Source organism: Corynebacterium sp. HMSC27B11 (genome assembly GCF_001815985.1).
Lineage (GTDB): Bacteria > Actinomycetota > Actinomycetes > Mycobacteriales > Mycobacteriaceae > Corynebacterium.
In genome coordinates this window covers 1-42,606 of the sequence record NZ_KV823531.1, presented here as the reverse complement: position 1 = coordinate 42,606, position 42,606 = coordinate 1, and the positions used below count along the sequence as shown (strand labels likewise).

Genomic DNA, 42,606 nt, shown 5'->3' with positions numbered 1-42,606 from the left:
TTCCAGCAGCACGGTCTTATCCGACTGCACGATCAAGGGGCCGTCGCCGATGGGCAAAGCCGTTGTCCTTTCCTTGGAAGACGTGTGACCCGGCGGTGCGGAAAACGGTCGCGCCGGGGCAGAAACACTTGTATTCCGGGTCTGCTGCTTGAGCCGACCCGAAAAGCGTCAAAACTTCAGGCTAGCGCGAAGGGACGGAGACTGCGACCACTCGGTGCGGGTGCACCGTGAAGGTCTCGCCATCCGGCTCGGTCACTGCGGTGATCTGCGAGGCAGTGACCATCACCACCGAGATCCACGCGCTCACCGTAGAACCATCCGCCTCTGCGTAGCTCAGGCGCACCTGGTGGCCCGCGGCATAGGCCTGACGCAGCGCGGACAGCGCGGCGCGGGGCTCGGTCAGCGTGACTTCGTCGCCCTCGTGGGCCTCGCTCTCGACGCTCGCGGCCCGTCGGTAGCTTTCGATCTCGGCTGCGATGGCCTCCCGCAGCTGCGAGTCGGAATGCCGGCCTGACCTTCCTTGCAGGCGGTGCGGCACGGAGCTGCGGCCGCTGGCCGAGGCATCCTCCGGGGTGCTGCCCGAGAGCTCAAGGCCTCGCTCGGCATCCTCGATGAGGTACCGGATGGACTGCGGCACCGCCGGCAGCCCGCCCGGGGTCATGGTTGAGAGGAACTCTGAGACCTCCTCGCTGCGATGCCCGGTACGGAACGCGGACTGCAGGCTCGCCTTCGTGATCCGCCAGACCGAGGCGATGCCGGAGGATTCCTGCACTGCCATGGCTCGCAGCATCGCCGCGTCTGCCGGAGCCAGCAGGCCCGGGGCCATGACGGTGTGATCGCCCTGGATGATGAGGTACTTGACAGGGGAAGGCAGCAGCTCGTCCAGGCTTGCTGCCAGCGCAGGGACGGGGTCGTCGTCATCGTTGTCATCCTCCGCCGCGCTGACGTCATCTGGGGCGTGGGCAGCCGCGGCTGCGGATCGGGCGGCACGAGCCTCAGCGGCCTCGCGGGCTAGCTTCAAAGCCGACAGCGCTGCCGTGGGTTCTCCCAACGCGGTGAGCCCCAGGTCCACCGACTCCGCGACGATCGCCTCCAGCCCCTCCGCGGTCGTGCCCCAGGCCTGGAAAGGCTGCACACGCCACAGCTGATCAGCGAGTTGCGCGGTGGTTGTCGTCGCGCCCGTTGGCGTCCTAAAAAGGAAGGGAAACAACTGGCGGAGGTGAGCCGCATTCGGGTCCAGCAACTCCTCCTGGAAGGCGCGGACATCCAGCGCCTCAGCATGCCAGGGGGCGTAGGGGCTAGCGTGCCAACCGAGCAGCAGCATCGCCCACTGGGTAGCCAGGGAGGCTTCAAGGAAGTCCATGGCTGGCTCGGTCGGAGCCCAGACTGGGCCGTCTCCGGCGGGTGGGTGTGCAAAACCAAGGTCCACCAGGCCTGCCTCGTAAGCCAGCGTGAGGCGGCGGGCCACCTCATCGGAGTCGGTGCCCCAGCGGCGAGCGATGCGGTTCATTTCACGGACCCCAATGCCGCCGGACATCAGCGGCTGAATGGGCTCGGACCCCAGTTCCTCCAGTAGTTCGGTTAAGTCCTGAATCGTCTGGATGACATTCGCGACCGCCGTGGCCGAGGCCTGACTATTCGGGTCGGTGGTCGAAGGCTCGGACGCCGAATCCTCGACAGCTGCCGGGACATGGGGGCCGGCCTCGCCGGTCGAACGGTTGATAGGGCGCGCCGGGCGGAAGTCTCCGCCGGGTTCGGCGATCAGGGTGCCCCGTAGGTACTGGGCGACTCGGCCGCTTAACCGGGCGGTGTTCTCATCGATTTGGTCCAAGATCCCGGTGCGCACCAAGGTGGGCAGTGGCTGGTCGGGGTCTGCGCCCGGCCGCAGGGATTCGGAATGGCCCACCCCGCCCGCGTTGTTGAGGGTGCTGAGCAATCGGCGCTGGCGGTCGGGGAGGGCCTCCACCGTGTCGGGTAGCTCCGCCGTGGGGATGGGGCAGCGGTTGCAGTCAGCAAGCCGCCACAGTTCCCGGACCGAGGGGTGAAACATGGTTGTGAGGGGGCCGGGCAGTTTGAGTAGAAGCTCGTCCAGGGCATCGGAGCTGGACGGTTGGCCTGAGTCGGGGGATAGCGACCACTGGGGGCCGTAGACCAGGCCCCATGACGCGCAGGAGCGCATGGCTGCCAGCAGATCCGCCTGGCTGGGGCGGCGCTCGGCCGGCGTTCCAGCGATGTCCAGTAGTTCTGTGGCGGTCGCAATGATGTCGCTGGCGCTGACCCAGTCGTGAGTTGCGTCTAGTTCGAAGCCGGCGTGCAGTACCAGCAGCTCGATGGCGGAGAGGAAGCGAATGCTGGCGCTGTCGAGCAGCGTCTCGTCCAACGCGCCCGCCGCACCAGCCAGCGTGTCGGAACCTGCGTAATAGGACGCCCCGCGGGCGGTGGATCCAAGCTCGGAGAGGGGAGTGGGGGCGAGCAGGTCAATCGCCCCGCGGCTGTGGAGCCTGCCCAGGAGCCCGGCTAGCGACGCGTAATCCTGCCCCAGCAGCCATGCGGGATAGCTGAGGGGAGGGTTCGATGCATCGTCACGGGGAGAGTCGGGGGCAGTCATAGGCAAACCATTCTAATGGACTGGCCCCGCCTGCGTCCGTCGGCAGCGAAGCGCGGGCTTTCCCAAACGGGTGGACCGGTCAGCTGTTTTTCGCCTCCTATGGTGCGATTTTCGGTGTGATGTGAGAAACTCAAACTATGGCGAACGTTGAAAAGAAAAAAGGCTATGTAGACCCGGCGTGGCCGACTGATATTCCAGAGGGTCAGCACGCTGTCACCGAGCTGGTGGCGTTCTCGGCAGGCGCTCTTTCCCCTTACGGCGAGATCGAGTGGCCGGTGGACTCCTCCACTCTCCCGTACGTCCACCCAGACACGGTGATCAACCGCTAATAGCGTTTTCACGCCGTGGGGTTCAAGCTCCCCACGGCGGATTTCGCGTTTCTAACCGCCAGCGTTAAGCGATAGCTGCCACGGGCAGGAGCGGCTAGCAATTACAACAGCCCCGGTCGGCGAGTTTTCCTCGCTAGCCGGGGCTGTGTGCTGTTCGGACTGAAGCGTTGAGCTTAGAGGCCGAACTGGTTCAGGATCTGCTGTGCCTGAGCAACGCGGGCGTTGTGCGCGTTGAGGTGGTTGTTGAGGTTCACGCGGTGAGCCTTGTAGAACTCCTCGACCGGTGCCGGGACTGCCAGGCCGGCAGCCTCGAAGCGCTCGACGATCTGCTGGTAGACCTTATCGATCGCCAGGACGTCCTTCTGCTGGGCGAGCTGGGAAACAGCCTTCTTGGTCGTAGCCTGTGGTGCAGCCTTCTTCGCAGGCACGTCGCGCTGGGTCGGGGCAGAGTTCAGGCCCAGCTGTGCGGAGCAGGACGGCCATGCGCCCCAGCCCTGGCCTGCCAGGACCTTCTCGGCGACGGCGATCTGCTGCTCACGGCTTGCCTGGTATGCGTACGGTGCGTACTTCTGGCCACCGTATGCGTTCCAGGTGGACGGGGAGAACTGCAGGCCACCGTGGTAGCCGTTGCCGGTGTTGATCTGCCAGTTGCCGCCAGACTCACACTGAGCCAGACGATCCCAGTCAGAGTCCGGCGCAGCGGAGGCTGCCGGTGCGAAAGCAGCGGCGCCTGCGGAGAGTGCGGCACCTGCGACGGCGATGCGGCCGACGGTGGAGATGGAGTTGCGCTTCGAGTGGCGTCCCATTTTTTCTTGAGTTTCCCTTCCGGTGGCCGGTCCCGTGACCAGGCCGAAAACCGTTCGTTTCGTGTTCTCTTGCTTCAATGGTGCGCCGTGCGATTCTGCGCGACGCTGTGAGCTTTTGCTCTGTGCTGAGAACACACGCTAGCCGTTTATAACGAAATAGTCACGTTCTTCGGAAAGAAAACCCGCCGTGCGCCCTGCGGGGCGTCCTCATAAAATGCCTCTGACCTGCTGGTTAATGGAAAATAACGAATCGTAACTTTTTCCTGGATTGTGACGTGTTTCACCGGGCAGGGTGGGTTCTCGGAGCATTGATGCCACACGCAGTGGCCTGCATTACGGATTGTGCACTCGCTGAGCCAGCCTGCTAATTTCAGCTTCTTCAGTAACCCAGGGGTGCGCGCAGAAGCGGGTATCCTGGAGGCTTAACACTGGGCGGGATCGCACATTCACCGTGCGGACGTTGCTTGCGGCATCCGCCCCACGGCGCGTGAAGCCTCGCGGGAAAGACCGCACAGCGCGCCAAGGTAAGGAAGAGAAGAAAGGTGAGGCAACATGCCAGTCGGTAAAGTTCGTTGGTTCGACGCCGACAAGGGCTTCGGCTTTGTATCCAATCCTGGTGAGGAGGACGTCTACGTCGGCCGCCAGGTTCTGCCCGAGGGGGTCACGGAACTCGTCCCAGGTCAGCGCGTGGAATATGAGTTTGTGGCTGCCCGTCGCGGACCACAGGCGCTCAGCTTGACCATTCTGGACGCCGGTCCCCGCCGCGCCCAGCACCGCTTTAAGCCAGAGCAGCTGGCTGGCATGGTGCAGGACACCATCAACCTGTTGGACTCCGAGGTTGTTCCGGTCCTGCAGGCGGGGCGCCGACCGGATCGCCGTGACTCTCGCCAGATCGTAGAGATTCTTCGCACTATCGCGCGCGAGCTCGATTCCTAACCCCCGTTAGCCCCTAATAACACCCTTGCGCCCCGGCAATGCCGGGGCGTTCCTTTTGCTCTGGCTGTTATTTTCCGGCCGGGGAGATGGCCCATACCGTGGCCACGGGGGTCTCCTCGCCTTCAGCGTCGCGACCGACGAGCAGGGAGTGGATTTCCACCACGGTGAGCTCGGGGTTGGATCCGTCGGACTTCTTCTTCTCCGACTTCAGGCGCACCGTGGTCTCGGTGGTCTCGTTGGCCTTGTGGTACTGCTCGTCGTTCGCGCCCGGATCATCGAAGATGCTGAGCATTGCCCAGTCGTGGTCGTAGACGTCCTCCGGGATGCGCAGGGTGACCTCTTCGTGGCCCTTGAAGTCCAGCTCGAAAGGCTTTCCTGGCTCGCAGTCGGGGTCGTCGATCTCGCAGGCCGAATACGGTGGGATTTCTACCTCTTCATCCCCGACGACGGCGACGACGCGCTGGTCTTCCGGAAGTGTGCCCTCGCGGTTGTTCTGCCACCAGTTCACCCCCAGCACGGCGCCGACGATCACCACGACGAGGGCGAGAATGCTCAGCATGGTGATCAGTTGCTTGCGCTGTTCGGCCTTACGGCGTTGTTTCGCGCTGGGGCGGGAGCGCTGCGGTGCGCCTTCCGCCGGGGTCGGCGTGCTCGCGTTGGCACGCTTGAGGAACTGCTCGGTGTCCTCGGGGCGCGGTTGAGAGTTAGAAGCGTTCACGGCTATTCATGCTAGGCGAACTTAGCCTGACGCAAAGTCGCAGCGCCCGCCATCGCCCAACGCACCCCCCGCAGGGCGCAATAGGGGGGGGGGAGGGGTGCGGGGTCGGCGACCCCGTAGCCCCTACGCAGGGTCGAAGGTGACCTCATACATCGTGTCCCACAGCTTCCCGGTCAGGTAGAACCGGTCGGTTCCAGGTACGTGGGCGATGCCGTTGAGGACGTCGACCCCGGCCTGCCGAGGGGTGGGAACCAGCCCCGTCATATCCACGACCCCGGTGACCTCCCCAGTCGTCGGATCGATGCGGTAGATCTCATTGCTCTGCCAGACGTTGGCCCAGACCTCGTTGTTCCGGCAGTCGAGCTCGTTGAGCATGGTGGTGGGTTCCCCACCGTGCGTGACGTTCACGCTGCCCGTGGCGGCGAAGCTCTCCGGATCGCGGAAGGTCAGCGTGCCGGATCCGTCACTCATCACCAGCTGCTCTCCGGTGGAGCAGATTCCCCAGCCCTCACCGTCGTAGTGGGCCTGGTCCACTTCCTCGAGGGTGTCGGCGTCCCGCCGGAATGCGGTGTTTTCCTTCCATGTCAGTTGCCAGACGGTGGCGTGGCCGTCCTTATCGACGTGGCGGGTGACTCCTTCGCCGAAGTAGCGGCGGTCGAGGTCGTGGCTATTGGACTGCTCGCCGTCGATGGTGCTGTGGTAGATCCGGGATTCGCCGTTGCGGCCCGTACCCACCAGGAGTGTCCCCTCGTCCACGACTTCCACGCCCTGGGTGAAGCTGGTGGCGTCCCACGGGTGCTCGGCGATCACGGTGGCCTTGAGCTGCTCCGGCTGCCGGGCATCTTCCGCAGCCGTGGCGGGCCCGGCGACCTGCGCGTCCTCGTCGCCCGCGGAACCGCAGCCGGTCAGCAGGCCAGCGGCGAGTACCGCACCGATCGTCAGCCGGGCAGGCCGGCGCGCAGAACGGGCAAAAGCTGCAATGGTCATGGCCTCCATTGTGCCCCAGGCGCTCGGCTGTGCCCCGCTTGGTGACGTGCAGGGCATAATGGGGGAGATGACTAAGCACAAGAAACAGCGCGACCAGCTGCTCTTCAGCGCCGAGGCCCGTGAGATCGCCCGGGAGGTAATCACCGAGGCGGCCGAGGGGGAGGTGGGCGAGCACCTCGGAGTGAAGGTTCCGCCGCGCCAGGGGCAGGACTCCGGGCACGTGGCCATCCACCGCTTCGCGAGCCTCACTCCCGGATATAAGGACTGGGAATGGATCGCGGTGCTCGCCGCGGTGCCGGGCAGCCAGGAGATCACCGTCAACGAGGTCGCCCTCCAGGCAGGGGCGAAGGCCGAACTCGCACCCGAGTGGGTTCCCTACGAGGACCGCGTGCGCCCGGGGGACCTGGGCCCCGGCGATACGCTTCCGCCCCGGGAAGACGACGAGCGCTTAGCGTCCTGGGACGAGCTGGCGAAGGACCGGCGCGCTGAGCTGGAGAACTTTCCGCGCAACCAGAAGGCACCGCAGGCGCTGAGTGCGAAGGGCCTGGCCGAGACCCTGCAGCGGTGGCGTAAGGGCAACTTCGGGCCGAACTCCGAGTTCGCGGAGAAGGCAGCGATGAGCTGCAAGACCTGCGCTTTCTACCTACCGATTAATAACCCCGATACTCAGTTCGGCATGTGCACCAACGAGTATTCCGCCGATGGGCGCGTGGTGCACGCGACCTACGGTTGCGGCGCGCATTCGGAGACGAAGGAGGAGTTCGACTCCACCGGTGGCCGCGAGTACGGCGCCTTCGACGACGGAATCTAAAGGCACTACGGTCGGCGCAACGTCTGGCGCGGTTGTTGCAGTATCCCCGGCCACCCGTAGGTAGGGTTCCGCGCAAGCTCTGACCGCAGCCCCGGTCACCTGTGTGTCAATGAGGGTGTTAGTTGCAGAATCTTGGGCCGAAGTGAGAATCTCTTAGGCGAAATAACACTGCGTCCGAAGGGATTTTGCGCGTCCATGTCCACCTCCGCCGCCTCATCAGATTCGGCTCCATCGCAACAGCCCGCCCGTAGCGGGTTGGATCGCTTCTTCCACATCACGGAGCGTGGCTCCACCATCCCCGACGAGATCCGCGGTGGTGTGGTCACGTTCTTCGCGATGGCCTACATCATCATCCTGAACCCGCTGATCCTGGGTACGGGAGCGGACGTCAACGGCGACGTCCTGGGCACCTCCCGCGTCGCTGCGGTGACGGCCTTCGCTGCCGGCGTGATGACCATTGCTTTTGGTGTGATCGCAAAGTACCCCTTCGGTATCGCCGCGGGCCTGGGCATTAATACCCTGGTCGCGGTGACCTTCGTCGCTACCGAGGGGCTGACCTGGCCAGAGGCCATGGGCCTGGTGGTTATCGACGGCATCATCATCGTGCTCCTGGCCGTCACGGGCTTCCGCGAAGCAGTATTCAACTCGATCCCGGCCAGCCTGAAGGCCGCGATCGGCGTGGGTATTGGCCTGTTCATCGCCATGATCGGCCTGGTGGACTCCGGCTTCGTCCGACGTGTCCCGGATGCTGCTGGCACCACCGTCCCGGTCGCCCTGGGTATCAACGGCTCGATCGCTACCTGGCCCACCCTCGTCTTCGTCCTCGGTCTGCTGATCTGTGGCGGGCTCGTGGTCCGCAAGGTCCGCGGTGGCCTGTTCATCGGCATCGTCATCAACACGATCATTGCGGTCGTCATCGAGGCCCTAGCGCCGTCGGGTGCGTCTTTCGAGAACGGCGAGCCAAACCCGAAGGGCTGGTCCCTGTCCGTGCCAACTCTGCCGGACTCCGTGGGCGGCCTGCCGGACCTCTCCCTGCTGGGTGCGGTTGACCTCCTCGGCGCTTTCTCTCGAGTGGGCGTGCTCGCGGCCTCTCTGCTGGTGTTCACTCTGGTGCTCGCGAACTTCTTTGACGCCATGGGAACCATGACCGCGCTCGGCAAGCAGGCCAATCTCATGGATGACGAGGACCGCCTGCCGAACCTGAAGACCGCCCTGGTCGTCGAGGGCGCAGGTGCGGTCGTCGGTGGCGCGGCATCTGCCTCCTCCAACACCGTCTTCGTGGACTCCGCCTCCGGTATCGCCGACGGCGCCCGCACCGGCCTGGCGAACGTCGTCACCGGCCTGCTGTTCCTCGCCGCGATGTTCCTCACCCCGCTGTACGAGATCGTCCCGATCGAGGCCGCGGCACCCGTGCTGGTGATCGTTGGTGCGATGATGATGTCGCAGATCAAGGACATCGACTTCGGTGATTTCTCTATCGCGCTCCCGGCGTTCCTGACGATCGTCGTCATGCCGTTTACCTACTCCATCGCTAACGGCATCGGCGTGGGCTTCGTGACCTACGTGGTGATGTCCGTGATCGCGGGCCGCGCGAAGAAGGTCCACCCGCTGCTGTACGTCGTGGCCGCCCTGTTCGTCGTGTACTTCGCGGTGGATCCGATCCTGGGGGCGATTAACTAGTGCACCTGGCCCCGATCGCCATCACCGACCCGGCAGACCCGCGGCTAGACGATTTCCGGGACCTCAATTCCTCGGATTCCCGGCCCGACCTGCCGGGCGGCAAGGGGCTGGTCATCGTGGAGGGCTCGCTGGTCGTGCCACGACTGTTGTCCTCGGGGTACCCGGTGCGGTCGGTGGTCGGTTTCGAGGGCAAGCTCTCCGTTCTTCAGGACGTCACCTGCTCGGCCGCCCAGCCGGCCGGCGGACCAGTGGTCTACCAGGTCTCCCGCGAGGTGCTGCGGGAGGTTGCGGGCTTCGACATGCACCGCGGACTCGTAGCCGCGGCGGACCGCATCCCGGAACGCACGGTTCCGGAGGTCCTGGCGGATATTCCCGCTGGGCCGAGCGTGATCGCCATCCTGGAGGGCGTGGGGGACCACGAGAATATTGGTGCGCTCTTCCGCAACGCCGCGGGCCTGGGGGTCGATGCGGTGCTTTTTGGTGCGGCAACGGCTGACCCGCTGTATCGTCGCGCGGTACGCGTGAGCATGGGGCACGTGTTGCGCGTGCCGTGGGCGCGTTTTTCGGGCAAGACGACGAACTGGCAGCACGGCCTGGACGCGGTCCGGGAGGCAGGCTTTCAGATCATCGCGATGACCCCGGACACGGAGCTGAGTTTGGCGGACGCGGTGCTCGCGGTGCGTCGCGAGCAGGGGGAGGGGGCGCGCATCGCGATCATGGTTGGTGCCGAAGGTCCGGGTTTGACGGAGCACGCGATGCGCGCGGCCGATATGCGGGCGAAAATTCCGATGATGCCGGGGACGGACTCGCTGAACGTGGCGACGGCCGCCGCCATCGGCTTCTACGCCAGCCGCTACTAGGGGGACGGCGGCGGTGACTGGGGCAGGCCGACGCGTGCGTTAGTTCCGCCCGCTATTGCGCGCCAGGCGCTGGGCCTCGTCGCGGAGCTTGCGGCCCATGTTCTTGATCCCGTAGCGGCCGCCCCAGGCCTGCTTGGCGCCGCGCACGGCGAGCCTACCGGTGGCGGCGGCGACGTCCTTCGCGAGCTCGGCTGCTGGCTTGACCTCAGTGTTCGATGTGCCACCCGGGGTGTAGTCGTCGTAGCTGGCGCCGTCGTCTGTGCCGGACAGTCCGGAGTCCTCGGCGGACTGCGAACGCGCTCCGCTAAGGCGGGCAGGATCGGTGGCCCGCGACTTCGTCTCTGGCCGACCGTCGGTAGCGAAGGCGCTGATGTGGATGCTGGGGCCCGAGCCGTCGGTGCGGAACCCCAGCCACTCCTCGGCGGCGGCCGCGGCGATCTCGTGGGGGATAAACGGCAGCTGGATGCCTGTGGCCTCGGCGTTGCCCTCCCAGAAGGGCATCTCGAAGGGCATCGGAAGGCCCACGTCCTCCAGGATGTTCTCCCGGGTGGCGCTGAACGCCCGTTTGAGGGTGCCGCCGGACCAGTGGGCGAATCCGCCCAGACCAGCGTAGGTCTGGGAGTCCTCGGATTCGCCGGCGTCCTCGGGCACGTAGGCCGTGGCATACACGTCCGCGGCAGCGACGAGGTTGCGGTAGCTCTCCGGGATCTCGGAGAGGCGCAGTAGGCCCGGCATGATCGTCTGCACGACCGAGACCTCGGGGAACGCGCCGATGTAGAACTCATGGACATCGGGTGAGGTGCTGCGCGTCATGTCGAAGTCCCCGATGTGCGTCAGCGGCCAGGCCGGGTTGACCTGGGCGAGGTACTTGCGCGCGAAGCCACGGTCGGGGGCGGGTTCGGCGTCCAACACGCTGCGGGGATCCGCCGCGTTAACGAACCACAAGGTGACCAGCGTGTGCGGCTGGGTGATGACGACACCCTGGTTGGGGTTCGCGGTCTCTTCGGCCATGGCTTAACCCTATCGACGGTGTGCTTTAGCGCTTCTTCTTCGGATTGGTGCGTACGCCCAGCAGGACGTCCTCCCAGTGCGGGGTAACGGCCTTGCGGCGGCGCTTCTTGCCCTGCTCCTCGGTCGGATGCAGGAGGAAATCCTCGCCCTGCTCGGCGCCCGATTCAGCGGCCTCGCCGCTGGCCGGTGCATTGCCTTGCTCCGGTGCACGCTGATCCTCGCGGCGCTCGGGGGTCGTGCCTCCCTGGGTGTTGGCGAACAGGTCGTGGGCGCCAGCGGCCGGGTGACCACCACCGCTCTCCGCATTGTCCACCGGGTGCAGCGGGGTCACGCTGCGCACCGGCTGGGAGAAACGAGGATCCACGAGGTCGCGTGCCACGGAATCCAGCGGGTGGACCAGGTTGTGACCACCGGTGGCGGAGGGCTCGAAGAGGAACTCAGCGGAGTGCGTGTTGGTCTGCCCCGCCGCGGCCTTCGCCCAGCTGACGGTCACGACCCACTGCCGGGACTGATCCTGGTGGGCATCCCACTGGGTGTCGGCGACGTTCTCCTCGCGCGCAGCGAAGGCAGTGGCCAGCGCCTCCCACAGCGTGTGCTCGGACGTTCCCTCGCTCGTGGCCGGGCGAGCCGAGCGGGCCAGCTCCGCAATGCGGGAGCGCTCCTGCAGGATGGGCCACGCATAAGGCTCGATGCGGGACTCGTCCGTGTCTGCTTCCTCGGCGAGCTCCGCGATGCTGGCGCCGTGGCGGACCCGATCCTGGATGATGCGGGGGCTCAGCGCGATGCGGGTGCGGTGCGGTCGCCCGCTGCCCGACTTGGTCCCGAAGCCCTTGCGGACGCGCTCCTCGTCTGCGGACTCCTGCTCGGTTTGGCGGGCGCGCTCGCGCTCGGCACGGGCCCGGGACTCGTTTTCCCGCAGCTCGGAGAATGCGGCGGCCAGACCGTCACCAGAGGTACCGGAACCGGCGTCGTCCTCCGAAGCATCCTTCGCTTCGGCGCCCGGGTCCTCGGTGTCTGCCGCCGGAACCCCGGCCGCGTCCGCAGCCTGCTCGGAGCCGTGCTCGGAGCCCGACTTGCTGCCCTCGGCCGCGCCCAGCAGCTCGCGGAGTTCGTCGGTGACCGCGAGGAAGAACTCTTCGGCAGTTTCAGCCCCCGCCGGTGCCTCGGCGGGTACGAAAACCAGCGACTGAGCATCGCTGTCAGTCGTTACCAGTTTCAGTTCCCTCATTGGGGCCTCCTCACGCCTAAAAATCACTCTTAACAACTTTAACGAAGATTGCCTGCCGGTGTGTCGCAGTCACAGTGCTTGTTGGGTAACGAATCCCAGGCAGGTACGTCGGCGCCGGCCGGGCCCGGGTGATTCTCGGGCGCGCGGCCGGCGCAGGGGAGGGGCTAGAAACCAGCCCCGCTGGATCAGTTACTTCGCGGCGTGGCCGTTATCGAGGATCCAGTCGATCGCGGCGGTCAGCTTCTTGACATCCTCCGGGTCGATGGCCGGGAACATGCCGATGCGCAGCTGGTTGCGGCCCAGCTTGCGGTACGGCTCGGTGTCCAGGATGCCGTTGGCGCGCAGGATCTTGGCGATCTGCGCGGCGTCGATGGACTCGTCGAAGTCGATGGTGCCCACGACCAGGGAGCGGGCGGATGCCGGGGTGACGAACGGGTTGGCGCCGTCGCGGCCCTCAGCCCAGGAGTACAGGTGGCTGGAGGACTCGGTGGTGCGCTTGACCATGCCGTCCAGGCCGCCGTTCTCATTCATCCACTGCACCTGGTTGTCGAGCATCACCAGGGTGCCGACGGCCGGGGTGTTGTAGGTCTGGTTCTTACGGGAGTTATCGACGGCGGTCTTCAGGTTCAGGAAGGCCGGGATGTAGCGGTCGGTTGCGGCGATCTCCTCGACGCGCTCGATCGCGGCAGGGGAGAAGGCGGCGAGCCACAGGCCACCGTCGGAGGCGAAGCACTTCTGCGGGGAGAAGTAGTAGGCATCCGTCTGGGCGATGTCCACCGGAAGACCACCAGCGCCGGAGGTGGCGTCGATCAGGACGAGCGCGTCGCCAGCCGGGCGGGTGACGTCCACCATCGCGCCGGTGGAGGTCTCGTTGTGGGCCCATGCGACGACGTCGGCGTCCGCGTTATCCAGCTGGGACGGGGACGGTGCGGTGCCTGGCTCCGCCTCGACGATCTCCGGGGCGTCGAGCCATGGCGCCTTCTTGGAGACGGTGGCGAACTTGCCGGAGAACTCGCCGTAAGTGAGGTGGGCGGACTTGTTGCGGATCAGGCCGAAGCTGGCGGCGTCCCAGAATGCGGTTGCGCCACCGAGGGAGAGGACGATCTCGTGGCCCTCAGGGAGGCTGAACAGTTCGCTCAGGCCCTCGCGGACGCTGCCGACGACGTCCTTGACCCCAGCCTGGCGGTGGGAGGTGCCCATGATGGCTGCGCTATCGGAGATGGCCTGCAGCTGAGCTGGGCGAACCTTGGACGGGCCGCAGCCGAAGCGGCCGTCGCCGGGGATGAGTTCCTGGGGCAGAGTTGGCAGTTCGTTGTTTGGGGTTGCCATAGATTCGGACCTTCCTTGCTGTCCTAACTGTCCTCACTGCGTGGCCGCGTGAGGCGGTGGGCTTTGTGGTTCAGTTCTCATTTTAGCGGGCGGCGTTCTGGGCGCTGCCACCCGCTGGGGGTAGTGGCGACGCACCCCAAGAATGTCGCGTAGCTCACATATGACGTAGAATGTTGGGGTATCCCCACGGCGCTGTGGAACGGCAGCGGCAGGGAACTTCACTAGAGCCGCCTGGCGGCTCGGTGCCCGCTAATGCGGGCGCAGCACGCAAAGTTTCAAGGTGTACGCCGCGAGACGAGCCACAAGCGCTATACACTGTTAGCTACGGACGTACTCCGCGTGTGGAGATATCGCACGTGAACTTTTAGAAAGGGATGGCAATTGGCTACCGATAATCAGGACAAGGCCGTTCTCCACTACCCAGGTGGAGAGTACGAAATGGACATCGTCAGGGCGACCGAGGGTAACGACGGTGTCGCGCTTGGCAAGATGCTGGCCGAAACCGGTCTGACCACCCTGGACCCTGGCTACGTGAACACGGGCTCCACCAAGTCCGAGATCACCTACATCGACGGCGCAAACGGCATTCTGCGTTACCGCGGTTACGACATCGCTGACCTGGCTAACAACGCCACCTTCAACGAGGTCTCCTATCTGCTGATCAACGGTGAGCTGCCGAACGAGGATGAGCTCAAGGAGTTCTCCGAGCGTATCCGCCGCCACACCCTCCTGGACGAGGACTTCAAGGCCGCATTCCGCGTCTTCCCGCGCGATGCTCACCCGATGAGCGTGCTGGCTTCCTCCGTGAACATTCTGTCCACCTACTACCAGGACGACCTGGATCCGCGTGACCCGGAGAAGCAGCAGCTGAACACCTACCGTCTGATGGCGAAGGTCCCGATGCTGGCTGCCTACGCTTACCGCGCTTCCCAGGGTAAGCCGTACATGTACCCGGACAACTCCCTGAACGCTCGCGAGAACTTCCTGCGCAGCATGTTCGGCTACCCGACCGAGCCTTACGAGGTTGACCCGGTCGTCGTCGACGCGCTCGACAAGCTGCTGATCCTGCACGCTGACCACGAGCAGAACTGCTCCACCTCCACGGTCCGCATGGTCGGTTCCTCCGACGCCAACATGTTCGCCTCCGTCGCCGGTGGCATCAACGCGCTGTCCGGCCCGCTGCACGGTGGCGCCAACCAGGCCGTTCTGGAGATGCTTGAGGACATTCACGCTAATGGCGACAACGCCGACGAGTTCATGACCAAGGTCAAGAACAAGGAAGACGGCGTGAAGCTGATGGGCTTCGGCCACCGCGTCTACAAGAACTACGACCCGCGCGCGGCAATCGTGAAGGAGTCCGCTCACCAGATCCTGGATCACCTGGGCGGTGACCACCTCCTGGACCTGGCTATGAAGCTCGAGGACATCGCGCTGAACGATGACTACTTCATCGAGCGCAAGCTGTACCCGAACGTGGACTTCTACACCGGCCTGATCTACCGCGCCATGGGCTTCCCGACCGACTTCTTCACGGTCCTGTTCGCCATCGGCCGTCTGCCGGGCTGGATCGCTCACTACCTGGAGCAGGTCAACGACCCGACCGCGCGCATCAACCGCCCGCGTCAGATCTACACCGGCCAGAGCGAGCGCAAGCTCAACCGTTAATTGCTGCTAGCCGAGCCGCGTGAGAACGTGGTTCGCGTGAGCTTTGCCGACTACGTACAGTCGGCGCCGTGACACCCCGCCTCCTGCATAAGGCAGGGCGGGGTGCTTTTTTGAGAAGGAAACTTGCCGGCCTGTGAAGGCTGGCGTGAGGAGAGTGGCAAAGAATGTCGAAGCCGCAGATTGACGCTGGGTCTGGTCCGGCGCCTGAGGAGCTCGTGATCGAGGACCTGGTGGTTGGCGACGGTGCTGAGGCTGTGCCTGGCGGCATGGTTGAGGTGCACTACGTGGGCGTGGACTTCGAGACCGGCCAGGAGTTCGATTCCTCCTGGGATCGCGGTGAGTCGATCCAGTTCCCGCTCTCGGGTCTGATCGCTGGTTGGCAGGAAGGTATCCCGGGCATGAAGACGGGTGGTCGCCGGAAGCTGACGATCCCGCCGGCGCTGGCTTATGGTCCGGCTGGCACCCCGCACCCCCTCGCGGGCCGCACGTTGGTCTTCGTTATCGACCTCATCGATGCGAAGTAACTGGCACAGCGTGATCGACTTGATCGACGCGAAGTAGCTGGCAGGCGTCGTCCTTCCGGGCGGCGCAGGCTAGATCGAACGCACACAACCCCCGCCGGGTTTCTGAGGAACCGCGCGGGGGTTGTGCTGTGTGTGGAACACGGTGGGGCTTGTTGGTGGTGCTTGGGGGGCCTAGTTTTTGGGTATCGCTACCAGCGAGTAAGCCGAGGCTTTGTATGTTTAGGCTACCCTTGGTATTGTTTTGAGAGCGTTGCGCGTCATGCTGTGCCCGTGACCTGCCGGTGTAATCTTTCTGGATATTTTGGGTCGCTTGTACCGCGATGTCTTACTGCAGCCGAAGCACCCAAAACTCTCACACTTTAAGGCCCGACATGTTCCTGAAGAAGACTCTGAGCCGCCGCGCGGCTATCAAGACCACAGCAGCTCTGGCTGTATCCGCCCTCGTTCTCACCGGTTGCGCGCGAGGGGAGGAGCAGGCCTCAGGAGGGGAAGGGGCAGGCAATGAGCGGATCGCGGCAGTTGGGCTCGGGGACGCCGATACACTGCTCGCTCTCGGAATCCAGCCTGTCCTGGTAGCGCCGTGGGGTGCGGAGGGCGATGTGGATGCCTCGGGCGTTGGCCCATGGGCAACCGACAAGCTTGGGGACGAGAAGCCAGAAACTGTCTACGGCACCGGTAGAGGCTTCACTGCTGAAGTACTGGAAAAGATTTCGGCTGCCGATCCCGACAAGATCATCGCTGTGAACAACGCCGTGGATGAGCAGGCGAAGAAGGCTCTCAACGACATTGCCCCAACCACTGTCAAGCCAGAGGGGACAACGGACTGGCAGATCCCGTGGCGAGACCAGGTAACCCAGATCGCGGGGGCAGTGGATAAGAAGGAGGAGGGTGACAAGCTCGTCGAGGAGACGCAGAAGGCTTTCGAGGACTTCCAAAAGCAGCACCCCGAGCTCAAGGGCAAGCGCGCAGCTATCGTCAAGCCCTACGAGGGCAAGATTGGCCTATACACTTCCGGCGATGGTCGAGGACAGTTCATCGAGAACTTGGGCTTCGACATTCCAAGGGAGCTGGAAGGCAACGGCGGTGAGTTCTACCGCGAGATCGCTCCCGAGAATTACAACGAGCTCAACAACGTGGATTACCTCTTTGTGCTCGATTACCAGGGGACTCTGAAGAAGGATCCAACCTTCAGCAAGCTCGAGGTGGTTCGCGAGGGCAAGGTGTACTGGATGGAGGAAAACGTCGGTAACGCGATGAGCATGCCCAACCCCCTGACCATCCCGTGGGCCGTCGAGAAGTTCTCCGACGCGGTCTAGCTGCAGAAGCTCTGTGATCAAAGCGCTCTCACCGCTCGCCTCTCCCGCACAACGCCTACGTGGCGGTGCGGGAGCTAGGCGTACCCTGTGCGTTGTCGCGGTTACGCTTGGCGCACTGGTTTTTCTGGTGCTTTTGATGATCGCCTCCCTGTACCTAGGGGCCCGCAGTCTGTCGATGGGGGAGGTGACCAGCATCCTCCTGCACGGGCCGCACCACGCGCCACATTCCACCGCCGGGGCAGAGCAGGCAGGGATTATTTGGGACCTGCGCGTGCCCCGCACTCTCTTGGCTGTGTTCGCGGGCGCAGCCCTCGCCATGGCGGGAGCGATCGCGCAGAGCTGGACACGCAACCCCTTGGCGGACCCCGGCATCATTGGTGTCAACGCCGGCGCGGGATTCGCGGTCGCCGTCTCACTCACCGTGGGGTGGGCGACGACGGTCGGGCACCGGGCAGTGGCAGGGCTTATCGGTGCGGCCATTGCCGCGCTGGTCGTCCTGCTTATCTCCCGGGTCTCCCGCGACCCATTGACGCTGGTGCTAGTAGGCGTCGGCGTCACCTTCACCCTGCAAGCAGCCACGAATATGCTGAGCCTCTATTCCTCCGACACCCTGGAGGGGCTGCGCCGCTGGACCGTCGGCTCTACCGCAGGGCGCGGTATGGATGACGTGCTGATGGCTGCTGTCGGCCTAGCCCTCGGGGCGCTGTGCGCGGCGTTAGCGGCACGGCCACTGGACCTTCTGGCCATGGGTGAGGATGCGGCTCGTTCCCTGGGTGGCTCGCCCGCCCGAGCACGTCTGCTCGCCGCCGCTGCGGTGGTTATTCTTGCCGGTTCGGCGACCGCCACCGTGGGGCTTGTTACTTTTGTGGGCTTTGCCGTACCGCATTTGCTGCGGCCTGTCACCGGCCCTGGGCTTACGCGCTTGCTGGTGCCCACCGCGGTGGTTGGCGGCGCTGCCACGTTGTTGGCAGACATTGTTGGTCGTTTCGTGCTGCAGCCGAATGAACTCGAGATGTCGATTGTTCTGGCTATCGGCTGTGCGCCCATTATGGTCGCGGCGGTTCGTCGTCGGCGAGGCATTTCGGGCTCGAAAGACGCGGAGGTGGCAGTGTGAGCGGGATGACGGCATTGCACGCAGTCAAGCGCGCTCGCACCAGGCGTATCTTCCTGGCGACATTAGGCTTCGCCGCCGCCACGGTGCTCGGTTATTTCCTCATTCTTGGGCAGGGGGCTGTGAAGCTCAGCCCGGCTGAGGTGCTTGATGTTCTCACCGGTGGCGGTACGCGCCAGGCGATCAACGTTGTGTGGGATCTGCGCCTTCCCGTGGCCATCGCCACCGTCGTGGTTGGCGCGGCCCTGGGGCTCGCCGGATCATGGACTCAAGCCATGGCCCGCAATCCGCTAGCCAGCCCCGATATCCTCGGCGTTTCCGGGGGCGCAGCAGTGCTTGTCGTTGCGGGCACAGTGCTTGCCCGACCGGCATGGAGCGAGGGTATCCCGACGTTTTGGTGGCGTGCGGGTCTCGCGCTCATCGGCTCCCTGGTGATTGTCGCGTTGCTTATGCTGCTCGGTGGCTTTGGTACCTCTCAGCGCGTGGTGCTCATTGGCCTGGCGCTTTCTTTTCTTACGCAGGCCTTGGTGCAGTATCTTTTGCTCAAAGCAGAGCTGACCCGTGCTGCCGATGCTCAAACGTGGCTTGCTGGTTCCACCGGCTTCGTACGCACCGAAGCGTTGTTGCCCATGGTGTTGGGCATGCTGCCTTTTGTGGTCTTGGGTCTCGTCGTCGCGGTCGATCTTCCACTTTTTGCTCATGACGACGCCACCGCTTCCACCCTTGGCGTGAATGTCACCGGGGTGCGCTCGATCTTGCTTATCGCAGCGACCGGCATCGTTGCGGTCGTGGTTTCCTTTGTTGGGCCCATCGGTTTTATCGCGTTGCTGGCTCCTCAGTTGGCCAAGTTGGTGGCCGGTACCCCTACGCCTCATCCGTTGTGTTCGGCTGTTGCGGGATCCGCGCTCATGGCCGTGTGCGCGGTGGTGGCAGGTGCGTTGCCCTTTACTGCTCCTGTGGGGTTGGTGACCGCGATTATCGGCGGACCTGCGCTGATTTGGCTGGTGTGGTCGGCCGCGCGTGGCGGAACTGTGAAAGGAATGACCCAATGAGTATGCGAGTCGAGCACGTGACGGTCGGCTACAGCGAGGACCGGAGCATCGTTAAGGATGTCTCTTTTGAAGCGCAGCCGGGGCAGGTTACGACGCTGCTTGGCCCCAATGGCTGTGGCAAGTCCACCCTGCTCAAGGCCCTGTCCAGGCTTCTCGTTCCTAGCCAGGGGCGGGTGCTCGTCGCGGATAAGGACGTCCACAGCTTGGGCGCCCGCGAGGCAGCTCGTCTCATCGCGCTCTTGCCGCAACATCCGATCTGCCCGCCGGGGCTGACGGTAGGGGAGCTGGTGGAGCGTGGGAGGCACCCCTACCGGCGCGCGCTGTGGGGTGGGAGCGAATCGCCCTCCGAGGACCGGAAGAAGGTGCGGGAGGCGTTGGAGAAAACAGCGACTGACCACCTTGCCGCTCGTGATGTGGCGGCGCTCTCTGGTGGCCAGAGGCAGCGCGTCTGGATGGCGATGGTGCTGGCGCAGGATACGCCAGTCGTGTTGCTGGATGAGCCGACAACTTACCTAGACCCAGCGCATGCGATGGAGATCCTGGGGATCGTGCGCGAGCTCGCTCGGGAGGGCAAGACAGTCGTGACGGTGCTGCATGACCTCAGCCTGGCTGGTGCCTTCAGCGACACCATGATCGTGATGAAGGGCGGGAAAAAGATCGCGAAGGGCGCACCGCGGGAAGCGCTAACGGAGGATGTGCTCCACGAGGCTTATGGCCTGCGCGCTGAGGTGTGGGAGGATCCCCGTGGCACAGCGCCGATCATCGTGCCACGAGGAGTCGTCGACAACCCCACCCAGGCCTCCTAGCGCCACACCGCAGAGGGCGGTGGCTAGGTGCTCGGGGTTGGCGTCATCTGACCCGAGCTAAGGGCGAGCCCTGCCGATGAACCAGTACGGGCACCATTGCACGGAGTCGCTCTTAAGACCCCACGAGTCAATGACGTGGCGCCGTACCTCTTTGCAGAGATCTCCTTCGCCCGCGACCCAGACATATGACGCGCGGGTGGCGGGGTGCTTGGCTTCGTCGAGTTGGCGAAGGTGCGACAGGGTGGCGCCGCTGAACTCTGTCGTAGGGCGGAGAATAACTTTTAAGCTGCCTACCTTGTCCTGCCAGTGTTCACGTAGCAGCGGTTCCAGGTCGTGCTGGCTTTCGGCAAGCACAATCACGTGCATCTCGGGTAGCTGTTCGGGCGCGAAGGTCTGCGTGTACTCCAGGATGGCGCGGAGGGAAGGCGCTGCAGAGGGGTCGGCAATCAAGGTCTGGGAAGTCTGCTGACGATGCCACAGACCCTGGCATGTCCACAGAGCGACGTCATCGCCGACGTGGGCGTTCAACGCCCAAGAAAGCCCGGGGCCGATGTGCTCCTCATCAGGGCTGTTTATGCCGTGCGTAACCACATCGAAAGTGAGGATTCCGCGTTCGGAATCAAGTATTCGGACCGTATACCAACGCAGACTCGGGCGCCGCCCCTCCGGCATAGCCGCCACGCTGGCGCGGATGTTAATGCCACCATCGTGATCTGGAAGGTGCAGCTGCGCGCCGGGGGTCGGGGGCATGAGGAGGCCAAAGAACTCATCAGGACCAGAGAGTTGGCAACCCATTAGTTCGGGTGACTGGACGGCGATCCGACGCAAATTCTTTGCCGGAGCACTGATGCTGCAGACCACAGCGCGGATGATGCGATGACCGCGCTCGCTTGGGGTATCGAGCAGCTGGTGATCAACGTATGAAGCGGGTCGGGTGGCGCTGATCGCGAGGGGATCCATGGTGTTCTGGCTCTTCGACATAATGCTGGTAAGCCTACCCTTAGTGTGAGCTGGGGTTGGGTTTGATGGTCAGGGGGAGGATCGTGCCCGGGGCTAGAGCACACACAACCCCCGCCTGGCTCTCAATGAAAACTGCTCCCCATTAGTTGGACTGAGAAATCAGTTACCGACTAGGGGGAGCAGTTCACGAACCGCGCGGGGGTTGTGCTGTGAGTGGCTGAAACCAGAGGTCACTGAATCGCTATTTCAGTGCGCCGATCCAGCTCATCTTCTTGCCGTTATGCAGGATCGCATTGCGGTAGATTCGCGCCACCAGCGCCAGCACAGCGATGACCGCGACGACGCAGAGCCCATAGGCTGCGAGTACCGCTGGCAAGCTCATGTGCCCGGCCACGTACTGCAGCGGGGCGACGGCCAGGCTGAACGGCGGAAGCCAGCCGAGTACCTGCATGATGGTGCTGTCGAGCGCATTGAAGCCGAACGCGGGGGCGTAGATCATGCCGAAGACGAACAGCAGGATCGGCATCTGCGTGGACTGTAAGTCTTCGGTGCGGCTAACCATCGATCCCGCGGCAGCGTAAAGACTGCCGAAGAAGAGCATGCCCAGGATGAAGGAGACCAGGATCATCGGCAGCACCGACATGTCGAACTCGAAGCCATCGGCCAGCCCGGAGATCGACAGGGCTGCCACGCTGGCGAGGACGATCGCGGCGGTGGCTACCAGTCCCACGATGGTGTTTCCGATGAGCTTGCCCGCGAGGAAGTCCAGCGGCCGCACGCTCGCCAGGATGATCTCCACGACGCGAGAGGACTTCTCCTCGGTGATGCGCCCGCCGATATTTCCGGCGAAGAGCATGATGAAGAAGGTCATCAACATCATCCCCAGCATGACGGTGACGATCGCGCCCATTTGCTCTTCGACAGGATCCTCGCTGATGTCCGTGGTTTTCACGTTTGCAGCACCCATCGCCTCGCCGAATTCCTGCGGGTTGATGCCGAGCTTATCTAGGGCTTCGTTCTGGGTCAGCGTGCTCGTCACGGCCGCGACGGTGGCCTGGACGCTGCTCTTGGGTTGCCCGTCGCTGAGCAGCTCGTAGCCTTCGTCGGTCTTGATCAGGGCTGCGTCGATGTCTTCCTTCACCGCGGCTTCCGCGGCATCGCGGCCGGTGGCGTCGGCGACGGCGAGTTTTTCCACGTTCTCACCCAGGGCGTCCTGGACCTGGTTGAACTGCTTGGCCGATATGCCCACCACCGCGAGTGTCGGGGCGTCGTCCTCCCGGTTGTTGAAGTAGCTGGCTACTCCGATACCGCCGATCGCGAGGATGAGCGTGATGATCAGGGAGAAGATGATTCCCTTGTTCCGCACCGCGACGGCGATCTCACGGGCGGCGACGGTACGGATCGTGTTTGAACTGGTGTAACTCATGCGGTACCTCCCGCGCGGTTCGTGCTTTCTTCCGTGGCCTGCTGCTTCGCCCCCTGGATGACCTCCTGGAACAGGTCGGTCAGGTCGGGGATGCGGCGCTGGAAGTTGTGCACCGGCCCGGCCGCGAGCGCATCGCGCAGCAGCTCCTGGTCGCGGTCCTGGCGATCGACCTCCAGCAGGACGGTGCCGTCGTCCTCGCCCACGACGGTGGCGAACTCCGGGTACCAGTCGCGCGCCGGGGTGCCGACCTCGAAGACGACCGGGCCGCGCTCACGCAGTTCCTGGACGCCACCCTCGGCCTGCATCTGGCCGGCGGTGATGATGCCCACGCGGTCGCAGAGCCGCTGGACAAGATCCAGCTGGTGGGAGCTGAAGAGTACGGGCACGCCACGCTGGGCTCGCTCGACGAGCATGTCGGACATGACCTGCACCGCGACCGGATCCAGCCCCGAGAAGGGCTCGTCCAGGATGAGGACGTCCGGGTCGTGGATGAGGGAGGCCGCCAGCTGGACGCGCTGCTGATTGCCCAGGGAGAGCTCCTCCAGCTTGTCCTGGGTGCGTTTCCCAAGGTCCAGGCGCTCCAGCAGGTCCTGAGCGGCGTTGGAAGCAGCGGACTTATCCATGCCGTGGAGGCGGCCGAAGAAGCTCAGCTGGTCGGCGATCTTTTCCTTGTTGTAGAGCCCGCGCTCCTCCGGCATGTAGCCGATCCGGCGGCGCAAGTCGTCGTTCATTGGGGTGCTACCCAGGCGGACCTCCCCCGAGTCAGCTGCTAGGACTCCCAGAGCGACGCGCATCGTCGTGGATTTTCCCGCGCCGTTGGAGCCAACGAAGCCGTAGATCTCGCCTGGTTGGACCGAGAAGCTCATGTCCTTCAACACGTGGTGGTCGCCGTAGAATTTATTTAATTTCTCGATGTAGAGGGCGGTTCCTGTCATGCAGTCCTTTGCTTGAAGTCGGTCGCGGCCGGTGCCTTCTGAGGGCAGAAACGCGTGAATGTCTGCGACGTTTCTGTGTGCGAAGGATTGTACCGATCAGTTCTGGGTGCAGCGGGGTGTGATGGAAAAAGGTAGACAGGGAGGCATGCCAACTATTACTCAGAATCTGGACAATAATTCCGACATCCCGCTGCTGACCATGAACGATGGGCGGCAGATCCCGCAGCTCGGTTTTGGTACCTTCCAGCTGTCCGGCGAGACCTGCTACAACGCTGTGCGGGCCGCGATCACCGCGGGCTACCGCCATATCGACACCGCCGCTGTCTACGGCAACGAGGAAGAGGTCGGCCGCGCTATCCAGGACGCCATCGATGCCGGCGAGGTGACCCGCGAGCAGCTCTTCGTTACTACGAAGCTGTGGAACGATAGCCACGACCGTGTCGCGGGTGCCTTGGACGCATCCCTGGAGCGCCTCGGCCTGGATTATGTGGATCTTTACCTGGTCCACTGGCCAGTGGAGAAGATCGGCATGTTCGCCACCGCCTACCGGGACATGGTGACCCTGCGGGATCAGGGCAAGACCGCCAGCGTCGGCGTGTGCAATAGCTACCCAGAGGTCCTGGACAAGATGACCCAGGCCAGTGGTGATACCCCAGCTGTGAACCAGATCGAGGTTCACCCCGGTTTCAACCAGGATGAGCTGCGTGCTGAGAACGCCAAGCGCGGCATCTTGACCGAGTCCTGGTCCCCGCTGAAGCAGGGGCAGAACCTGGATAACCCGGCCTTCCAAGCCATCGCGGACGCCCACGGGGTGACCGTCGCGCAGGTCATCATCCGCTGGCACATCCAGCGCGGCGATGTGGTGATCCCGCGCAGCTCCAAGCCGGAGCGCATCCGCAGCAACGCGGACGTGTTCGGCTTCCAGCTCACTGAGGAGCAGATGCAGCGCATCACCGCGATCGAGGAGGGTGAGGCAGGCCGCCGCGGCCCGAATCCGCACACCTTCTACGAGGGCACTTCGCTGCAGAAGCAGTAGTTCTCCCGCGATCGGCCGAAACCGCCCGGCCGGTGTGCGTGAGCTTATGGGTGGGGCGTGGGCGCGCAATATTTTTCTCGGCGGGGCACACCTCAGCGCCGGGCGCCGAGATTTCAGGGGCGCTAACCCGGTGCGAACCCTAGTGCACCTTTGCGATGACCTCGGTATTCGGGATGAAGAACGCCGCGCCACCGGTGCCTGCCCATTGGGACCAGCCCTCGGTGATCTGGGTCAGCGCCTCGCGGGTGACCGTGCCGAGCTGGCCGGGCACGAGCTCGCCGTCATCCGTCACCGCGGTATCGGGGAAGTCCTCACCCAGTGCGGCGGCAGTGGTGCGGGCGTAGCGGGGTGACATGCTGCGCCGTGTCCACTTCTCGGCCAGCGCTTCGCGCTCGGCCTCGCTGGCGTAGGCGGTCAGGCTGCCGGACACGCTGAGGTCGGTGAGCCCAGCGGAGTAGAAGGTATGCGGCAGCTGGCGACCCATCGCGGGGTTGCCGTCGTGGGTTGCCAGCCCGACGGAGAAGGTCGCGCGCCAGCGGGATAGCCCCGGGTTGGGTGGGAACCACGTCATCGCGCCGAAGTCGGCGTCCCGGACGGCGATGATGCCGCCGGGCTTCGTGACGCGACGGAACTCCTGGAGTACGACCTGCGGGTCTGCGACGTGGTGGAGGACCTGGTGGCAGAAGACGACGTCGAAGGTGGCGTCCGCGAAGGGGAGCTGGTGGATATCCGCCTGCTGGAACGGGACGTCCAGCGACTTTTCCGCAGCGAGCTCAGTGGCCTCCGCGATCGCGTCAGCGGACTGGTCGACCCCGGTGACCTGGGCGGGTGCGCCGCCGAGTTGGGTGATGTGTTCGGCAAGGTTCATTGTGAGGGAGCCCTGCCCGCAGCCCGCGTCGAGCAGGCGGGTGTTCGCGCTCAGGTGGGGTAGCAGGAATTCGGGGACGTCGAGCGGCGCGGGGAAGGCGTGTGGGTGCGGCACGGTTTGTGCTGGAGGGGTTGGATTCTGGGCTTCGGGATTCATGGCTTCATGCTAGGTGAGCGGACTTCCCACCGCACTTAGGTGATATGTCACGTACGTTTGGGTTAAGGTTAAGGGTATGCAATTCGGAATCTTCACCATCGGCGATGTCACCCCCAACCCTGTCACGGGGGACGTGCCCAGCGAGCACGAGCGCATCAAGAACACCGTCGAGATCGCGAAGAAGGCAGAGGCCGAGGGGCTCGACGTCTTCGCCACGGGGCAGCACCACAATCCACCGTTCGTCGCGCCCGCGAACCCACCCGTGCTGATGGCCAACCTCGCCGCGCAGACCGAGACCCTCCAGCTCTCCACCGCGACCACGCTGATCACCACCACCGACCCGGTGCGGATCGCGGAGGATTACGCCTACGTCCAGCACCTCGCGGAGGGACGTGTGGACCTCATGCTCGGCCGCGGCAACACCGGCCCCGTCTATCCGTGGTTCGGCAAGGACATCCGCAAGTCGATTCCCCTTTCCGTAGAGAATTACCACCTGCTGCGTCGCCTGTGGCGCGAAGAGGACCTGACGTGGAAGGGCGAATTCCGCACCCCACTGCAACAGTTCACGTCCACCCCACGTCCTTTGGACGACGTCCCGCCCTTCGTGTGGCACGGTTCCATTCGCTCCCCGGAGGTCGCCGAGCAGGCCGCGTACTACGGGGACGGGTTCTTCCATAACCACATCTTCTGGAACATCGAGCACACCCAGCAGCTGGTGCGCCTGTACCGCCAGCGCTTCGAGCACTACGGGCACGGTGCGGCCGACCAGGCGATCGTCGGGCTGGGTGGGCAGATCTTCGCTGCCGATACCGAAAAGGAAGCAAAGGCCACCTTCCGGCCGTTCTTCGACAACGCCCCGGTCTATGGGCACGGCCCGTCGCTGGAGGAATTCGAGCGCATCACCCCGCTGACGGTCGGCACCCCGGAGCAGATCATCGAGCGTTACCTGGGTTACGCTGACGCCGTAGGCGACTACCAGCGCCAGCTCTTCCTGATCGACCACGCCGGCCTGCCGCAGGAGATGGTGCTCGAGCAGATTGAGATCCTCGGTAGGGAGATCGTGCCGGTCCTGCGGGAGGAGTTCGAGCGCCGCCGCCCGGCGCACGTACCCTCCGACCCGCCGACCCACGCCACGCTGGTGGCGGAGGGGCCGGACTCCCCGCACCGGCAGGTGCAGCCGGCCCAGGTTCAGTAGCTGGGTAGGTGCAGTAGCTGCTTAGGGGCGTGCAGGCCTAGTATCGCTCCTGGTAGTTCACCGCTGGAAGTGCAAGGAAAGGATGGAGCAGAAGAGTTCATGAACTCCCTCATCGTTCTCAACGGAGGTTTGGGCAGCCCATCGACGACCCGCAAGCTCGCCGAACGCATCGCCGGTGCGGTGGAATCCCAGGTTGGCCGCCGCGGAGAGTCCGTGGCCGTGGAGTACATCGACATCCGCGAATACGCCGCCGATCTGGCCACGATGATGACCACCGGGATCGCCTCGGAGAAGCTCAAGGCGGCTCAGGATAAGATCACCGCGGCCGACGCGATGGTCGCCGCGAGCCCGGTCTTTGCCGCCAGCTACTCGGGTCTGTTCAAGATGTTCATGGACGCCCTGGATCCGAACGCGATCACCGGCATGCCCGTGATCATCGCCGCCACCGCCGGGACACCCCGGCACTCCCTGATGCTGGAATACGCGATGCGCCCGCTGCTGAGCTACCTACGCGCGGATGTGATGAGCACCGCGGTCTTCGCGGCCACGGATGATTTCGGCGGCGAGGAAGGGCTGGACCGGCGCATCGAGCGCGCCGCCAGCCAGCTCGCCGACGAGATCGCGCGGGTCTCCGGCGCCGTCGAGGGGCTGGGGCCTTCTTCGCAGGTCAAGCGCAGCTCCGGCAACGACGTTGCTGCGGACGTGCCGGATTTTCTGAATCTGCTCTCTGGGCACGACGGCAACTAGCCTCTCGGGGGAAGATTGCCGTCCATGATGACCTTCTTCTGTGCCGGGTCCCAGGTGAAGGTCGCGTGGGCTTCGCCGGAGCGCATAGCGTTGGCCTCGCCGGGTTTGGTGTAGAAGTAGGTCACCGCGATCGTCTGGTCGTCGACCTGCTTGACGGCGGGGGAGAAGCCCTGCGGCTCGGCGGTGGCGGTGCCCAGGTACTCGCCCTTGTGGAAGAGCATGATGTGGTACGGACTGGAAGCTGTTGCCATATCAATCGTGAGGACGATAGGCGAGAGAGCAGCGCAAGGGTCGTAGAGATCCGTGCCGGCATGAGAGGTGTTCCACGTCCAGTCAGTGCCCTTTGGGGAGGCGAGCTTGCCTACATTTTGTCGCAGCGCCTCCTCTGCGGGGAAATCTCCGCACTGCTTCTCCGGATTCTTGCCTGGCTTGCTCTCCTGCGCCTCGGACTTCCTCGTCGGCTCAGGATTCGGCTGGTCCTTCGCCTCCGAGGACTTCGATTCCTTCACCGTCTGGGTGACGGTGGCCGGCGGGCTACTCCCGGCAGATTCGGTGGTGCCATCATCGCTGCACGCGCTCAGCGTTCCCACCAAGGTGCAGGAGAGGGCGATGGATAGTGCAACTTTTTGGTACCTCATAGTTTCGACGCTACGCCCCTAAAAATGCTTTGTCAGCAAACGTTTATGCGTTTAGAAGGGTGTATTTTTTGTCGAATAGCAACGAGAATAGAGGTACTGTCAGTCCTCGCTAGAGGACTCAATGCGTCAGAAAGTCGCCTCATGACTCGTTCAGTGAAACCTGTGCCCGCTCCGGCTACTGCCCCAGTGGAATCGGGTTCTCGCCGCGCCTACCTGCTGGCGACAATTGTTTTGCAGGCTCTCGTCGGCCTGTGCTCTGCGGTCGCATTTACTCTTGCCGAGTCGGTGTCCTGGCCCCTGGTTTGGGCTGCGACTGTTCTCGCCGCCTTTCTCCTGTTTCTGGCTCTGTGGAGGTCGGGGGTTCTGGTCCTCAACGCGCTAAACGGGGTCGGGGCCGCGTGTTTTCTCGTCGCAGGGGGCTCAGCGCTCTACTACGAGTACAGGCCCTCGCAAGGAGACGGAGTGGTGATCAATCCCCTGCCGGTGATCCTGCTCCCGGTGGGAGCGCTCATCGGCGTCGTCGCGATCGGCGTTGCCGTGACATACCTGAGAAGGGGCGCCCGGACTCTCTCCGCAAAAGCCTGATCGGTGGCGGGTGTGGTGTCGTGTTTTCTGCAACCTGAGCGGGGTCAATAGGCACGGCGGACCAGGCGGCAACCGTTCTGGAAACCGCACGTGCTGAGGGGCTGACCAGCCAGGTGCGCCTGTTCGTTCCGGAGGATACTGACCATGCGTGGCAGGCCAGCGAGCGCTAGGTTTGCGAGCAAGCGTTAGGCTCTGGCTTGTGCTTCCTCTTGCTCAATCTCAGCATTGAATTCGCGCTTCGAGGACTGCCACTGGTCCTCGGTCATGCCGATCCGCCAGTAACCAGAAATCGAAACGTCGGCGCGGGGGATCTCCGAGTCGACGAAGAGGAAGCGGCGCATTTCCTTAATCATCTCGGCGACACCGTGGATAAACCAGCTGGTCTTCTTACCCGTTGGCACACCGGCCGAGCGCACCACGCGAGAAAGCTCCGTGCCGTGGGTTGCTCCATCGCGGATAACCCAGTTGACGTCCACGCCCTCGCGGGTGGGGAGTTCAAACTTCCGGTCCTCTGCCTCGATCTCGATGAAGGCGGTCGCCGTGGCGCCCTCGGGGAGATGCTTCAGGCCCGCGCCGATGGCTGGTGCAGCGGACTCATCGCCGGCGAAGATAAAGTGCTCATATTCTTCGCCAGGTCCCCACGCCCCACCCGGGCCGAAGAAGCCGATCTTCGCCCCAATTTCGGCCGCGCGCGCCCAGGGCGCAGCCAGTCCGGAATCGCCGTGAGTGACGAAGTCCACGTCGAAGTCCCCGGTTTCTGGGTCCAGGTTAATCAGGGTGTAGGTGCGGGTAATGGGTTGTTTATCCCTGGGCTGCTCCTCGCGAATCTTTTCGACATCGAATGGCCACGAGTAATCAGCGCCGTCTGGCGCGAAGAGCAACTTGAGGTAGTGATCAGTAAACTCCAGCTCCTTGCCCACAAATGCAGGAGAGTTCAAGCTCAAACGAACGAGATCCGGAGAGAGCTGGCGACGGCCAATCACGGTTGCTTCGTTGGCCTTACGGACTCTCCGCTTCGGCGCTGCGTTTTGCTGCTGGGCAGCCATGATCATCACTGTCCTTCAAACACTGGGGTGCTGTGGGCAGGGGAGCCCGCACCCACGCCTTATTCTTAGGTAAGGCTAACACAATTAAAGATGATGGGCTGGCGGGACTAGTGATGACCAAGCCGGGGGGGCAAAAACAAAAAGCGCCCCAGGTAGGAATCGAACCTACGACACCGGCTTTAGGAGAGCCGTGCTCTATCCACTGAGCTACTGGGGCTGTGCGACCGCACCCTGCGGGCACGACCACTCATGATACAAGGTACCCCCGCAGCTTCTGGAACTAGCCAGATGCGGCGGGGGTGTTGCCCAGCCACCGTTGACCAGGCGGCTGGGCTCATCCAAGAAGAGGAGCCTCGGGGAGTGGCTTAGTGGTCGACCGGAGCCTCCACGCCAACACCGGTGAGGGAGCGAACCTCCATCTCGGACTGCAGCTTCGGATCCTCGTCACCCTTGCCAAGGTAGGTGCCCACGATACCGGCGATGAAGCCAGCTGGGATGGAAACCAGACCCGGGTTGGTCAGCGGGAACCAAGCGAAGTCCACGTTCGGGAACATCGCGGTCTCCGCGCCGGAGACGGCCGGGGAGAAGAAGATCAGGACCAGGGCCACGCCCAGGCCGACCCACAGGGAGGCCACGGCGCCGGTGGTGTTGAACTTCTTCCAGTACAGGGAGTACAGGATCGTCGGCAGGTTAGCGGACGCAGCGATGCAGAACGCCAGGGAGACCAGGAAGGCCACGTTCTGGTCCATCGCCAGGATGCCCAGCGCGATGGAGACCAGCGAGATCACGACCACGGTGATTCGGGAGACGCGGACCTGCTCCTCCTCGGTTGCCTGGCCGTTGCGCAGCACGCCGTTGTAGAAGTCGTGAGCCACAGAAGCGGAAGCGGTAATCGCCAGACCAGCGACCACGGCCAGCACCGTCGCGAAGGCAACCGCGGAAATCAGGGCCATGAAGATCGGGCCTGCCAGCTCCATCGCTAGCAACGGTGCCGCGGCGTTCGCGCCACCCGGTGCGTTCTTGATGTCCTCCGGGGAGATCAGAGCGGCAGCTGCGAAGCCCAGGAACAGGGTCAGCAGGTAGAAGGAGCCGATCAGGACGATCGCCCAGGTCACGGACTTACGTGCTTCCTTCGCGGTCGGAACCGTGTAGAAGCGCATCAGGACGTGCGGCAGGCCAGCGGCACCAAGCGCCAGGGCTACGCCCAGGGAGATGAAGTCGAACTTCGTTGCGGTCGTGGCTCCGTACTTCTGGCCAGGCTGCAGGATCGCCGGGTCACCGTGGGAGTTCACAGCGTCAGCGAAGAGCTGGGAGAGGTTGCCCTTCCACATCACGGCGATGATCAGGAACATGAAAGCAACACCGGCGATCAGCAGGACCGCCTTGATCATCTGCACGTAGGTGGTGCCCTTCATGCCACCGATGAGGACGTAGGCCATCATCACCAGGCCGACGATCACGACGACGACAGCCTGGGCGGTCTTGGAGTGCAGGTCCAGCAGGACGGAGACCAGGGAACCGGCACCGGCCATCTGGGCGATCAGGTAGAACAGCGAGGTGAACAGGGTCGCGAAAGCTGCGGCCACGCGCACCGGGCGCTGCTTCAGGCGGAAGGAGAGCACGTCCGCCATGGTGAACTTACCGGTGTTACGCAGCGGCTCGGCGACCAGCAGCAGGGCGATGAGCCACGCGACGAAGAAGCCGATGGAGTACAGGAAGCCGTCGTAGCCCGTGAGCGCAATTGCGCCGACGATGCCCAGGAAGGACGCCGCCGAGAGGTAGTCGCCGGCGATGGCCAGGCCATTCTGGGTACCGGTGAAGGATGCGCCACCGGTGTAGAAATCCGTCGCGGACTTCTGCGGCTTGGCGGCAGCCTTCGTCACGATGTACATCGTCACCACGATGAAGGCGATGAATACGCTGATGTTCAGGATCGGGTTTGTCTCCTGCGAGGCAGCAAGAATGAGATCCATAGTGAGACCTTTCCTTTTCTAATCCGTGGGGGTGAGCGGGACGCGGTGCCGCTAGCCTCGGGAAGCCTGGCTGGCTGGGGTTGCGGGGGAGCCTTCGAGGGACTCGCGAACATGCTGGGCGCGGGGCTCAATTTCGCGGTCTGCGTACTTCACGTAGAGGTACGTGATCAGGAAGGTCGTGATGAACTGGCCGAAGCCAAGGAGCACGCCGACATTGATGTTTCCCCAGATCTTGATCCCCATGAAGTTCGGTGCAAACATCGCCAGGCTGACGTAGAGGACGAACCAGACGATGAAAAACACGGTCATGGGGAAGGTGAACCCACGCATTTTTGAGCGAAGCTCCTGGAACTCGGGTGATTGCTGCGCGGCAACGAACTCATCGGGCGTGGGGACGTGCCGTTGCGCGGGGGCGGCCGACTGGGTCAACTCTTTCTCCCTTCCTTGGGACTGTGCAGATCTTCACATTCGCCTGGCCGTTCGGCCTCAGCTCCTGTGATTGGCATCACAATTCTTTTGCGATTGCGAAAGAATCTACCGGCACCTAGAGCTTTTTCCAAAGTTTCCGATAAGAAAGTTTTGACTTTTTAGACAGCCCTCATGAAAACTTCCGCCCGACCTGCAAAAACGCGGATCATAGAGAAAAACCCGGCCATGTGGCCGGGTTGATTCCTACCCCCGTTGCGTCCCCCGTGTAAGACCTACGCCTTCCGGCGCCACGTCTCGAAGCGGTAGCGCAGCCCGTTCGGCTCCTCGTCGACCGGGTGGCCCTTCTCCGAGGCGAACCATTCGGAGCGCTCAACGGTGAACTCCGCCTCGTCCATCGCCGGGGCATAGACCTGGAAGCGCTTCGGAGCCACCATATCGATCTCCGTGATCACCACCCGGTCCGCGATCGGCATGCACTGCGCGTACACCTGGCCACCACCCAGGATCCACACGGTCACCCGGCCATCGTCCTGCAGCGCCTGCGACGCCGTCTCCGGCACCACGCCACCCGAACCTTCTCCGCGGGCGAACTTTGCGGCCGCCGCGATGCCGTCCTTAATGGAGGCGACCACGTGACCACCGGGGGCTGAATAATCAGCCGAACGGGTGATGACGAAGTTCTCGCGGCCCGGCAGCGGGCGGTACTTGCCCAGCGCCTCCCAGCTCGTGCGCCCCATCACGACCGGATAACCCATCGTCGAGTTCTTGAAGTGCTTCAGATCCTCCGGCAGATACCAGGGCATCTCCGCCCCATCGCCGATGATGCCGGCGGTCGTCTCCGCCCAGATCATCGCGATCTCCACCCCCGCCGGGACGTCTGCGCGGGTCAGGGCGGGGTAGTCGCCCTCACGGTAGCCGCTGGGGCGCTGTTCCTTCTGGACGTCAAACTCCGAAGCTCCCATTACACAGCCACCTTTGCCTTAATTACCGGGTGCGGGTCGTAGCCCACGAAGTTCACGTCCTCGAAGCCATAGCTGAACATGTCCTTGGCCTTGCTCAGCTCCAGCTGCGGATAGGGGCGCGGTTCGCGGGAAAGCTGCAGCTCCACCTGCTCGCGGTGGTTGTCATAGATGTGGCAGTCCCCGCCGGTCCAGATGAACTCGCCGACCTCCAGGCCCGCCTGCTGGGCGAACATGTGGGTCAGCAGCGAGTAACTGGCGATGTTGAAAGGCACGCCCAGGAACATATCCGCGCTGCGCTGGTAGAGCTGGCACGAGAGCTTCCCATCAGCCACGTACAGCTGGAACAGCAGGTGGCAGGGTGGCAGGGCCATGTTCTCCAGCTCCGAGACATTCCACGCGCTGACGATGTTCCGGCGCGAATCCGGGTTCTGCTTCAGCATCTCCAGCGCCTGGGAGATCTGGTCGACGTGGCGGCCATCCGGGGTGGGCCAGCTGCGCCACTGCACGCCGTAGACCGGGCCCAGGTCGCCGTCCTCATCGGCCCACTCGTTCCAGATGCGGATGCCGTTATCCTGCAGCCACCGAACGTTGGAGTCGCCCGAGAGGAACCACAACAGCTCGCCGACGACGGACTTCACGTGCACCGACTTCGTCGTAATCAGCGGGAAGGACTCCGCCAGGTTGAAGCGGATCTGTTGACCGAACAGGGACGTCGTACCCGTGCCGGTGCGGTCGTCCTTCTTGGCACCCCCCGCGAGGATCTTGGCGAGCAGATCCTCGTAGGGCGTGGCGATAGTAGGGGAAGATTGAGCCTCTGACATGCCTCATAGTCTAAGCAAAAGCCTCGCGACGCAGTCGACCACCCGTGCGAGGGGTCGAACTAGAGGAACTTCTGGATGCTTGCCAACAGGTCCTCGGCGATCTCCTTGCGGCAGATCACCAGGTCCGGGAGGTACGGATCCGGCTCGTTATAGGTCGCAGGTGTGCCGTCCAGGCGGCTGCAGTGCAGTCCTGCTGCCAGGGCGACGCCGATCGGGGCGGCGTTATCCCACTCGTACTGGCCGCCGGCGTGGATGTACGCATCGTTGTCCCCACGCACCACGCTCATGGCCTTCGCGCCGCAGGAGCCCAGGCGGGTGATCTCCATGCCCAGATCCTCGGCCACGTCCACCGCGATCTGTGGGGTGGAATTTTGGCTGATGACGAGGCGGTTGTTTAGCTCACCGAAGTCCGCCTTGGCCCGCCCCTCCCGGTAGTCTGCCGCGGTGTAGACGGTGTGCATCTCCGGCATGCCAACCGCGGACTCGACAATCTCGCCGTCGACCGCCAGGGCAATGTGCACGGCCCAGTCATTCCGGGCACTGGCGTATTCGCGGGTGCCGTCCAGCGGGTCGATCACCCACACCCGGGACTTGTCCAGGCGGGAGGGATCGTCCTCCGCCTCCTCGGAGAGGATGGCGTCATCGGGGCGGTGCAGGCTCAGCACACGCGCGATCCAGGCCTGGGCGACCTTATCGCCGGACTTACCAAGCCCGTCGGAGTCCACCAGGAGGGGGTCCGGTGCACCAGCAGTGCGAATGCTGGTGAGGATGTCCCCGGTGCTGCGAGCCAAACGGGCACAGAGCGTGGCATCGTCGAGCGCGTCGCCTGAGCCTAGTCCTTGTGTCATGGTCTACACCTTAGCGCTTCTGGTTGTATGGACTCATGCCCTCCGCCGACTTGGATCAATTTCATGCCCCTGTAGCCGCATGGTTCCGGGACGTGTTCCACGAGCCGACGGTCGTCCAATCCCAGGCGTGGCGGGCTATTAGTGCAGGGGAGAACACGTTAGTCGTCGCCCCCACCGGTTCCGGTAAGACGCTGGCAGCATTCCTGTGGTCGCTCTCCGAGCTGACGCGCACGGGTGTGCTTTCCCATCCGTCCGCGGATCAGGCCGACCCGCAGACTCCCACCCGCGTGCTATACATCTCGCCGCTCAAGGCGCTTGGGGTGGACGTTGACCGCAACCTCGCCGCCCCGCTGGCAGGCATCGCGCGCACCGCCGCGGCGATGGGGGAGGATGTCGCCCCGGTCCGGGTGGGCGTGCGCAGCGGGGACACCCCGCAGTCGGAGCGAGCGAAGTTGCTGCGCAATCCTCCAGAGATTCTCATCACCACCCCGGAGTCCCTGTACCTCATGCTGACCTCGAAGGCGGCGGGGACGCTGCGTGGGGTGGACACCGTCATTGTGGACGAGATCCACGCGGTGGCCGGGACCAAACGAGGTGCCCACCTGGCTCTTTCCCTGGAACGGCTGGAGCTGCTCACTGGCCGTGCGGTGCAGCGCATCGGGCTGTCGGCGACGGTGAATCCGGTGGATGCGGTGGCCAGCTTCCTGGGCGGCGACCGGCCGGTCACGGTGGTCAACCCGGCGATCAGGAAGGATTGGGACGTCCAGGTTCGCAGCGTGGTGCCGGACTTCCAGGATCCGCCGGCTGCCGAAGACCTCGACGCCGCGCGCTATGAGGCCCCGGTCAGCGAGGTCCAGGAGGGCGGCAGTGGGGACCCGGGGGCAGTCGGCGCCGGACATGGTGGCGGCGGGCCTGCGGAGGACGATGGACCTGGCGACGAAGCGCTGATCGACGAGGCCCTCGTCGGTCCCAGCCTCATCGGCGAGGGACTGGGCGGTGCCTCTGCCCTGGGGTCCGGGGCACGGGTGGCCAGCGGGGTAGATAAGGAATCCGCCCTCCCGCAACAAAAATCCGTCTGGCCCCACGTCCAGAACGCCATCTACCAGCAGGTCATGGAGAACCGGGCAACACTCGTCTTCGTGAACTCCCGGCGCGCTGCCGAGCGACTCACCGGGGCGCTCAACGAGCTGTGGGCCGAGGAGCACGATCCGGAGTCCATCGCTGCCCCCACCCGTCGCGACCCCGCGCAGCTCATGGCGCAATCCACCCAGGTTACCGGCGTACCGGCGGTCATCGCTCGTGCCCACCACGGCTCGGTATCCAAGGAAGAGCGCGCCGACATCGAGGCAGCGCTGAAGTCCGGGACCCTGCGCTGCGTGGTCGCCACCAGCTCCCTGGAGCTCGGCATCGACATGGGCCTGGTGGACCACGTGGTGCAGGTGGGAGCCCCGCCCTCAGTGGCCTCTGCAGTGCAGCGCTGCGGCCGCGCCGGGCACACTGTGGGCGCGACCTCGCATGCCACGATCTACCCGCTGCACAAGCAGGACGCCGAGGCGGCCACGGTGATCACCCAACGGCTGTACGCGGGCGAGCTGGAACCGCTGCAGATCATCACGAATGCGCTGGACGTGCTCGCGCAGCAGACGATTGCCGCTGCGGTGCAGGCCCAACTGGGTTTCACGAATCCGCCGTCGGGTGCGGAGGCTGGCGCGTTGACGTCGGAAAATGAGGAGGGACAAACACCACACGGGACGCTGGACGTGGAGCGTTGGTGGCGCGCGCTGCGCCGGGCGTACTCCTATGCAGCACTGCCACGGGATGCCTTCGATGGCGTGATCGAACTGATCAGCGGGCACTATCCCAGCACCGACTTTGCGGACCTGAAACCTCGGGTGGTGTACGACCCGGCGGCGGGAACGCTACAAGCCCGCCCCGGCGCCCAGCGGCTGGCGGCCACCAGCGGCGGGACGATCCCGGACCGCGGCATGTTCGGAGTCTTCCTCGCCGCAGGTGAGGAGGGCGCCCGGCGCGTCGGGGAGCTCGACGAGGAGATGGTCTACGAGTCCCGGGTGGGGGACGTATTCACGCTCGGGGCCTCCAGCTGGCGGATCACGGAGATCAACCGCGACCAGGTCATCGTCGTGCCAGCGGCGGGCCATACGGGGCGGTTGCCGTTTTGGGTCGGGGACGCCGCCGGCCGGCCGGTGGAACTGGGTACGGCGATCGGTGAGCATCGCAGGCAGTGGGGCAGCGGCACCGTGGACGACCTGCACGCGGCCCCGTTCATCTGCGATAACACCCGGGAGAATCTGGACGCCTACTACCGGGACCAGAAGGAAGCCACGGGGATCCTGCCGGATGAGCGCACCCTGCTGGTCGAGCGCTTCCGGGACGAGATCGGCGACTGGCGGGTCATCGTCCACTCGCCCTATGGGCGCGGGGTTAATGCGCCGTGGGCGATGGCGCTGGGAGCGGTGCTGCAGCGGGAGACCGGGATCGACGCGATGGCCGTGGCCGGGGACGACGGGTTGGTGTTGCGCCTGCCGTACTCCGAGGAGCCGCCAGGGGCGGACCTGTTGCTGGGGCAGTTCTTCCGGGAGCAAAAGACTGGAGTCGGGGAGGGCGCTGCTGGTGACGGCGCCGGGGACCGGAAGGATGTCACGGGCCGGGGCGACGGGCAGCCGGGTGAGCTCTCCGAGGTCGTGCTGGCTGATGTGATGGACAACGTGGGCAGCTCCGCGCTCTTCGCCGGGCGGTTCCGGGAGTGTGCGGCTCGTGCCTTGCTGCTGCCGCGGCGCAACCCGGGCAAGCGGCAGCCGCTGTGGCAGCAGCGCCAGCGGGCCTCCCAGCTGCTGGATGTGGCCCGGGAGCACCCCGAGTTTCCGATCATGGTGGAGAGCATGCGCGAATGCCTCCACGACGTCTACCAGCTGGATGCGCTCACCGAATTGCTGAAGAAGCTTGGTGTGCGGGGTGGCAGTTCCGGCGTGCGGGTCGCGGAGGTCACCACCGAGGGGCCGAGCGCTTTCGCCGAATCCCTCCTGTTCACCTACACCAGCGCGTTCATGTACGAAGGTGATTCCGCGGAGCGGGCCGCCGCACTGGCGGTCGACCCCGCGCTGTTGGCCAAGCTGCTGGGTAAGAGCGGCGAAGGGCTGCAGCTGGACCCCGCGGTGATCGAGCGGGTGGTGTCGGCGGCGCAATGGCTGGCCGATGGCCGCCAGGCCGGCACCGCCGAGCAGGCCATCGACATGATCCGCGCCCTTGGCCCCCTGACCCGGGAGCAGGTCGGCGAGCGCCTGGTTCCGGAGAACCGGGAGGCCGTGCTGGCGGAACTGGCGGAGCTTATCCCGCAGCGCCTCGCCGAGGTGACCTTCGGCGGAGCTAGCCGCTGGGCGGTAGTGGAGGATATGCCGGTGCTCCGCGACGGACTCGGAGTGCCCGTCCCACCCGGCGTGGCCGCCGATCCTGAGCAGGTGGCTGACGCCATCGACCAGCTGGTGCTGCGCTTCATGCGGCACCAGGGTCCAGTAACGCCTGCCCGGGTGGCTGCAGAGTTCGGGCTGGGCGCGGCCACCGCCGAATCCCTGCTGAAACGTTGGGTCGGCCAGCGTCGCCTGGAGTCCGGCCACTTCACCGCAGGTGGCGGTCAGGGGGCAGCCGAGCAGGTCACGGAGTATATCGACACCGGCATGCTGCGCCGCCTGCGCTCGGCCACGCTGGCCGCCGCCCGCGGCGCCGTGGAGCCGGTCAGCCCCCAGACCTATGCGGAGTTCCTCGTGGACTGGCATGGGGTGGGCAGCTCCGAGCGGGAGGAACTGGGCGAGGTCATCGAACAGCTCGCCGGGGTCGCACTGCCCACCAGCGCCTGGGAGACCCTCGTGCTGCCCAGCCGGATACCGGACTACCAACCTGGTGATCTCGACGACCTGCTGGCCACCGGGGAGATCATCCTGCGCGGGTCTGGAACCGCCGGGAGCAATGACGCCCTCGTCAGCCTCCTGCCCGCAGACATCGCCCCGCTGCTCATCGACGAGACGGCGGAGGCCCCGCAGCTCTCGATGGTGGCAACCCAGCTGCTGGAGCACATGTCCGGTGGTGGTGCCTTCCTCGCCGCCGAGCTCACCCGGGCTACGGGCGCGGCCTATCACGAGGTCGGCGACGCCCTGTGGGAGCTCTTCGACGTTGGTCTTATCGCTCCCGATGGTTTTGCCGCGCTTCGGGCGAGGTTGACGTCCGGAAAACAAAGTGGTGCCACCGCCCACCGGGCACCTCGCCGCAACCGCGGGAGGGGATCGGCGCGGCGGCTGCGGATGGGGCGCAGCAGTTTTGCGCAGATGGCCGGCAACGAGTCGATGGATCGCATCCGGCAGCGGCGCCAGGCGATGAATGCGCACCAGTCGGTGCCGGGGCGCTGGGCGGCACTCGCCCCGCTGGTGGACATCGACGTGACCGATGCGGAGCGTGCCCTGGCCCGCAGCGAGGCGTGGATCGACCGTTATGGCGTGGTCACCCGCGGGGCCGTGATGGCCGAGCACCACGCCGGTGGTTTCGCGGAGGCCTACCGGACCTTGAGCGCCTGGGAGGATTCGGGCGCGGTGCTGCGCGGATACGTCATCGAAGGCCTTGGCGGGGCGCAATTCGCGCCGCACGCGGTGATCCGGCAGCTGCGGCAGCTGGAGGACCACGGTGCGGGCCCTCAGTCGGATGGTGGCGCGCCCACCAGCAGAGCAGGGGACGGGGCGGTGCTGCTGGCCGCCGGGGATGTGGCCAACCCCTACGGCGCGGCCCTGCCGTGGCCCAGCCTCGACGGCGAGCCCGCCCGGTTGATCCGAAGTGCCGGAGCCTTCGTGGTGCTGGACCGTGGCCGCCTGGTCGCGCACTTCACCCGGGGTGGCAGGACGCTCACCGCCTTCGACGCGCCCAGCATGGCCGATGACACCCCGCCGGGGGCCATCAGCCAGCCGACGATCGATGCCATCATCGCCGCGCTGAGCAGCGCGATTCGCGCCGGGCGGCTCTCCCCGGTCACGATTGACAGGATCAATGGCGCATCCGTGATGGACCTGCCCACCCAGGGCTGGATCGCTGCCGGGGCGCGGCTCACCCCGAAGGGCCTGAGCATCCGCGGCTGAGGCCGTGCGACGTAGCGCGCCAGCGCACTGCCCACCACAGGGGCGGTACTCCGGCAATGAGATGTGGCAGCTCGGCAACCAGGGCTGAGCTCAGGTGAGATCAAGAAGAGCCGAAAGGAGGCGGGCAATGCCCGAGGGAGATTCCGTCCTGCAGCTGGCCAATAGGCTGAAGTGGATGCCCGGCCGTGAAGTGCTGCACAGCGACTTCCGGGTGCCCGCGCTGGCCACCGCCTCCATCACCGGCGAGCGGATCCGGGCGGTCTGGCCCTACGGCAAGCACTTGTTCATCCAGGCCGGGGAGCGGATTCTGCACACCCACCTGAAGATGGAGGGCGTGTGGGCCATCCACGCCGCCGGCAGCCGGTGGCGCCGACCGGGTTACACCGCCCGCGTCGTGCTGCGCCTAAGTCCTCAGCACCCAGGCGGGCCGCCCATCGAGGTCGTCGGCCACGAGCTGGGGTTCGTGCGCCTGTTTCCAACCCGGGACTACGTCACCGTGGTTCAGCACCTGGGGCCGGACATCCTGGATCCCGGCTGGGCCAGCGAAGAATTCCGGGACACCGGGCGGACGGGGCGAGACGAGGCGCTGCGGCGGATCCTGCGCCGCCCCGAGCGGAGCCTGGGCGCCGCGTTATTAGATCAGCGCAACGTCGCGGGGATCGGCAATGAGTACCGCGCCGAGGTCATGTTCCTCATCGGCCTGCACCCCGCCGTGCCCGTCGGCCAGGCGGGGGAGGCGAAGGTGGCACAGGCACTGGACCTGGCGCGCCGGGTGATGTGGGAGAACCGACTGGAGCCACACAGAGTGTTCACCGGCGACCGGCGTCCTGGGATGGGCACCTTCGTCTTCGGCCGCGCGGCGAAGCCCTGCCGACGCTGCGGGGAAACGATCGAACAGTCCACCCTCGGCGGTCGCTTCGCGGGCGGGGACCCAGAGCTGGACGCCGGGGAGCTGGAACGCATTATCTGGTGGTGCCCGCACTGCCAGCCGGGCGTTTAAGGCCTAGCCTCCCCTCCCGTTAGCTCCCCCAGGTGGGGGTAGAGCAGGCTGTTTTCGCGGGTTAGGAAAAATTTTCAGGGAATTTTTATCTGAACGATTCAGTACTGTGTGACGCGCTGCTAGCTGGGTTCACTACTCCGCGAGCGTGTCATGTCACGCATGTATTCGGTAGTCGTTGAACGATATCTATTGATATCGACTTGTGCATGCGAGCTGTAAATCTGAAGCGTGTGGGCTCCTCGGTTGGGGGAGTGCTAGGGGTTCGTGGTCTGTTTTAAGAGAATTATTAGGGGTGAGATCTGGTTAACTTTCAGGACTCACTCCATTAACCAAGTGCGTGTTCGAGGGTGGTTATCGTGTCGGTGCCGCTAACACAGAGTCAGCGTCACGCAGTCAGCTTCACACCGAGGAGGAGAATTCTTTCGTGTTCACCCGCAAAACCTCGACGGCCGGTAAGTGCGCCGCCGCAGTAGCAACTCTCGGCCTCGTGGCCACCGGCTTGGCCGGCCAGGCCCAGGCAGACACCCTGAACGATCACTACCCGGAGACCCCCAAAACCAACGTTGACCTGCCGATCGTCAACACCTACCACGGTAGCGACCACATCAAGGCCAATATCCTCAACCCGCGCCCAGTGTGCAACTCTGGGGAGGACTTCCGCACCGTTGTCTACAAGGTCAAGGATAAATTCCCCCCGGCCGGCACGATCTCTGCGACCAACGGAACCGCCGACACCATCCCGCTGACCCAGGACCTGTCCAAGTCCCAGTCCATCCAGCTTTCCGTTAAGGGCGACCGGACCTCCACCACCACCGCCAACCTCGGCGGCGGAGCCAGCGGGGACAAGGGCAACGTCTCCACCGGTATCACCTACTCCCTGGCCAAGACCCTGGGCTTCGAGGCCTCCTACTCCCTGAGCTGGGAAGTCGGCCAGAGCATCGGCCCATACGACGTTCCAGCTGGAAAGACCGGCGAGGCGACCTACGGCTTCCGCACCATCACCATGACCGGCACCCAGCAGTACTGCAAGCCGAACGGCACCTGGTCCACCCCGCGCAGCTGGACTGCACTCACCCCGATCAAGAACCAGGTCAATGTGAAGCTCTATGAAAACCCGGCCGGCGCTGCCGAGGGCGCGAAGGTCGAGGAAGGTACCGAGCCTCAGGGCGAGCCGGTGGAGGTCCAGGAGGATGCGAAGCCGACCGAGGGCGAGGCTCCAGAGGCCGTGACCAAGGAGGCAGAGCCAGAAAAGGCCGCCCAGGCTGAAGAAATCGCCGCTAAGTCCGAAACCACCACGCTCGAGGAAGAGGAAGCCTAATGCAGAAAACCAAGAACTCCCTCCGCCTGGCCACCGCAGGCCTGGCTACCGTCGCCGCGCTCAGCGGAATCGGCGGTGCGGTTGGTGCTGCCACCGCGCAGGAAGAAATCGACAAGGACTTCTCCCACGCCGCTGCGTCCAACCAGGCCGACTATGACCTCGAGCCGTACTTCCAGACCTCCGGCGCCAAGGCGAAGGGCTTCGCCGGAACCGTCGTCCTGAAGGTGAAGAACGTCGGCAGCCAGCGCTACTACCAGGACTATCCGCTGACGACCTTCCGCATCAACGTGAAGACCGACAAGGGTTCGGAGGGCGTTGACCGCCTCATCACCCCGCGTGGCATGAACGGTGCGCACATCTTCGATGAGGGCTTCGACCCGGAGACCTCCACCCGAAGCTTTACCGTCACACTCTCCAACCCGATTAACGCCGGCGATACCGCGACCGTCGCGGCCCTGGACTTCGGTGACGGCAACACCAAGGAAGGCCGGCTCTACAACTACCTTGAGGTCACCCAGACCGGCCGCCACAAGGAGGACACCGCCACCGCTAACGACGAGCAGGTGGACTCCCGTGAGCACACGGTCACCGATACCGGCAAGAAGAACGAGGGCCTCTTCTAGGCCCCATCCCGACTGGGGGAGTGGCATTCGCCACCCCTAGAGTTCCGGATCGTTGTCCCTTTAGGGACGTCAAAATCCCCGCCGATGCTTGAACTAGACCCCGAAAGTTGGACTGGTTTAATTCTAGG

At 64.7% G+C, this 42,606-nt stretch carries 36 protein-coding genes and 1 tRNA gene; 18 read left to right on the top strand and 19 right to left on the bottom strand.

The window, feature by feature from the left end; all coding sequences use genetic code 11:
- Nucleotides 1-181: 181 nt before the first annotated feature.
- Nucleotides 182-2,608 (bottom strand): helicase-associated domain-containing protein, encoded by a 2,427-nt coding sequence (locus HMPREF3097_RS00195; RefSeq protein ID WP_070759970.1) that lies wholly within the window; start codon nucleotides 2,606-2,608, stop codon nucleotides 182-184.
- A gap of 137 nt (nucleotides 2,609-2,745) precedes the next feature.
- Between HMPREF3097_RS00195 and HMPREF3097_RS00190 the strand changes: the two genes are divergently transcribed.
- The gene (locus tag HMPREF3097_RS00190; protein ID WP_012360804.1) at nucleotides 2,746-2,937 is read left to right on the top strand and encodes a hypothetical protein; all 192 of its coding nucleotides are present in this window, start codon (nucleotides 2,746-2,748) and stop codon (nucleotides 2,935-2,937) included.
- Nucleotides 2,938-3,110: 173 nt separating this feature from the next.
- Here the strand turns inward: HMPREF3097_RS00190 and HMPREF3097_RS00185 are convergent, their stop codons facing one another.
- The gene (locus HMPREF3097_RS00185) at nucleotides 3,111-3,743 is read right to left on the bottom strand and encodes a resuscitation-promoting factor Rpf1 domain-containing protein (RefSeq protein ID WP_070759968.1); all 633 of its coding nucleotides are present in this window, start codon (nucleotides 3,741-3,743) and stop codon (nucleotides 3,111-3,113) included.
- 552 nt (nucleotides 3,744-4,295) lie between these two features.
- Between HMPREF3097_RS00185 and HMPREF3097_RS00180 the strand changes: the two genes are divergently transcribed.
- On the top strand, nucleotides 4,296-4,679 hold the full coding sequence (locus HMPREF3097_RS00180; protein WP_015381883.1) for a cold-shock protein: 384 nt from the start codon (nucleotides 4,296-4,298) through the stop codon (nucleotides 4,677-4,679).
- A 67-nt stretch (nucleotides 4,680-4,746) separates the two neighbouring features.
- On the opposite strand, the gene HMPREF3097_RS00175 is transcribed toward HMPREF3097_RS00180, so the two are convergent.
- Both HMPREF3097_RS00175 and HMPREF3097_RS00170 read right to left on the bottom strand, forming a co-directional pair.
- Entirely contained in the window at nucleotides 4,747-5,397 is a 651-nt protein-coding gene (locus HMPREF3097_RS00175) for a DUF2771 domain-containing protein (protein ID WP_070759966.1), read from the bottom strand.
- Between the two features lie 123 nt (nucleotides 5,398-5,520).
- On the bottom strand, nucleotides 5,521-6,393 hold the full coding sequence (locus tag HMPREF3097_RS00170; protein WP_070759964.1) for a glutaminyl-peptide cyclotransferase: 873 nt from the start codon (nucleotides 6,391-6,393) through the stop codon (nucleotides 5,521-5,523).
- Between HMPREF3097_RS00170 and HMPREF3097_RS00165 the strand changes: the two genes are divergently transcribed.
- The 3 genes from HMPREF3097_RS00165 (at nucleotide 6,377) to HMPREF3097_RS00155 (ending at nucleotide 9,735) form a co-directional block, all read left to right on the top strand.
- Nucleotides 6,377-7,195, top strand: coding sequence for a DUF3027 domain-containing protein (locus HMPREF3097_RS00165; protein ID WP_070759962.1), 819 nt, complete (start codon nucleotides 6,377-6,379; stop codon nucleotides 7,193-7,195). The two genes, HMPREF3097_RS00170 and HMPREF3097_RS00165, sit on opposite strands and share 17 nt — an antisense overlap.
- A gap of 195 nt (nucleotides 7,196-7,390) precedes the next feature.
- Nucleotides 7,391-8,875 (top strand): NCS2 family permease, encoded by a 1,485-nt coding sequence (locus tag HMPREF3097_RS00160; RefSeq protein WP_070759960.1) that lies wholly within the window; start codon nucleotides 7,391-7,393, stop codon nucleotides 8,873-8,875.
- Nucleotides 8,875-9,735: a TrmH family RNA methyltransferase gene (locus HMPREF3097_RS00155; RefSeq protein WP_012360797.1), complete on the top strand. Its 861-nt coding sequence runs from the start codon at nucleotides 8,875-8,877 to the stop codon at nucleotides 9,733-9,735. The genes HMPREF3097_RS00160 and HMPREF3097_RS00155 overlap by 1 nt, the downstream gene beginning before the upstream one ends.
- Nucleotides 9,736-9,774: 39 nt before the next feature.
- Here HMPREF3097_RS00155 and HMPREF3097_RS00150 read toward each other — a convergent pair whose 3' ends face one another.
- The 3 genes from HMPREF3097_RS00150 to serC form a co-directional block, all read right to left on the bottom strand.
- Nucleotides 9,775-10,746 (bottom strand): DUF6928 family protein, encoded by a 972-nt coding sequence (locus HMPREF3097_RS00150; protein ID WP_012360796.1) that lies wholly within the window; start codon nucleotides 10,744-10,746, stop codon nucleotides 9,775-9,777.
- A 25-nt stretch (nucleotides 10,747-10,771) separates the two neighbouring features.
- Nucleotides 10,772-11,974 (bottom strand): septation protein SepH, encoded by a 1,203-nt coding sequence (gene sepH, locus HMPREF3097_RS00145; protein WP_070759958.1) that lies wholly within the window; start codon nucleotides 11,972-11,974, stop codon nucleotides 10,772-10,774.
- A 189-nt stretch (nucleotides 11,975-12,163) separates the two neighbouring features.
- Nucleotides 12,164-13,303 (bottom strand): phosphoserine transaminase, encoded by a 1,140-nt coding sequence (gene serC / locus HMPREF3097_RS00140; RefSeq protein ID WP_070759956.1) that lies wholly within the window; start codon nucleotides 13,301-13,303, stop codon nucleotides 12,164-12,166.
- 381 nt (nucleotides 13,304-13,684) lie between these two features.
- Between serC and HMPREF3097_RS00135 the strand changes: the two genes are divergently transcribed.
- The 6 genes from HMPREF3097_RS00135 (at nucleotide 13,685) to HMPREF3097_RS00110 (ending at nucleotide 19,777) form a co-directional block, all read left to right on the top strand.
- Nucleotides 13,685-14,968 carry a citrate synthase gene (locus HMPREF3097_RS00135; protein ID WP_083317903.1) on the top strand — a complete coding sequence of 428 codons (1,284 nt, stop codon included), beginning with the start codon at nucleotides 13,685-13,687 and terminating at the stop codon, nucleotides 14,966-14,968.
- Nucleotides 14,969-15,132: 164 nt separating this feature from the next.
- Nucleotides 15,133-15,492 (top strand): FKBP-type peptidyl-prolyl cis-trans isomerase, encoded by a 360-nt coding sequence (locus HMPREF3097_RS00130; protein WP_012360792.1) that lies wholly within the window; start codon nucleotides 15,133-15,135, stop codon nucleotides 15,490-15,492.
- Between the two features lie 371 nt (nucleotides 15,493-15,863).
- Nucleotides 15,864-16,808: an ABC transporter substrate-binding protein gene (locus tag HMPREF3097_RS00125; RefSeq protein WP_070758438.1), complete on the top strand. Its 945-nt coding sequence runs from the start codon at nucleotides 15,864-15,866 to the stop codon at nucleotides 16,806-16,808.
- A gap of 136 nt (nucleotides 16,809-16,944) precedes the next feature.
- Nucleotides 16,945-17,922 (top strand): FecCD family ABC transporter permease, encoded by a 978-nt coding sequence (locus tag HMPREF3097_RS00120; RefSeq protein ID WP_246818022.1) that lies wholly within the window; start codon nucleotides 16,945-16,947, stop codon nucleotides 17,920-17,922.
- Between the two features lie 5 nt (nucleotides 17,923-17,927).
- Nucleotides 17,928-18,971 (top strand): FecCD family ABC transporter permease, encoded by a 1,044-nt coding sequence (locus HMPREF3097_RS00115; protein ID WP_070758460.1) that lies wholly within the window; start codon nucleotides 17,928-17,930, stop codon nucleotides 18,969-18,971.
- Complete coding sequence (locus tag HMPREF3097_RS00110; protein ID WP_070759954.1) at nucleotides 18,968-19,777, top strand: ABC transporter ATP-binding protein; 810 nt, start codon at nucleotides 18,968-18,970, stop codon at nucleotides 19,775-19,777. The genes HMPREF3097_RS00115 and HMPREF3097_RS00110 overlap by 4 nt, the downstream gene beginning before the upstream one ends.
- A gap of 57 nt (nucleotides 19,778-19,834) precedes the next feature.
- Here HMPREF3097_RS00110 and HMPREF3097_RS00105 read toward each other — a convergent pair whose 3' ends face one another.
- The 3 genes from HMPREF3097_RS00105 to HMPREF3097_RS00095 all read right to left on the bottom strand — a co-directional run bounded on the left by HMPREF3097_RS00105 (nucleotide 19,835) and on the right by HMPREF3097_RS00095 (nucleotide 23,098).
- Complete coding sequence (locus HMPREF3097_RS00105) at nucleotides 19,835-20,758, bottom strand: siderophore-interacting protein (RefSeq protein WP_070759952.1); 924 nt, start codon at nucleotides 20,756-20,758, stop codon at nucleotides 19,835-19,837.
- A gap of 220 nt (nucleotides 20,759-20,978) precedes the next feature.
- On the bottom strand, nucleotides 20,979-22,163 hold the full coding sequence (locus HMPREF3097_RS00100; RefSeq protein ID WP_070759950.1) for an ABC transporter permease: 1,185 nt from the start codon (nucleotides 22,161-22,163) through the stop codon (nucleotides 20,979-20,981).
- Nucleotides 22,160-23,098, bottom strand: coding sequence for an ABC transporter ATP-binding protein (locus HMPREF3097_RS00095; protein WP_070759948.1), 939 nt, complete (start codon nucleotides 23,096-23,098; stop codon nucleotides 22,160-22,162). Before HMPREF3097_RS00095 ends, HMPREF3097_RS00100 begins: the two co-directional genes overlap by 4 nt.
- A 145-nt stretch (nucleotides 23,099-23,243) precedes the next feature.
- Between HMPREF3097_RS00095 and HMPREF3097_RS00090 the strand changes: the two genes are divergently transcribed.
- The gene (locus tag HMPREF3097_RS00090) at nucleotides 23,244-24,134 is read left to right on the top strand and encodes an aldo/keto reductase (protein ID WP_070759946.1); all 891 of its coding nucleotides are present in this window, start codon (nucleotides 23,244-23,246) and stop codon (nucleotides 24,132-24,134) included.
- A gap of 139 nt (nucleotides 24,135-24,273) precedes the next feature.
- On the opposite strand, the gene HMPREF3097_RS00085 is transcribed toward HMPREF3097_RS00090, so the two are convergent.
- Nucleotides 24,274-25,158: a class I SAM-dependent methyltransferase gene (locus HMPREF3097_RS00085; RefSeq protein WP_070759944.1), complete on the bottom strand. Its 885-nt coding sequence runs from the start codon at nucleotides 25,156-25,158 to the stop codon at nucleotides 24,274-24,276.
- Nucleotides 25,159-25,234: 76 nt separating this feature from the next.
- On the opposite strand from HMPREF3097_RS00085, the gene HMPREF3097_RS00080 reads away from it, so the two are divergent.
- Both HMPREF3097_RS00080 and HMPREF3097_RS00075 read left to right on the top strand, forming a co-directional pair.
- Complete coding sequence (locus HMPREF3097_RS00080; protein ID WP_070758432.1) at nucleotides 25,235-26,353, top strand: CE1758 family FMN-dependent luciferase-like monooxygenase; 1,119 nt, start codon at nucleotides 25,235-25,237, stop codon at nucleotides 26,351-26,353.
- Nucleotides 26,354-26,452: 99 nt separating this feature from the next.
- Nucleotides 26,453-27,100, top strand: a complete 648-nt coding sequence (locus HMPREF3097_RS00075) for an FMN reductase (RefSeq protein ID WP_070758431.1) — start codon at nucleotides 26,453-26,455, stop codon at nucleotides 27,098-27,100.
- Here HMPREF3097_RS00075 and HMPREF3097_RS00070 read toward each other — a convergent pair.
- From HMPREF3097_RS00070 to HMPREF3097_RS00030, 8 genes are all read right to left on the bottom strand, one after another.
- A complete protein-coding gene (locus tag HMPREF3097_RS00070; protein WP_246821127.1) occupies nucleotides 27,097-27,738 on the bottom strand; it encodes an LppP/LprE family lipoprotein in 642 nt (213 codons plus the stop codon). The two genes, HMPREF3097_RS00075 and HMPREF3097_RS00070, sit on opposite strands and share 4 nt — an antisense overlap.
- 770 nt (nucleotides 27,739-28,508) lie before the next feature.
- The gene (locus HMPREF3097_RS00060; protein ID WP_210398490.1) at nucleotides 28,509-29,369 is read right to left on the bottom strand and encodes a siderophore-interacting protein; all 861 of its coding nucleotides are present in this window, start codon (nucleotides 29,367-29,369) and stop codon (nucleotides 28,509-28,511) included.
- Nucleotides 29,370-29,513: 144 nt separating this feature from the next.
- Nucleotides 29,514-29,586: transfer RNA gene (locus HMPREF3097_RS00055), tRNA-Arg, on the bottom strand.
- A gap of 148 nt (nucleotides 29,587-29,734) precedes the next feature.
- Nucleotides 29,735-31,342: a solute symporter family protein gene (locus HMPREF3097_RS00050; protein ID WP_070759938.1), complete on the bottom strand. Its 1,608-nt coding sequence runs from the start codon at nucleotides 31,340-31,342 to the stop codon at nucleotides 29,735-29,737.
- A gap of 51 nt (nucleotides 31,343-31,393) precedes the next feature.
- Nucleotides 31,394-31,771: a DUF485 domain-containing protein gene (locus HMPREF3097_RS00045; RefSeq protein ID WP_083317310.1), complete on the bottom strand. Its 378-nt coding sequence runs from the start codon at nucleotides 31,769-31,771 to the stop codon at nucleotides 31,394-31,396.
- A 272-nt stretch (nucleotides 31,772-32,043) separates the two neighbouring features.
- On the bottom strand, nucleotides 32,044-32,733 hold the full coding sequence (locus tag HMPREF3097_RS00040; RefSeq protein ID WP_070758427.1) for a dihydrofolate reductase: 690 nt from the start codon (nucleotides 32,731-32,733) through the stop codon (nucleotides 32,044-32,046).
- Nucleotides 32,733-33,554: a thymidylate synthase gene (locus HMPREF3097_RS00035; protein WP_070759936.1), complete on the bottom strand. Its 822-nt coding sequence runs from the start codon at nucleotides 33,552-33,554 to the stop codon at nucleotides 32,733-32,735. The genes HMPREF3097_RS00040 and HMPREF3097_RS00035 overlap by 1 nt, the downstream gene beginning before the upstream one ends.
- Before the next feature lie 59 nt (nucleotides 33,555-33,613).
- Complete coding sequence (locus HMPREF3097_RS00030) at nucleotides 33,614-34,402, bottom strand: 3'(2'),5'-bisphosphate nucleotidase CysQ (RefSeq protein WP_070759934.1); 789 nt, start codon at nucleotides 34,400-34,402, stop codon at nucleotides 33,614-33,616.
- 35 nt (nucleotides 34,403-34,437) lie between these two features.
- Here HMPREF3097_RS00030 and HMPREF3097_RS00025 point away from each other — a divergent pair, with 35 nt between their 5' ends.
- The 4 genes from HMPREF3097_RS00025 (at nucleotide 34,438) to HMPREF3097_RS10040 (ending at nucleotide 42,478) form a co-directional block, all read left to right on the top strand.
- Nucleotides 34,438-39,537, top strand: coding sequence for a DEAD/DEAH box helicase (locus HMPREF3097_RS00025; protein WP_070759932.1), 5,100 nt, complete (start codon nucleotides 34,438-34,440; stop codon nucleotides 39,535-39,537).
- Nucleotides 39,538-39,664: 127 nt separating this feature from the next.
- The gene (locus tag HMPREF3097_RS00020; RefSeq protein WP_070759930.1) at nucleotides 39,665-40,537 is read left to right on the top strand and encodes a DNA-formamidopyrimidine glycosylase family protein; all 873 of its coding nucleotides are present in this window, start codon (nucleotides 39,665-39,667) and stop codon (nucleotides 40,535-40,537) included.
- A 424-nt stretch (nucleotides 40,538-40,961) separates the two neighbouring features.
- A complete protein-coding gene (locus HMPREF3097_RS10045) occupies nucleotides 40,962-41,855 on the top strand; it encodes a hypothetical protein (RefSeq protein ID WP_070759928.1) in 894 nt (297 codons plus the stop codon).
- The gene (locus HMPREF3097_RS10040) at nucleotides 41,855-42,478 is read left to right on the top strand and encodes a hypothetical protein (RefSeq protein WP_070759927.1); all 624 of its coding nucleotides are present in this window, start codon (nucleotides 41,855-41,857) and stop codon (nucleotides 42,476-42,478) included. Before HMPREF3097_RS10045 ends, HMPREF3097_RS10040 begins: the two co-directional genes overlap by 1 nt.
- The last annotated feature ends 128 nt before the right edge of the window (nucleotides 42,479-42,606 follow it).

What these genes read in the sequence shown, in the direction of transcription:
- HMPREF3097_RS00195 (WP_070759970.1), bottom strand. Translation starts at nt 2,608, where the DNA reads ATGACTGCCCCCGACTCTCCCCGTGACGATGCATCGAACCCTCCCCTC.
- HMPREF3097_RS00190 (WP_012360804.1), top strand. Translation starts at nt 2,746, where the DNA reads ATGGCGAACGTTGAAAAGAAAAAAGGCTATGTAGACCCGGCGTGGCCG.
- HMPREF3097_RS00185 (WP_070759968.1), bottom strand. Translation starts at nt 3,743, where the DNA reads ATGGGACGCCACTCGAAGCGCAACTCCATCTCCACCGTCGGCCGCATC.
- HMPREF3097_RS00180 (WP_015381883.1), top strand. Translation starts at nt 4,296, where the DNA reads ATGCCAGTCGGTAAAGTTCGTTGGTTCGACGCCGACAAGGGCTTCGGC.
- HMPREF3097_RS00165 (WP_070759962.1), top strand. Translation starts at nt 6,377, where the DNA reads ATGGTCATGGCCTCCATTGTGCCCCAGGCGCTCGGCTGTGCCCCGCTT.
- HMPREF3097_RS00170 (WP_070759964.1), bottom strand. Translation starts at nt 6,393, where the DNA reads ATGGAGGCCATGACCATTGCAGCTTTTGCCCGTTCTGCGCGCCGGCCT.
- HMPREF3097_RS00160 (WP_070759960.1), top strand. Translation starts at nt 7,391, where the DNA reads ATGTCCACCTCCGCCGCCTCATCAGATTCGGCTCCATCGCAACAGCCC.
- HMPREF3097_RS00150 (WP_012360796.1), bottom strand. Translation starts at nt 10,746, where the DNA reads ATGGCCGAAGAGACCGCGAACCCCAACCAGGGTGTCGTCATCACCCAG.
- sepH (WP_070759958.1), bottom strand. Translation starts at nt 11,974, where the DNA reads ATGAGGGAACTGAAACTGGTAACGACTGACAGCGATGCTCAGTCGCTG.
- serC (WP_070759956.1), bottom strand. Translation starts at nt 13,303, where the DNA reads ATGGCAACCCCAAACAACGAACTGCCAACTCTGCCCCAGGAACTCATC.
- HMPREF3097_RS00130 (WP_012360792.1), top strand. Translation starts at nt 15,133, where the DNA reads ATGTCGAAGCCGCAGATTGACGCTGGGTCTGGTCCGGCGCCTGAGGAG.
- HMPREF3097_RS00125 (WP_070758438.1), top strand. Translation starts at nt 15,864, where the DNA reads ATGTTCCTGAAGAAGACTCTGAGCCGCCGCGCGGCTATCAAGACCACA.
- HMPREF3097_RS00120 (WP_246818022.1), top strand. Translation starts at nt 16,945, where the DNA reads ATGATCGCCTCCCTGTACCTAGGGGCCCGCAGTCTGTCGATGGGGGAG.
- HMPREF3097_RS00115 (WP_070758460.1), top strand. Translation starts at nt 17,928, where the DNA reads ATGACGGCATTGCACGCAGTCAAGCGCGCTCGCACCAGGCGTATCTTC.
- HMPREF3097_RS00110 (WP_070759954.1), top strand. Translation starts at nt 18,968, where the DNA reads ATGAGTATGCGAGTCGAGCACGTGACGGTCGGCTACAGCGAGGACCGG.
- HMPREF3097_RS00105 (WP_070759952.1), bottom strand. Translation starts at nt 20,758, where the DNA reads ATGTCGAAGAGCCAGAACACCATGGATCCCCTCGCGATCAGCGCCACC.
- HMPREF3097_RS00100 (WP_070759950.1), bottom strand. Translation starts at nt 22,163, where the DNA reads ATGAGTTACACCAGTTCAAACACGATCCGTACCGTCGCCGCCCGTGAG.
- HMPREF3097_RS00095 (WP_070759948.1), bottom strand. Translation starts at nt 23,098, where the DNA reads ATGACAGGAACCGCCCTCTACATCGAGAAATTAAATAAATTCTACGGC.
- HMPREF3097_RS00090 (WP_070759946.1), top strand. Translation starts at nt 23,244, where the DNA reads ATGCCAACTATTACTCAGAATCTGGACAATAATTCCGACATCCCGCTG.
- HMPREF3097_RS00085 (WP_070759944.1), bottom strand. Translation starts at nt 25,158, where the DNA reads ATGAATCCCGAAGCCCAGAATCCAACCCCTCCAGCACAAACCGTGCCG.
- HMPREF3097_RS00080 (WP_070758432.1), top strand. Translation starts at nt 25,235, where the DNA reads ATGCAATTCGGAATCTTCACCATCGGCGATGTCACCCCCAACCCTGTC.
- HMPREF3097_RS00075 (WP_070758431.1), top strand. Translation starts at nt 26,453, where the DNA reads ATGAACTCCCTCATCGTTCTCAACGGAGGTTTGGGCAGCCCATCGACG.
- HMPREF3097_RS00070 (WP_246821127.1), bottom strand. Translation starts at nt 27,738, where the DNA reads ATGAGGTACCAAAAAGTTGCACTATCCATCGCCCTCTCCTGCACCTTG.
- HMPREF3097_RS00060 (WP_210398490.1), bottom strand. Translation starts at nt 29,369, where the DNA reads ATGGCTGCCCAGCAGCAAAACGCAGCGCCGAAGCGGAGAGTCCGTAAG.
- HMPREF3097_RS00050 (WP_070759938.1), bottom strand. Translation starts at nt 31,342, where the DNA reads ATGGATCTCATTCTTGCTGCCTCGCAGGAGACAAACCCGATCCTGAAC.
- HMPREF3097_RS00040 (WP_070758427.1), bottom strand. Translation starts at nt 32,733, where the DNA reads ATGGGAGCTTCGGAGTTTGACGTCCAGAAGGAACAGCGCCCCAGCGGC.
- HMPREF3097_RS00035 (WP_070759936.1), bottom strand. Translation starts at nt 33,554, where the DNA reads ATGTCAGAGGCTCAATCTTCCCCTACTATCGCCACGCCCTACGAGGAT.
- HMPREF3097_RS00030 (WP_070759934.1), bottom strand. Translation starts at nt 34,402, where the DNA reads ATGACACAAGGACTAGGCTCAGGCGACGCGCTCGACGATGCCACGCTC.
- HMPREF3097_RS00025 (WP_070759932.1), top strand. Translation starts at nt 34,438, where the DNA reads ATGCCCTCCGCCGACTTGGATCAATTTCATGCCCCTGTAGCCGCATGG.
- HMPREF3097_RS00020 (WP_070759930.1), top strand. Translation starts at nt 39,665, where the DNA reads ATGCCCGAGGGAGATTCCGTCCTGCAGCTGGCCAATAGGCTGAAGTGG.
- HMPREF3097_RS10040 (WP_070759927.1), top strand. Translation starts at nt 41,855, where the DNA reads ATGCAGAAAACCAAGAACTCCCTCCGCCTGGCCACCGCAGGCCTGGCT.